This window comes from Lysobacter sp. ISL-50, assembly GCF_018612875.1.
Taxonomy (GTDB): domain Bacteria; phylum Pseudomonadota; class Gammaproteobacteria; order Xanthomonadales; family Xanthomonadaceae; genus Lysobacter.
In genome coordinates, this window is record NZ_JAGGRI010000024.1 from 57,672 (window position 1) to 113,105 (window position 55,434).

Below are 55,434 nucleotides of genomic sequence, written 5' to 3' on the forward strand. Positions count from 1 at the left end.
GTGGATGTGGACCAGGATGTCGCCCTTGATCGCGCCGGCCAGGGTGTCGAGCTTGAGGTCGCGCTTGCCGCCGGTGTCCTTCTCGCTGTCGGCGTTGTTGGAGGCCGGAGTGGAACTCTGCCACCAGCGCTTCTTCGCCGGCGCGGCGGCCTTGGGCGAGGTCTTGCGCAGATATTCGCTGGCATCGATGAAGGCCGCGCGGTAACCGGCGACATTGCCCATGCGCGTGCCCGGCGAGACGTTGCGGCTGCCGTAGACGCGCTTGGGATTTTCGCCGCAGGCCATCTTCAGGCCCCACGGCGCGCCGGGGAATTTCATCGCCTGATAAGAAGTTGCCGGCACGTTCTTGAGGGTGACGCCGCGGCCGCCGATCAGATTGCCCGAGCCGGGCAGGATCTGCAGCGAGGTGATGCCGCCGGCCAGCGCGGTTTCGAAGCCCGGGTCCTGCGGCCAGATCGAATGCTCGGCCCAGACGTTGGGCGTGACCGGGCTGGTCATCTCGTTGCCGTCGGCGTGGGCGCTGACGCCGGGGCTGGGGTACACGCCCAGGTGCGAGTGGACGTCGATGATCCCCGGCGTGAGCCACTTGCCGGTGGCGTCCACGCGCGCCGCGTCGGCCGGCGCGTCCAGCGCGCTGCCGACCGCGACGATCTTGCCGCCCTGCAGCAGCACGTCGGCGTTGTCCAGGCGCTGGCCGGTGCCGGTCAGGACCGTGGCGTGCTGCAGCAGCACCGGGCCCGAGCCGAGCGCCTTGTAGGTGCTGGGGTAGGGGTCCTGGGTGTAGCGCGAGGTCGAAGCGGGCGCGGCGGGCGCGGCCGTGGCCGCCTGCGCGGCGCTGGCGAGCAACGCCAGGCCGCAGCCGGCCAGGAACGGTCGAAGCATGATTTCCCCCGGGGAAAGCGGAGCCAAGTGTCGAGCGGCGGGTAACCGTGGAACCGTAACGGCCGCTTTGTGCGCTGCCAACCCTGACTATCGTCATGGGCGGTGCCACAATGGCCCTACAACAACAAGAAAAGGCCAAGGCATGAAAGACAAAGAACAGATCGTCGAAAACTGGCTGCCGCGCTACACCGGCGTGCCCCTGGACCAGTTCGGCCAGCACATCCTGCTGACCAACTTCGGCGGCTACCTGCACACCTTCGCCCGCCTGACCGGCGCGGAGATCGTCGGCATGGACCGGCCGATGCCCAGCGCGACCGCCGACGGCATCACCATGATCAACTTCGGCATGGGCAGCCCGAACGCGGCGACCATGATGGACCTGCTCTCGGCGATCATGCCGCAGGCGGTGTTGTTCCTGGGCAAGTGCGGCGGCCTCAAGCGCAAGAACGAGCTCGGCGACCTGGTCCTGCCGATCGCGGCGATCCGCGGCGAAGGCACCTCCAACGACTACCTGTTGCCGGAAGTGCCGGCGCTGCCGGCGTTCGCCTTGCAGCGCGCGGTCTCGACCATGATCCGCGACCTCGGCCACGACTACTGGACCGGCACCGTCTACACCACCAATCGCCGGGTCTGGGAGCACGATGAAGCCTTCAAGGAGCGTCTGCGCGCGATGCGCTGCATGGCCATCGACATGGAAACCGCGACCGTGTTCGCCGCCGGCTTCGCCAACCGCATTCCCTGCGGCGCGCTGTTGCTGGTGTCGGACCAGCCGATGATCCCCGAGGGCGTGAAGACCGAGGCTTCCGACGCCAAGGTCAGCGCGAGCTTCGTCGATACCCACATCGGAGTCGGCATCGAAGCGTTGAAGCTGATCCGCCGGCATGGCAAGTCGGTGCGGCATTTGCGCTTCGACGAGTAAGCCAGGGCGCGGCTTTCGCTACAAAGCCCCTCTCTCGCAAAGCGGGAGAGGGGTTGGGGTGAGGGCCGCCGCGATGCATGATGCCCCGGCCCATGAACGGCCACTCGGAAGCTGCCGCATGATCGCTGCTCGACGAATTCGCTGGTGCCTGCTCGCGTGCTTGAGTTTCGCCTTGCCGGCGTTCGCGGCCGATCCCGCCGTCGAGCGCGTCCTCGCCCGCTGGGACGGTGACGCCCGGGCCGACCTCAAGGCCGTGGTCGTGCTGCGCGACGGCGCACTCATCGCCGAGCGTTACTACAACGGCGACGACGCGCGCAGCCTGCACGACATGCGTTCGGCCGGGAAAAGCGTGACCGCGCTGCTGGCCGGAATCGCCCTCGATCAAGGCCGGATCGGTTCGCTGGACGATCCGGTCGAACGTTATCTGCCCGGCGCGCGCGGCAAGCCGGTCGCTGGCACCTCGGTGCGCGATCTGCTGACGATGCGCTCGGGACTCGACGCCGACGACACGCAGGAACAATCGCCCGGCAACGAGGACCGTCTCGACGAGGCCGCCGATCCGGTCGCGTTCGCGCTCGGCGTGCCGCGCCGCGAGGCGGCCGGGGCGCGCTACCAGTACAACTCGCTGACCGCGTACCTGGCCGGGTGGGCGGTCGCGGCGGCGGTCGCGCAACCGCTCGACGAGTTCGCGCGCGCGAATCTGTTCCAACCTTTGGGCATCGAACATTGGCGCTGGCAGCGCGATGCCTCCGGCAATGCCAAGGGCCAGGGCAACCTGTCGCTGAGCGCGCGCGACATGGCCGCCATCGGCCAGTTGCTGCTCGACGGCGGCGAGCACGCCGGACGCCGGCTGATCACGCGCAAGACCCTGGACGACATCCTGACTCCGCGCATCGCCATCGCCGCGGTCGATCCCTACGCGGATCACTACGGCTACTTCTGGTATCTGCGGACCCAGCGCATCGCCGGCCGCGATGTTCCGGTCGCGTTCGCTTCCGGCAACGGCGGCAACAAGATCTACGTGGTGCCGTCGCTGCACGCGGTGATCGCGATCACCTCCTCCGCCTACGGCCGCGGTTATGGACAGCGGCGTTCGCAGGACATCCTGCGCGCGGTGCTCGCGGCGATGGGGCCAGCCGCGGGGACTGACTGAACGATTCGTCGCGCCGCAACGATCTGACGCCGCGCCCGGAAGGCTGAACGGTTTACCCCGCGCCGAGCAGAAACCCACTGGATTTATAGGGTTTTGCGACGCGCGACACGCGACATCCGAAGGCCTGAGACCTGCGCGAACGACACTGTGCTCCACGACCGGAGGACAGGTCATGGAACAGCTCATCTTCACCGTCATCGGCGCCCTGCTTACCTGGGCGTTCTACTTCATCCAACGAATCGCCGAGCGTCGCGGCACCGTCGATGCGATCGAGCGCGGCAAGCAGTTGCTCGCGTTGAAGCAGGAACTCGACGGCGCGCACACCAGCGTCGAGGAACTGCGCCGTTTCGAAAACAAGCTGATCGGTAAGGCCGAAACCGCCGCGCGCATCGCCGACAATTATTTCGGCAAGGCCGAGGCGATCGCGCGCGACAGCGACGACGATCGGGTCAGTCAGGCCGACATGAGCCAGCAGGCGATCGCCGAACTCAGCCGTGAGCAAACGCGCCTGGACGGTCTGGTCGCGCACTTGCGCAAGCAGATCGACGGCGAGGATCTGGCCGCGTTCGAACAGGCGCACCAGGCCTGGCTGGCGTTTCGCGAACGCCATGCGCGCTTCGTTTCGCAGTCGTATTCGTCCGGGCCGATCCGGCCGTTGATCTATGCGGTGACGATGGAAAGTCTCACCGTGGCTTGGATTAACGAGTTGGAGACGCAGTTGGGCGAGGATGAGGCGGGGTGATGGGGGGTGTGCGGGCGATGTTGATTTTGTTCGTCATTCGCGTGAATGCCGGGATGCGAGGTTCGTCGCGACATGAAAGTAAAGTCGCTGGATCCCCGCGTTCGCGGGGATGACGGGTGAGTGGTGGTGCGACGCGACACGAGGGAACGCGCGGCGTAAAGCACGAGGTAACGCGCGGCGTCGCTCGCACCACAGCGCACCTCACATCGTGGCAACTACCCGGCCGGACACTCCCGTTCGCGACACACCCGCACCCGTTTTGCTAGGGTTCGCTCCCTGTCCCCCAAGCGCAGGTTCCGCATGTCCGTCACCGCACAAGACGTCGTCGATTTCTGGCGCAAGGCCGGTCCCGGCCGCTGGTTCGACCGCGACGACCATTTCGATCAGCAATGCCGCAGCGGCTTTCTCGACGCCCACCACGCCGCGGCGCGGCGCGAGCACGACGACTGGGTCGAGCACGATGCCGAGTCGGCGCTGGCGCTGTTGATCCTGCTCGATCAGATTCCGCGCAACGTGTTCCGCGGCAGCGCGCATTCGTACGCGACCGATCCGCTGGCGCGGCACTACGCGCGGCGCGCGCTGGAACTCGGTCACGACCGCAGCATCGAGCTGGCCCTGCGTTCGTTCTTTTATCTGCCGTTCGAACACTCCGAGGATCTGCCCGATCAACGCCGCTCGGTCGAACTGCACCGGGCGCTGCCGGCCAATGCCGACGGCACCGACGCCGCGCAGTGGGCGGTCAAGCATCTGGAGATCATCGAGCGCTTCGGCCGTTTCCCGCATCGCAACGCGGCGATGGGACGCGACAGCAGCGCGGAAGAGCAGGCCTATCTCGACGGCGGCGGCTTCAAGGGCTGATGCGGCGGCGGGCCCGGTGCCCGCAGGGATTCATCGCGCGCGCCGTCGGCGATGACGCACGCCGATACGTCAGCGCCAAAAACGCGAAAGCCGCGACGCAAACGTCGCGGCTTTCGCGGTAATCGCAACCGCGGCGGCGATCAGTACTTGGCGATGGCGCCGTCCAGATCGGCCCAGGCGTCGATGCCGCCTTCGACGTTGTAGACCTCGCGGTAACCCAGCTGACGGAAATGCTCCGCCGCTTGCGCGCTGCGGCCGCCGTGGTGGCACAGGAACGCCAGCGGCGTGTCCTTGGGCAGGGTTTCCAGCGCGCTGGTGCCGTGATCGAAGCTGTCGAAGGCGAGATCGACCTGAGCGATGGCGCGTTCGTCCGGCGGACGCACGTCGACCAGACGCAGCGAGCCGGCGCGCACGCGCTCGCGCGCGTCGGCCGGAACGATCGCGCGCACCGCCGGCGGCGCGTTCGGGTTGGTGATCACCAATCCGCGGCCGCGTTCGTCGTCGGCCCAGTCGATCGACACGCCATCGGCGCGGCGGGCGTTGATCCAGTCGGTCTGCACGCGCACACCTTCGACTTCCACCGCGACCGCGGCGGTGTCGATCGGCGCCAGCTGCAGGCGCACGTTGTGGCGCGCATCGACGTCCAGCTGTACCGCGTAGTCGGCACCGGCATTGGCGACCGCGTCGCGCAGCATCTGCGCCGCGGCCGGGGTGATGCTCAGCCGCGGCGGGCTGCGATCGGGCGCGGGCAGGCCGAGCGCGCTGTGCAACTCGCCGCTGGCGGCCATCTGCTCGATGATGTCGCTGCCGCCGACCAACTGCGCGTCGATGTACAGCTGCGGGATGGTCGGCCACTCGCCGTAGGCCTTGATGCCCTCGCGGATTTCCGGATCGGCCAGCACGTCCACATGGGCGTAGCCCTGCGGCAGCAGCGCGTTCAGCGCGCCGGAGGCCTTGGCCGAGAAACCGCACTGCGGCGCGGTCGGGCCGCCTTTCATGAACAGCACGACGCGGTTGGACTGAAGCAGGGTTTCGATGCGCGAGCGCAGGGCGGGATCGAGGGACATGACGGTCTGGTCTGGCGGGAATGAAGCCCACATGGGGGCGGCCAGCGGGTGCCGCAAGGTAGGATGACGCATCCGCGGTGCCAGCCGCCGTCGCGTTACCGTCTGGAGCCGTTCCCCCGCGCATGAGCATCGCCAGCATCGCCGTCCCCCATCGTCCGCCGCGCCGCCCCTGGGCCTGGCTTTGGCTGTTCGGCGCCTCGCAGTTGCTCATGCTGGCGTTGTGGTGGCGCCTGGGTTGGGCGGTCGGGCTGCTGGCGATGCTGCTCAGCCACGGCGCCATGTTCTGGGGCACCTTGTGGCCGCGCTCGCGTCTGTTCGGGCCGGTGCTCGCACGCCTGCCGACGCAGGCGCGGGCGCTGTGGCTGACCATCGACGACGGCCCGTCCGACGACACCCCGGCGATGCTCGACCTGCTCGATAAATACGGCGCCAAGGCGACGTTCTTCCTGGTCGCCGAACGCGCCGCGGCGCGGCCGCAGCTGGCGCGCGAGATCGTCCGCCGCGGCCACGGCATCGGTAATCACAGCCAGTCGCATCCGCAGGCCTGGTTCTGGGCGCTGGGCCCGGGGCGCATGGCGGCGGAGATCGAGCAGGCGCAGGCCGGCCTGCGCGCGGTGACCGGGGTGACGCCGCGCTGGTTCCGCGCGGTGGTCGGCATGGCCAATCCGTTCGTGTCGGCGTCGTTGAAGAAACTGGCGCTGACGCGGGTGGCATGGAGCGCGCGCGGCTTCGACGGCGTGCGCGGCGAGCCCGATTCGGTGGTGGCGCGCATCGTCGCCGATTTCCGCCCCGGCGCGATCGTGCTGCTGCACGAGGGCGCGCCGCACGGCAACAACGTGGCGATCGTGGAAGGCGTGCTGCGGGCGATGAAGGACGCCGGTTACGTCGCGGTCGTGCCCGAGTAAACGCGTGCGCTCAGCCGCTCAGGCGCGGGCGACGATCAGCCAGTTGTTGAACGGCGTATTGCCGTACAGCGGCGCCACCGTGGTGCTCAGCCCGTGCCCCTGCAACTGCTCGCGCAGCGCGTCGGCCTCGGGGTAACAGCGCGGCGCCGACTGCATCCAGCCGATCATCTTGGCCAGTCGGTCGGAGATCAGGCCGACGCGGCCGCGGCCGCTGCCGTCGGCCAGCGCGGTGCGGATGACCAGGCGCGCGCCGGGCTCCAGCATCGCCGCGGCGGTGTCGATCAGGCCGCGCTGGGTCGGCGCGTCCAGGTATTGCAGGACATCCAGGATCGTCACGCTGCCGCGGTGCGGCGGCGGGCCCTGCGCCAGATCGACCAGATCGAAGCGCGCCCGGGTCAGTTCGACCTTGCCCGCGACCTTGCGTGCGCGGCCGATCTTGGCCGCGTCGTTATCGACGCCGCGATACGCCATCGTCTGCCCGTCCAGGCGCAGCGCGTGCACCAGCAGGCCCAGTCCGCAGCCCAGGTCCAGCACCGGCGCGTGGCTGCCGCGCAAGGCCTGCAGCACGCCCGGATACAGCGGATCGCTGCCGAGCTTGGCGCGGCTGTAGTAGTAGTCCCAGCGATTGCCGAGCGGATGCGCGGGCAGGAAGGCGCGCGCGATGGCGAGCGCGCGTTCGCGCGGCAGCGGGCGCGTGGCGTCGATGGCGGCGGTCACCGCGGCGCCGGTTCTTGCAGCAGAGCGCGCGCCACCGGCAGCGCCAGCGCGGTCCACTGCGCGTACATCGCCGCCGACGGATGCAGGCCGTCGGCGGCCAGCATGATCGCGTCGCCGGCGCGCTCGCGCGACACCGGGGTGATATCGACGAAGGCCACGCCCAGGCGCGCGCACACATCGGCGGCGCTGCGGTTGAACACGTCCAGCTCGGCGCCGATCGCGGCCGCGCCGCGCTGATCGGTGGCGCCGAACGGCGTCGCGCCCCAGTCGGGAATCGACAGCACCAGCACCCGATCGGCGCGGCCGCGCGCGTAGCCGATCGCGCGCCGCAGCAGATCGCGGAACTCGGCCGCGTACTGCACCGCGCTGCGGCCGCGGTATTGGTTGTTGACGCCGATCAGCAGGCTGACGAAATCCCATTGGCCCAGCGGCTCGGCCAGGTCCAGCGCGAGCGCCAGCTCATCGGTGGTCCAGCCGGTGGTGGCGACGATCCGCGGCGCGTCCACGGCGATGCCGTGTTCGCGCAACTGCACCGTCAACTGCACCGGCCAGCGGCCGGATTCGGGCACGGCCTCGCCGATGGTGTAGCTGTCGCCGAGCGCGAGGTAGGTCAGCGCCATCGCGGCCTCAGGCCACGGCGGCGCGCTGGCTCTGCGCGCGCGCGGCGTAACGGTCGAGCACGCGCTCGATCCGGCCGAACACTTCGCGCACCTGCGCCGGTTCCGGCAGTAGGGTCACGCGGAAGTGGTTGCGGTACGGCACGTTGAAGCTCGAACCGGGCACCACCAGCACGTCCTCGGTTTCCAGCAGTTCCAGGGCGAACTTGTGATCGTCGAAGCCGTGCGCGGCGGCGCCGGTCACCGCCGGGAACGCGTACAGCGCGCCGGCCGGCACCACCAGTTGCAGATGCCCGCTGGCCTGGACCGATTCGATCACCGCGCGGCGCGCTTCGAACAGGCGACCGCCCGGCTCGCACAACGGCGTGATGGTGTCGGTGCCGTTGAGCGCGGCCTCGATCGCGAACTGGCCCGGCACGTTGGCGCACAGGCGCAGCGCGCCGAGCAGGTCCATGGCGTGATGGAAATCGCCGCTGGCGACCGGGTCGCCCGACAGCACCGCCCAGCCCACGCGCCAGCCGCAGGCGCGATGGACCTTGGACAGGCCGCCGAAGCTCAGGCAGGGCAGATCGCCGGCGATCGGCGCGACCGGAGTGAACTGGGCGCCGTCGTAAAGAATGGAGTCGTAGATTTCATCGCACATCAACAGCAGCTTGTGCTTGGCGGCGATGGCGACGATGCGTTCGATCAGCTCGCGCGGGTAGGCGGCGCCGGTCGGGTTGTTGGGGTTGATCAGCACGATCGCGCGGGTGCGGCTGGAGACCAGTTGCTCGATCTCGTCCGGGTCGGGCAGGAAGCCGTTCTCGGGCTGGCAGCGGTAATACACCGGGCGGCCATCGTTGAGGATGGTCGCGGCCGACCACAGCGGGTAGTCGGGCGAGGGCAGCAGCACTTCGTCGCCGGGATTGAGCAGCGCGCGCAGCGACAGGTCGATCAGCTCGCTGACGCCGTTGCCGACGAACACCCGCTCGGGCGAGGCGTTGGGCGTGCCGCGCTGCTTGTGGAAGGCGGCGATGGCCTCGCGCGCGACCGGCAGGCCCTGCTGGTGGGTGTAGGGATCGGTATCGGCGATGTGGTCGGCGATCGCGCGCTGCAGGTGTTCGGGCGCGCGGAACCCGAAGGCGCCGGGGTTGCCGATATTGAGCTTGATCTGCTTGCGTCCCTGGGCTTCCAACTCCCGAGCTCGCCGAGCCAGTTCACCGCGGATTTCGTAACGGACTTCGGACAGGCGTTCGCGGGTTTTCAAGGGCGGAAGGGACATTGGAGCGGGCAGGGTCGATGGATGGGGCTTCAGACTAGCTGAATCGGCTCGACTAAGCAGCTTGGCGGCGGCGAAAAACCCCGGTTCCGGCGGCGCCGGCCCGGGCCGGGCGCACGTTTCGTGGATTTCGCCGCCGCGGCCGGCGCCGGCGGGTATCCGGCCCGCGACGGGGCGAGCCGGCCCAAATCCCGGCGCTCGATCCCGCCAGCGGCGCGCAATCGCGACGAAACCGATGGGCAGCCTATGTAGAATCGCGCCATGCCTGAACTGCGCCCGCGCCTTTGACTCCCGAACTCGCCGCCTTGCAGGCGATCGGATGGCCGATCACGGCCGAGGAGCTTCTGCCGGCCGACCCGGTATGGCGCCAGGCCTTGGCCGATCACCCCCAGGCCCGCCCGGCGCGGGTCACCGAGCAGCATCGCAGCGGCTATGTCGTGTCCGACGGCCCCGACAGCGGCTACCGGGTCGAGTCCCTGCCCGAATGGCAACGCGCGGCCAGCTACAAGAAAGGCGCGCTGGCGCCCGAGCAGCGGCCCGGGGTCGGCGACTGGATGCTGGTCGAAGGCGACCCGGAGCGCGCCAAGGTCGTGGCGCTGCTGCCGCGCTACAGCGCGATCAAGCGCGGCGCGGCCGGCGAGCATTACAAGCAGCAGCTGATCGCGGCCAACATCGACACCGTGTTCGTGGTCTGCGGTCTGGACGCGGACTTCAATCCACGCCGGATCGAACGCTATCTGCTGCTGGTGCGCGGCGGCGCCGAGCCGGTGATCGTGCTGACCAAGGCCGACGAAGCGTCCGCCGCCAACGAGCACGCCGTCGCCGAAGCCACCGGCGCGCTGATCGAACTGGCCCAGGGCGTGGCGATCCGCGCGGTCAACGCGCGCGACCGCGACGGCAGCGTGGCGGCGATGTCGCCGTGGCTGCAGCCCGGCCGCACCGTGGTGCTGGTCGGTTCCTCCGGCGCCGGCAAGTCCACGCTGACCAACAGCCTGCTCGGCCTGGAACGCATGAAGACCGGCGCGGTGCGCGAAAGCGACGCGCGCGGCCGCCACACCACCACGCATCGCGCCTTGATCCCGCTGCCGTCGGGCGCATGCCTGATCGACACGCCGGGCATGCGCGAACTCAAGCCGACCGGCGAAGAGGACGTGGCGGAGAATTTCAGCGACATCGAAGCGTTGGCCGAGCGATGCAAGTTCCGCGATTGCTCGCACGCCAGCGAGCCCGGTTGCGCGGTGCGCGAGGCGATCGAAAACGGCAAGCTCGATCCGCAGCGTTTCGCCAGCTATCTGAAGTTGAGCGGCGAAGTCTCCGGCGCGGCCAGCAAGCTCGCCAACCGGCGCGCGCAGAAGGCCGACATCAAGGCGCCGGGCAAGCCGGCCGGCAAGCGCTCGGACGATAAGCATGGGCGGCGTTGAGCGCACGCTGGCGGGCGGGGGTGTTGCGCCGCTGGGGCGCGAGGAAGAGCGAATCCCCCCTGACCCAAACCCCAAGGCCGCCCCATGAGCGTCCTGAGCGCCGGCCTGCGCCCCGACATCCAGCACCACGCCGCGCTCGACGCGCGCATGGTCCGCGCCGCGCGCGGCCTCAAGCTGTTGACGATGGCCAGCTGGCCGGCCGGTCTGGAAGCGCCGTTCCTCGCCGACTACGCCCGCGGCACCGCGCGGCTGCCGGTCATCGACTACCCCAGACACGATTTCTCCGAAGTGCGCGCCGAGCTCGACGCGATCGCCGCCGAAGCCGACCGCGATCATCCGCTGGGCGAGTACCTGATCGAATCCGCGCATTCCTGGGGCGTGGCCGCGCAACTGCTCGAATGCCTGGGCACCACCGCGGTCACCGACTACTCGGTGCAGTTGTTCGGCAAGCCCGACGCCGCCCTGCCCGGGCAGGGCCCGAGCACGCGCGAGGCGGCCAACCACTTCATCTCCATCGCCAACGAACTCGACCGAGAACTGATGTCGCCGGCCGAAACCGTGGAGATTTCCGCGACCGCGCTAAGCCTGCAACTGCAGCGCGATCTGGACGATTATTTCGACGCCCGCGTGATCGAAGTCGTGCTCGACCCCGAGCTGATCGCCAAGGCCGCCGCCGGTTCCACCCGCATCCGCCTGCGCAGCGGCGCGGCGTTCAGCGACTACGACCGCCACCAGTTGCTGCAGCACGAAGCCTTCGTGCATTCGCTGACCGCGCTCAACGGCCGCGAGCAACCGCTGCTGCCGAGCCTGGCCCTGTCCTCGCCGCGCAGCACCGCGACCCAGGAAGGCCTGGCGACCTTCGCCGAGCAGATCACCGGCAGCATCGACATCGGCCGCATGAAGCGCCTGAGCCTGCGCATCGACGCGGTCGCGATGGCGCTGGACGGCGCCGACTTCATCCAGGTGTTCCGCTACTTCATCGACGCCGGCCAATCGCCGGCCGACAGCTTCGCCTCGGCCCAGCGCGTGTTCCGCGGCGTGCCGACCCACGGCGGCGCCGCCTTCACCAAGGACACCGTGTACCTGCGCGGTCTGGTCGGCGTGCACACCTTCTTCCGCTGGGCGCTGCGCCAGCAGAAACTGCATCTGTGCCGCTGGCTGTTCGCCGGCAAGATGACCCTGGGCGACGTGCAGCGCTTCGAGCCCCTGTTCCAGGACGGCGTGCTCGCGCCGCCGCGCTGGATGCCGCCGTGGATCACCCGCGCCAACGGTCTGGCGGGAATGCTGGCGTTCTCGCTGTTCGCCAATCGGATCCGGCTGGATCAGATGGCCGAGGGCGATTTCAGCGAGATCGGCTGAGAACGCATGCGCCGGCGCGATCCGCGCCAAGCGCCGCCGCCGTCATTTGGGCCGATACAGAACCACGTTGCGAACATTGTTCTGCACCAGCATCTGGCCGACCCATTCCGCCCGGTGCGCCGCCGGCGCGGTGGCCGTGGCGGCCAGTACGGTGCAGCGCGCCGGGCGACCGCCGCTGGGGTGGTCGTTGAAACTGAGTTCGTTATTGGGCTTGGCGCCGTTGCGGATGACACAGCCGACGAACACGAAGCCATCGGCTTCCTCGCCCTGTATCCGGTTGGTGATCTCTTCGAAGGTGAATTTAGCGCCGATCTTGGTGCTGTACATCTGGGCGATCTCCGCGATAAGGGTCAGGTATCGATGGGTAATCCGGCCTTCTTCAACTCTTTCTTCAGCGTCTCGATATCCGGAAACTTGGCCTTGTTGTTCTTGCGCACCCGGTTCATCGCCTGCTTGGTCTTGACCAAGCGATCCGTGTCGTCGCTGTGGCTGGCGACCTGATCGCCGTTGGCCTTGATGAAGGCATCGAGTTTGTCGAGATCGGCCTTGCCGAGCTTGTCCACGAAGGCGCCGACCCAATCGGTATCGGCCTCGCGCTTGGCGATTTCGGCCTGAGTCACCGGTTCGAGCTCGCGCAGTTCGACCATGCTCTGCTGTTCTTGCTCGTTGGCCGCTTTCTGCACGCCGAGGATGGCGCCGTTGATCGTGCCGGCGTGGTAGTAATCGATCACGTCGGCCAGCGCCGAAGGCCCGGGATACTCGACGATGTCCTTGGTCATCGCGCGGCGGATGTCCAGCAGCTTGGCCTTGCGGTTGGCGTCCATCTGCGCGACCAGCGCGTCGAGCGTCCGGTCGAACATATAGTCCTTGTCGTAGATGTTGTTGCCGCCCTGGATCAGCACGGACAGCGCGATATAGTTGTTCTTGACGCCGGCCGAATCGGTCAGCGACGCGGCCACGTCGGTCATCAGCGACAGCGCGTTGGACGCCGCGCGCGAATGCTTGCGGTTGGCGACGATCTCGTGACGGAACTCCATGTAGCGGATGTCGCACACCGCCATCAGCTTGGTGGCGGCGAGCGTGCGCTGGCTTTCGCTGGTCGCCCCGACCAAGTCCTCGATCAGGTTCTCGGTCTTGAACGAGCTCTTGCTCTCCAGCTGTTTGGGCGTCGCCAGGGACTGCGGGGCGCCGCGAAACGTGGCGCAGCCGCCGGCCGCCATCGCGCAAAGACATACCGCCAGCGCCACGGGCGCTTTCCATAGCATGAACATGTTGATTTCCCCTGTCGCGATAACGTCGAAGCGATCGCGCCTCGTCGGGCGCTACCTCACATAACGCAAGGTTGCGCCCGAAACGGACAGGGATGTCGATACAGAAAAATGTCGCGAATCGGACTGACGTTGAGCGACACAAATCAACCCGTCGCGGCACCGCGCGGAGAACTTGCGTGAGGCAGGCGGTCGCGGCTCAACTCATCTGCAACCCACCATTGACCGCGTAATCCGCACCGGTCACGAACGCCGCATCATCCGAAGCCAGCCACGCGCACAGGCTGGCGATCTCCTCGGGTTTGCCGAGCCGCCGCACCGGCACCGACGCGGCCAGGCGGTCGAGCACGTCGGGCGGGAACGCGCTGATCGAGGCGCTGGCGACGTAGCCCGGCGACACGGTGTTGACCGTCACCGCGCGCGCGGCGAACTCCAGCGCGAGCGAGCGGGTGAAACCGTGCATGGCCGACTTCGCCGTGGCGTAGTTGACCTGGCCGATCTGGCCCTTCTGCGCGCTGACCGAACCGATGTTGATGATCCGGCCCCAGCCGCGCGAGGCCATGCCGTCGATCACCTGCTTGGTGATGTTGAACAATGTATGCAGGTTGCCGGCCATCACCGCGTTCCAATCCTCGCGCGTCATCTGCCGGAACAGCACGTCGCGGGTGCCGCCGGCGTTGTTGACCAGGACATCGACCTCGCCGACTTCGGCCTTGACCTTGGCGAACGCGGCCACGGTGGAATCCCAGTCGGCGGCATTGCCTTCGGAGGCGATGAAGTCGTAACCCAACTCGCGCTGCTCGCGCAGCCAGCCGGCCTTGCGCGGCGAATTCGGCCCGCAGCCGGCGACCACGGTGTGACCGCTGTGCGCGAGCTTCTGGCAGATCGCGGTGCCCAGGCTGCCCATGCCGCTGGTGACGTAGGCGATACGGAGTGTCATGGCTTTACCCTGAAGCGAGGAGTGAGTGGGATGGAGAGAGGAGTGAGTGAAGAGGAGTGAGTAAGGGCAGGAGCGGTGGGGAGTTTGGCTTTTACTCACTCCTCACTCCTCTCCACTCACTCCTCATCACGATCAGGCGGCGAAAGGGTAGAGGGCGAACAACAGCGAAGCGGCGAGCAGCAACAGCGAAATAAGCACGGCCCACTTCAGGGTGAACTTCTGGTGGTCGGCGAAATCCACGTTGGCCATGCCGACCAGCAAATACGTCGAAGGCACCAGCGGGCTCAACAGATGTACGGGCTGGCCGGCCAGCGATGCGCGCGCCATTTCCACCGGGGTGATGCCGTAGTGGCCGGCGGCCTCCGACAGGATCGGCAGAACGCCGAAATAGAACGCGTCGTTGGACATGAAGAAGGTGAAGGGCATGCTGGCGATCGCGGTGATCACCGCCAGATACGGGCCCCAGGCGTCGGGAATCACCGCCAGGAAGCTGCGCGACATCGCCTCGACCATGCCGGTGTTGGACAAGATGCCGGTGAAGATGCCGGCGGCGAAGATCAGCGACACCACCGCCAGCACGTTGCCGGCGTGGTTGCCGATGCGGCGGCGTTGTTCGGCCAGGTCCGGATAGTTGATCACCAGCGCGATCGCGAAACCGATCATGAACAACACCGGCAGCGGCAGCAGGCCCATGATCAGCGCGGCCATCAGCGCGACCGTCAGCGTCGCGTTGACCCACAGCAGCTTGGGCCGCTTGGTGTCTTCGCTGTCGGCCAGGGTCGGCAGATTGTCGCTGGCGGTGTCGAGTTCGGGATTCCAGTCGGCGGCGTGGCCATCCAGCGTCACGATGCCGAGCCGGCGCCGTTCGCGCAGACCCAGGTACCAGGCCAGCGCGATGATGCCGAGCAGCGAGACCACCATCGCCGGCAGCAGCGGCACGAACACTTCGCTGGGGTCCACGTGCAAGGCGGTGGCCGCGCGCGCGGTCGGCCCGCCCCACGGCGTCAGGTTCATCACGCCGCTGGCCAGGATGGTGACGCAAGTCAGGTTCAAGGCGTTCATGCGCAGCCGCTGGAACAGCGGCAGCATCGCCGAGACGGTGATCATGTACGTGGTCGAGCCGTCGCCGTCGAGCGAGATCAGCATCGCCAGCACCGCCGTTCCGACCACGATCTTGACCGGATCGCCCTTGACCAGCTTGAGGATGCGCTTGACGATCGGATCGAACAGACCCGCGTCGATCATCACCCCGAAGTACAGGATCGCGAACATCAGCATCACGCCGGTCGGCGCGATCTTCTTGATGCCCTCGATCATCATCTCGCCGATGCCGGCGCCGAAACCGCCGAGCAGGGCGAAACCGATCGGTATCACGATCAGAGCCACCAGCGGCGACAGCCGCTTGCTCATGATCAGATACATGAAGGTCAGGACCATGCCGAAGCCGAGCGCGGTCAACATGAAGCTATTCCTTTTGAATGCACGTTCGCGACAGGGCGCGGCGGTGCGGGAAACGACGAAACACTCATCCGCAGGGCGGCGAAACCCTCACTCCGTCATTCCCGCGAACGCGGGAATGACGAGCAAAAAAGCGTAGAGACTCGAAATACGAATCAGAAACTTTGAACGCGGCTCTCAGAAGTCGTACTGAAACCGCCCCACCACCGCACGCGTGCGATCCAGGGTCCGGTTCGCCAACCGATCGCGATTGCGGCTCTCGATCCAGTCCAGCATGAAGCGCAGATTCGAGCGCAGATGCCAGTTCACTCCGACGCTGGTCTGCGCCATCGACACATCGCTGAAATTCGCCGCGCCGTTGAGGTGCTGCTTGCCGCGGATCGTGTCGTAGCGCGCCGCCAGTTGCCACGCGCCGCTGCTGCGCGCCGGCTTCACCCGGCCGAAGCGGCCGGACTTGCTGTCGTAAGGTGTCGTCTCGCCGGTGATGAACCAGCCGACCAGGCCGTAGGCCGAACGGATATCGCCGCGTTGCGAGCCGTCGTCGAAATTCGCGCCGCTCACTTCGGACTGCAGATACCAGGGCCCGTGGGTGAAGCCGAACTCCAGCGAGTACTTATCGACATCGGTATCGAGCCCGCGGTTGAAATTCACCAGCGTCGCGCGGCTGTTGTCGGACAGATGCCCGGCCGGACGCGGTGCGATGCGCAGGCCGTTGGCGCCGTCGCGGCCGGGATGATCGTAGTACTCGCGCGCCAGCGACAGGCCCAGGTGCAAGGTGTCGCCGTCGTCGTGGCGCGGCGCCCAAGTGCCGCGCGCGCCGAACGCGCGGCCCTTCACTTGCCACACGTCGATGCTTTCCAGGCTGTAGACACTGCCGCCGATGGTGTAGTCCTCGCCGGCGGTGATCCACGCCGCGCCGAGCCGGTACAAGGGCGCGACGGAACTGGCGAACATGCTGCGCTCCATGAACGCGCCGTAGTTCGAACTGATCCGGTCGTCCAGGGTGAAGTACTGCTTGAACTGGCCGATGGTCAGCTTGCCGGCCTTGAAATCCTTCGTGACATAGACGTCCTTGGCCTCGACGTTGTCGCCGCTGAACTTGTCCTGCAGGCCGGCGAAGTCGCCTTCGATCTTGTAGCCCCAGCCGTAGAACCGGCCCGACACGTCCAGCCACAGCCGGCGCACTTCGCTGTCGTCGGGATTGGCCGTGCCGCGGTCGTCGTTGTCGAACTGGGCGAAGTCCCAGTGCACGCGACCGCCGAGTTCGGCGGTGACGGGCTTGTCGCTGTTTTCATCGGCACGAACGACGCCGGACGCGGCGAGCAGGCACAGCGCGACACACGCGCCGGCGTGGTGGACAACAGCCATCGATGTTTCTCCCGACCCTGCTTTTCCCGCAGTTTTCCGCGCGACAGACGGCGCGCACTGCGCTTATAGTTGGGTCGGCCCGGACGGCCTGCCCAACCCCTCCAGCGCAGGCTAGGCGGTCGAAGCTGTCAACGACCTGTCATCGCGAAGGGTCTTTACTACGGCCGCTGACTGAGTGCGGCTTCTGACTGGGCGAGGGAGCCCGTTTAATGCGCATTCTTTTGGTCGAGGACAACGCGGATCTGGCCGACGCCATCGTCAGGCGCATGCGCCGCGACGGCCATGCGGTGGACTGGCAGTCCGACGGCCTGCAGGCGGCCAACGTGCTGCGCTATCAGGCCTTCGATCTGATCGTGCTCGACATCGGCCTGCCGCGGCTCAACGGCCTGGGCCTGCTGGCCGGATTGCGCGAACGCGGCGACACCACGCCGGTGCTGATGCTGACCGCGCGCGACGGCATCGAGGACCGGGTCAAGGCGCTGGACTCGGGCGCCGACGATTACCTCAGCAAACCCTTCGATTTCCGCGAGTTCGAAGCGCGCTGCCGGGTGCTGCTGCGGCGCAACCGCGGCCAGGCCGCGGGCGTGGTGCAGATCGGCGCGCTGACCTTCGACGCCGGCGCGCATCGCGTCACCCTCGACGGCGAAGCGATCGAAGTGCCCAACCGCGAATTCCGCCTGCTGGAAATCCTGATCGGCAAACTCGGGCAGGTGGTCAGCAAGGACGAGATCGGCAACGGCCTGTTCGGTTTCGACGACGAAGCCGGGCCGAACGCGATCGAGTTGTATATCGGTCGCCTGCGCAAGCGTCTGGCGGCGGCGCCGCTGCGCATCGCGACCGTGCGCGGCGCCGGTTATCTGATCGAAGCCGCCGACGCGGCCGGCGCCGAGCCGGCCGGCGCGGAGCCCGCCGATGGCTGAGCCCGCGCGCACCGCGGCGCCGCGCCGCGACTCCATCCGCAAGACCTTGCTGATCTATCTGGGCGTGCTGTCGCTGATCGGCGCGGCGCTGCTGTTCGCGGCCGCGCGCAGCTACGGCCGCGCCGCCGCGGATCGTTCCTACGACCATCTGCTGATCGCTTCGGCGCTGTCGATCGCCGACAGCGTCGCCCTGGTCGATGGCCAGTGGCAGGTCGATCTGCCCTATGCCGCGCTGGATCTGCTGGCGATGGCGCCGGAAGACCGCGTGTACTACCGCGTCGCCAGCCGCGAAGGCGCCACCATCACCGGTTACAGCGACCTGCCCGCGCCGCCGTCGCCGCCGCTGGACGGCAAGCCGCGGTTGTTCGATGCGATGTACCTGGGCGAACGCACCCGCTTCGTCGCGGTGTCGCGCTGGGTCGCCGGGCCGTTCGCGCAGGGGCAGGCGATCGTACAGGTGGGGCAGACGCGCATCGCGCGCGAGGCGCTGGCCGACGATGTGGTGTTGCGGGCGCTGGTGGCGATCGTCGCTGCCTCATTGGCGGCGCTGGTGCTCGTGTGGGTCGGCGTGCATCGCGCGCTGCGTCCGGTGCAGAAACTCGAACGCGATCTGTCGCTGCGCGAGCCGTCCGACCTGCGGCCGGTGACCGGGGCGGTGCCGTTGGAACTGGATCAACTGGTCGGCGCGCTCAACCGCTTCATGGCGCGGCTGTCGGCCAGTAACGAAACCTTGCGTGCGTTCATGGGCGATGCCGCGCACCAGATGCGCACGCCGCTGGCGGCGCTGCGCGCGCAGGCGCAGTTGGCGCTGGACGAAGACGATCCAGCCGAACAGCGCCGCAGCCTGGTGATGATCGAGCGCAACGCCAGCCACATGAGCCGGTTGTTGAACCAGTTGCTCAGCGACGCCAGCGCGATCCATCGCTCGCATCTGCAGCAGTTCGAAACCGTCGATCTGGCCGAGCTGCTGCATCAGGCGATCTTCGAGTCGATCCCGCAATCGGGCCCGCGTCCGGACCTGCGCCTGGCCGCGACCAATCATCCGGTGCTGGTGCGCGGCGACGCGCTGCTGCTGCGCGAGGCGATCAAGAACCTGATCGACAACGCGCTCAAGCACGGCCAGCCACGATCGGTGGATCGCAAACACGAGGATCAGGCCGGCGGCGAAGGCGGGCCGTTGCAGATCGCGCTGACCGTGAGCGACGGGGAAGCCGTGCCGACCGCGGTGCTGACCGTCGCCGACCACGGCCCCGGCATCGCCGCGGCCGATGCGCAGACCGTGTTCGAACGCTTCGCCCGCGGCCGCGACGCCGCCGCCGGCGGCGCCGGCCTGGGACTGGCGATCGTCAAGCGCATCGTGGACAGCCATGGCGGCCGGATCGACTTGTCTAATCGCGTCGGCGGCGGGCTGGTGGTGACCTTGCGACTGCCGAGGGCTGTGCTTTGAGAGCGAGGAATGAGTTCAGAGGAGTGAGGAATGAGAGAAAGCCGGGAGGCTGGCGTTCCTCTGCCTTGCGTCGCTTGTGCTTGTACTCGTTTCTCACTCTTCTGAACTCGTTCCTCGCGGCCAGCGCCGCTCCCGGCGACATCCGGACCTTCAAATCGCCGCAACCCCTCGCCGCCCACCTGCGCATCCACGGCTCGACCGATATCGAGAACTTCGCCGCGGTCATCGCCGACTACCAGCGCCTGAATCCCGGCACCGAGGTCGAATACACCGATCTGGTCGCCCAGGACGTGTACGCGCGCCATCTCCAGGCCGGGCCGCGCGCCAGCGCCGATCTGCTGATCAGCAGCGGCATGGACCTGCAGACCAAGCTGGCCAACGACGGCCACGCCCTGGCCCATCGCTCGCCCGCGACCGCCGCGCTGCCGGCGTGGTCGCAGTGGCGCCACGAAGCTTTCGGCATCAGCTACGAACCGGTCGTCATCGTCTACAACAAGCGCCTGTTGCCGGCGGCGCAGGTGCCGCACACACGCCGCCAGCTGCTGGCCCTGCTGCGCGATCCGGCGGCGAAGTTGTCCGGGCGGGTCGGCACCTACGATGTCGCCCGCAGCAGCGTGGGCTATCTGCTGGCGACCCAGGATCACCAGCTCGGCAGCATGGCCGGTGCCTTGCAGGCCGCGCTCGGCGACAACCGGGTGGTGCTGGAGGAACGCACCGGGCCCTTGCTCGACCGGGTCGCCAAGGGCGAGCTGGCGCTGGCCTACAACGTGCTGGGTTCCTACGCCCAGGCGCGGATCGACGCCGGCGCGCCGCTGGGCATCGTCCTGCCCGAGGACTACACCCTGGTGCTGCTGCGCACCGCGCTGATCCCGCGCACCGCCGCCAACGCCGCCGAGGCCGGGCGCTTCCTCGACTACCTGCTGTCGCCGCGCGGCCAGAGCATGCTGGCCCGGCATGTCGGCCTGCAGCCGGTGCTGCGCTCGAACGCGGCCGGCGACGGCACGCCGCTGGGACCGCAGGCCCGCGACGGCGCCCGGGTCCGGGCGCTGCGGCCGATCCCGCTCGGGCCGGGGCTGCTGGTGTATCTGGACGCGCTCAAGCGGCGCCAGTTTCTCGACGCCTGGCGCAGCACGGTCCAGCCGCGGCGCAAGGGCGGGGCGGCGGCGCCGTGAGCGCCCATACGCGGGCGTCGGTTGCGCGCGCCGCGGCGCCCGGCGGGCCCGGCCGGCCGCTGGCGCAAAGACCGCGGCGAGCGTCGCGGTTACAACATGTGTACAACCCCAAAGTACTAATGAACGACGCCCGGCGGCCGCGCGAATCCGCCCTGACGATCCATTAGACTGCACCTTCACGCCATGTTCGCGCCCCTGCCACGGTAGCCCCCAAGCGATGTCCGACAACGATCTGAAAACCGCCGCGCTCGACTATCACCGCCTCAGCCCGCCGGGCAAGATCAAGGTCACCGCGACCAAGCCGATGGTCACCCAGCGCGACCTGGCCCTGGCCTATTCGCCGGGCGTGGCTTACGCCTGCGAGGCCATCGTCGATGACCCCAACGCCGCCAGCGAGCTCACCGCGCGCGGCAACCTGGTCGCCGTCATCAGCAACGGCACCGCGGTGCTGGGTCTGGGCGACATCGGCCCGCTCGCCGGCAAGCCGGTGATGGAAGGCAAGGGCGTGCTGTTCCAGAAGTTCGCCGGCATCGATGTGTTCGACATCGAAATCGACGAACGCGATCCGGACAAGCTGGTGGACATCATCGCTTCGCTGGAGCCGACCTTCGGCGGCATCAACCTTGAAGACATCAAGGCGCCGGAATGCTTCATAGTCGAGCGCAAGCTGCGCGAGCGCATGAAGATCCCGGTGTTCCACGACGATCAGCACGGCACCGCGATCATCGTCGGCTCCGCCGTGCTCAACGCGCTGGAAGTGGTCGGCAAGAAGATCGAGGACGTCAGGCTCGCCACCAGCGGCGCCGGCGCCGCCGGCATCGCCTGCCTGGACATGCTGGTCGCGCTGGGCATGAAGCCGCAGAACATCCTCGCGGTCGACCGCGACGGCGTGCTCTACAGCGGCCGCGGCAACATGGACCCGGACAAGCAGCGCTACGCGCGCGACACCGACAAGCGCACCCTGGCCGACATCATCGCCGGCGCCGACGTGTTCCTGGGCCTGTCCGCCGGCGGCGTGCTCAAGCCGGAAATGGTCGCGACGATGGCCGACAAGCCGGTCATCCTCGCCCTGGCCAATCCGTACCCGGAAATCCTGCCCGAAGACGCCAAGGCCGTGCGTCCGGACTGCATCATCGCCACCGGCCGTTCGGACTACCCGAACCAGGTCAACAACGCGCTGTGCTTCCCGTACATCTTCCGCGGCGCGCTCGATGTCGGCGCCACCGTCATCAACGAAGAAATGAAGCTGGCCTGCGTGCGCGCGATCGCGGCGCTGGCGCGCATGGAGTCGTCCGACCTGGGCGGCGCCTACGGCGGCGACGTCCCCACCTTCGGCTCCGAATACCTGATCCCGCGTCCGTTCGACCCGCGCCTGCTGGTGATGCTGGCCCCGGCCGTGGCCAAGGCGGCGATGGATTCGGGCGTGGCCACGCGTCCGATCCTCGACATGGACGCCTACGAAGAAAAGCTCAGCCAGTACATCTACCGCACCGGCCTGTTGATGAAGCCGGTCTACGACCGCGCCCGCGCCGACCGCAAGCGCGTGGTCTACGCCGAAGGCGAGGAAGAAACCGTGCTGCGCGCGGTGCAGACGGTGATCGACGAAGAACTGGCCTATCCGATCCTGATCGGCCGTCCGGACGTCATCGACACCCGCATCAAGCGCCTGGGCCTGCGCATGCGCGAAGGCGTGGACTTCGAGTTGACCAACATCAACGACGATCCGCGCTTCAACGAATACTGGCAGCAGTACCACGCCCTGACCGAACGCCGCGGCGTGTCGCCGGCGGCGGCGAAGAACCTGCTGCGCTCGCGGCCGACGCTGATCGCCGCGCTGATGGTCGAACGCGGCGAAGCCGACGCGATGATCTCCGGGCTGGTCGGCCGCTTCCACAAGAAGCTGGGCTACATGCGCAGCATCTTCGACTTCGATCCGGGCGTGTCCGGCACCTCGGCGATGACCGGCGTGATCAACGACCAGGGCGCGTGGTTCTTCCTCGATACCCACGTCCAGGTCGATCCCAGCGCCGAGCAGATCGCGGAAGCGACCTTGCAGGCGACCTACCGCCTCAAGCTGTTCGGCATCGAGCCCAAGGTCGCGCTGCTGTCGCACTCCAATTACGGCAGCCACGACAATCCGTCGGCGGCGAAGATGCGCAAGGTCCGCCAGATCGTCAAACAGCGCCAGCCCAAGCTGGAAATCGACGGCGAAATGCAGGCCGACACGGCCTGGGACGACGTGCTGCGCAAGCGCATCTTCCCCAACGCGACCCTGCACGGCCGCGCCAACCTGTTCGTGCTGCCCAACCTGGACGCCGCCAACATCACCTACAACATGGTGCGGGTGATGACCGACGGCGTCGCCATCGGCCCGATCCTGATGGGCCTGGACAAGCCCGCGCACATCCTGACCCCGGCCTCGACCCCGCGCCGCGTCGTCAACATGACCGCGATCGCGGCCGTGGACGCGCAGATCCGCGCCTTGCGCGAAGCCGACCGCAAGGGCTTGGCGGAGCTCGGCGGGGTCTGATGCCACGCGCATGGGCGAAGGGGGCGCGCTGAACGCCGTACTGGCCAGCGAACCGCTGCCGGTATCGGCGGCGCCCTCGCTCGCCCCGCTGGCCGAGCCGTGGCCGCAGGTCAGCGTGTTGCTGTTGTGCTTTCGCGACGCGGACTACATCCGCGCCGCGATCGAAAGCGCCTTCGCCCAGACCGTGCCGTGCGAGATCATCGTCTCCAACGACTGTTCCGACGACGCCACCTTCGACATCGCGGTGGAGATGGTCGCCGCCTATCGCGGCCCGCACCGGGTCAGCGTGCGCCGCACCGAGCGCAACCTGGGCGTATCGGCGCATTTCAACGACGCGATGACGTTCGCCCACGGCGACATCATCGTGATGATGGCCGGCGACGACATCGCCTATCCCGAACGCGTCGCCACCATCGTGCGCGCGTTCGAGGACACGCCTGGCGCGACCGTGCTCGGCAGCGATTTCGACGGCATCGGCACGCGCGGCGAACCGATCAAGGTCAGCTTCCGCGCGCGCCCGGAACGCTACGAACTCGACTACTACGTGCGCATCGGCCGCCTGATCGGCCTGCTCGGCGCGACCATGGCGTTCCGCCGCTGCGTTTACGATCGCTTCGGCCCGCTGCTCGGCCCGATCGAAGACAACGCCCTGAGCCTGCGCGGCGCGCTGCTGGGCCAATCGCTGTGCCTGCGCCAGCCGCTGATCCAGTACCGGCGCCATCCCGGCAGCGTCAGCGGCACCGTGTTCGCGCGCGACGAACCGCGCGCGGTCGCCACCCGCCGTCGCTATGAGCGCACCGTGCAGTTCTATCGCGGCACCGCCGACGATCTGGAATCGTGCCTGCGGCAAATGCCGGAACTGCCCGAGCGCAAGCGCCGTCTGGCGCGGCAAGTGCTGGCGATGTACCGCATCGAAGCCGACGCGCGCGAAGCGATCATCGCGCAACCGCGCTGGCGCTGGCTCGGCCCGGTGATGCGCGGCCTGGCCCAGCGCGGCCTGCGCCGCAAGAGCGCCGAGCGCGCCTTGAAACTGCTGCTGCCGCGCTCCTGGTTCGGCCTGCGCTGATTTACAGCCGAAGCGTCCCGCTGTTGTGGGAGGGCCTTCAGGCCCGACGCCTTTCGCTCCGATCGCCATAACCCCCCAAGGCCCCGCATGAGCTGGTACCTAACCCTGCGCCCCGCCGCATCGCAAGCCGAACCGGCGGACACCGAAGCGCTGACCGCCTACCTCGCCGCGCAACCCGAGTTGCGCCAGATCGGCCCGGTCGAGTTCGAATCTGTGCCCGGCCAGCCGCAGATGCTGATGATCCTGGCCAAGGACAACGGCCGCGGCGGCTACGCCAGCGACGGCAAATTCATTCCGCGCATCGACATCATCGAACTGATCTGCCCCTATTCCGAACCGCCGCAGTGGTACGACGCCATAGCCGCGCGCATCGCCGGACATCTGCATTGGCAGGCGGTCGAGGAAAGCGAAGCGCGGCAGGTCTGGCCGATCTGATCGCGCCGCGAGCGGTGGCTTTGGCTCTTGTGGGATGGCCTTCAGGCCCGATGCTTTTCGATCAGATAGCCAGAACCGCATCGACCTGATCGAAGAGCATCGGGCCTGAAGGCCCTCCCACAAAATCCATCTGCGCCGATGAACTGCGAGTGCGTGTAGCGCGCGTACTGACGCGATGGCCGCGCGCATCGCCGGACATCTGCGTTGGCAGGCGGTCGAGGAAAGCGAAGCGCGGCAGGTCTGGCCGATCTGATCGCGCCGCGAGCGGTGGCTTTGGCTCTTGTGGGAGGGTCTTCAGGCCCGATGCTTTTCGATCAGATAGCCAGAACCGCATCGACCTGATCGAAGAGCATCGGGCCTGAAGGCCCTCCCACAAAATCCATCTGCGCCGATGAACTGCGAGTGCGTGTAGCGCGCGTACTCCTGCAACTGATGCACGGTCCCCAGCGCGATCGCCGGATAGATTTCCTCCGGCGAAGTCAGCAGCGCCACGCGCTGTGCGTGCCCGGTCGCGAACGGCATCCGCCGGTGAAGGCGTTCTTGCGGTGGTTGGATGAGGAGATGGGGTGAGTGGGGCGGCTTTCGGGTGGCTACTCGCTGAAGTCGCTGGATTCCCGCATTCGCGGGAATGACGGTAGGTAGGTGGCGTCGTAGATGGAGCCGCGATTTTCTTTTGCTCGTCATTCCCGCGAACGCGGGAATCCAGCGACTTCAGCCGGCCCGCTCCAGCGCAGCTCCCGTCCAAGCCCCTAAGCCACCTCAACCCGCCCAGGCAACCAAGCCATCGCAAACTCCCGCAACAACTTCACCCGGGCCGAGCGCCGCAGATCCGGATGGATCGCGAACCACAACTCGGTAGGCACCTCCGCCATCGGCGCCGACAACCGCTTCACCCCGCCCGCGGCATCGGCGAAATAGCACGGCAGCAAGGCGCGCCCGATCCCGGCCTGAGACGCCGCCAACGCCGCCGGCAACGAATTGACCCGCATCGCGATGCGCGCCTCGTCCACGTTCGCGCGCAGCCAATGCGCCGACGACAAATGCGACAAGGCATCGTCGAAGCCCACCCACTCGCCGTCGGACAACGCCGAACGCTTGCCGGCCTTCGTGCCGCTGGCCACATACACCGCGGTGGAAATCGAAGCGATCCTTCGCACCGACAAGCCATCGGGCATCAGCGCGCTCGCCCGCAGCGCCACATCGGCGTCGGGCTGCTGCAGATTGACGAAGGCATTGGCGACGATCAGATCGCAACGCACCCGCGGATGCTGCGCGGTGAACGCCGCGCACATCCGCGCCGCGACCCCGGCCAGCGTGTCGGGAATGGTGATGCGCAAACGTCCCTCGGCCTGCGCATCGCGCCCGGCCAGCTGGCGTTGCAGACGATCGGCATCATCGAGAATCCGCTGCGCCGCCGCGATCGCGATCGCCCCGGCCTCGGTCGCGGTATAGCCGCTGCGGCTGCGCCGGAACAGCGCCGCGCCCGCGCGCGCCTCGATCGCCGCCAGCCGCCGGAACGCGCTGGAGTGATCCAGCGCCAGCGCCTTGGCCGCGCCGCTCAGGCTGCCGTGCGCGCCGATCGCGCGCAGCAGATCGAAATCTTCCAGGGACAATCGAGGTTGTCGCATCCGCAAGCAATCCTTGGGGTCGCGCCGTATTCCGGGCGCCGGGGCATTCGATGAGAGTAGCGCCACTCCCCCACGGATACACGCTCATGAAGCTCTACTACACCCCGCACACCTGCTCGTTCGCCCCGCATATCGTCTTGCGCGAACTGGGCATCGAGGCCGAACTGCGCCGCGTGCGCATCGGCCCGGACCCCATCGTGGTCGCCGACGGACGCGACTTCCGCGAACTCGGCGCGCTGGGCTACGTCCCGCTGCTGGAACTCGACGACGGCCGCGTGCTGCACGAAGGCGTGTCGATCCTGCAATACCTCGCCGACCAGCACCCCGACAGCGGTCTCGCCCCGGCGCCGGGCAGCGCCGAGCGCATCGAGTTGAACCAGTGGCTGACCTTCATCAGCTCCGAACTGCATAAACTCTTCAGCCCGTGGCTGTTCCATCCCGAGTACGGCGAAGCCCCCGCGCGGATTGCTCGCGAACGCTTGCAGCCGCGTTTGGCGCTGGTGGACCGCCATCTGGCCAAGAACGCGTTCGTGCTGGGCGAGCGCTTCAGCATCGCCGACGCGTACCTGTACACCATCGCCGGCTGGGCCCGCGTGTTGAAGATGGACCTGCATCCGTACCCGGCCCTGGACGCTTATCTGGACCGCATCGGCCAACGCGACAGCGTGCGCGACGCGCTGCGCCGCGAGCGCGAGGACGCACGCGCGCAACCCGAGCGAGCGCCTGCATGAAAGCCTCGACCGCATGGATGATGCTGATCGCCGCCGGCTTGATCGACGTGGCCTGGGCCTTGTCGATGAAACTCTCGCAGGGCTACACCCGGCCGTGGTGGACGGCGGCGTCGGTGGTCGCCTTGATTGCCTTCGTCTGGCTGCTGGGCCGCGCGCTGACCGCCTTGCCGGTCGGCAGCGCGTATGCGGTGTGGACCGGCATCGGCGCCGCAGGCACGGTGCTGATCGGTTCGATGCTGTTCGGCGAATCCATCACGCCGTTGAAGCTGGGCGGGGTGGGGCTGATCGTCGCGGGAATTTTGGTGTTGCGGGGGGCGCCGGCTTGATCGCTCGGACAGCAAGAGCAAATCCCCCCTGGCCCCCCTTTTTCAAAGGGGGGAATCCGTCTCGGGGATTTCAGTGGAGGCGACCGCATCGCTTCGGATAACCGGGACACATCGCCGCATCACCCACCACGCCCCCACCCGAAGCATTTCCCCCCTTTGAAAAAGGGGGGCCAGGGGGGATTCGCTCTTCCAGCCACCCGCCCCCCAACCAAACCCCACCGTATCCCCCGCCCCCAGCACCATTCATCCATAGCCAATACGAACTATCCCACCCCACCGACCACCCAAAGCAAGCCGAACCCCATCCCCCGTTTGTTAGACTCGACGCTCTAATCCGCCCCCCAACATTCGAGGCGCGGCCACGGGGCCGCGAGATAGATGAACCAGCCGCTTGCCAGCTCCCTGCACGACCTCCTGCAGAACGACCCCGACCCGACCGAAACCCAGGAATGGGTCGAATCCGTCCAGGCCGTCATCGCCCGCGACGGCGCCGAGCGCGCCCACCAACTGCTCGAAGGCATGGTCGAGGTCACCCGCCGCGCCGGCGCCCACCTGCCGTTCCAGCCCACCACCGAATACATCAACACCATCCCGCCGCACCTGGAGGCCAAGAGCCCCGGCGACGCCGCGATGGAATGGCGCATCCGCTCGCTGATCCGCTGGAACGCCATGGCGATGGTCGTGCGCGCCAACCGCAAGCCCGGCGACCTCGGCGGCCACATCGCCAGCTTCGCCTCCGCGGCCACCCTGTACGACGTCGGCTTCAACCACTTCTGGCGCGCGCCCTCGGCCGATCACCCCGGCGACGTCATCGGCGTGCAAGGCCACAGCTCCCCCGGCATCTACGCGCGCTCCTTCCTAGAAGGGCGCATGAGCGAATCCCAGCTCGACAACTTCCGCATGGAAGTCGACGGCCGCGGCCTGAGCTCCTACCCGCACCCGTGGCTGATGCCCGATTACTGGCAGGTCCCGACCGTGTCGATGGGCCTGGGCCCGATCAGCGCCATCTACCAGGCGCGCAACTGGAAATACCTCGAAGGCCGCGGCCTGATGCCGAAGTCCGACCGCAAGGTCTGGGCCTTCCTCGGCGACGGCGAAACCGACGAGCCCGAATCCCTGGGCGCCATCTCCGTCGCCGGCCGCGAAGGCCTCGACAACCTGGTCTTCGTCGTCAACTGCAACCTGCAGCGCCTCGACGGCCCGGTGCGCGGCAACGGCAAGATCATCCAAGAGCTGGAAGGCCAGTTCCGCGGCGCCGGCTGGAACGTCATCAAGACCATCTGGGGCAGCTACTGGGACCCGCTGCTGGCGCGCGACACCACCGGCAAGCTGCGTCAGCTGATGATGGAAACCGTCGACGGCGAATACCAGAACTGCAAAGCCTTCGGCGGCAAATACACCCGCGACAACTTCTTCGGCAAATACCCGGAGACCGCCGCGCTGGTCGCCAACCTGTCCGACGACGACATCTGGCGCCTCAACCGCGGCGGCCATGACCCGCACAAGGTCTTCGCCGCCTACCAGGAAGCCGTCAACACCAAGGGCATGCCCACCGTCATCCTGGCCAAGACGGTCAAGGGCTACGGCATGGGCGCGTCGGGCGAATCGCTCAACCCGACCCACGGCACCAAGAAGATGGACGACGAAGCCGTCCGCCTGTTCCGCGACCGCTTCAACATCCCGGTCACCGACGAACAACTGAAAGACGGCGCCGTCCCGTTCTACCACCCCGGCGAAAAATCGCCGGAAGTCGAATATATGCTCGAGCGCCGCAAGGCCCTCGGCGGCTTCCTGCCGCAGCGCCGCCGCAAAGCCAGCACCTCGCTGGAAGTGCCAAAGCTCGAAACCTACGACCGCCTGCTCAAGAGCACCGGCGAGCGCGAAATCAGCACCACCATGTCGTTCGTGCAGGCCCTCAACATCGCCCTGCGCGACAAGCAGGTCGGCCCGCGCATCGTCCCCATCGTCGCCGACGAAGCGCGCACCTTCGGCATGGAAGGCCTGTTCCGCCAGCTGGGCATCTACGCCCCGCACGGCCAGAAGTACAAGCCGGTCGATCGCGACCAGCTGATGTACTACCGCGAAGACACCACCGGCCAGGTGCTGGAAGAAGGCATCACCGAAGCAGGCGCGTTCTCGTCGTGGCTCGCCGCCGCGACCAGCTACAGCACCAACGACCTGCAGATGCTGCCGTTCTACATCTACTACTCGATGTTCGGCTTCCAGCGCATCGGCGACAGCGCCTGGCAAGCCGCCGACATGCGCGCGCGCGGCTTCCTGCTGGGCGCCACCGCCGGCCGCACCACCCTCAACGGCGAAGGCCTGCAACACGAAGACGGCCACGGCATGGTCCAGGCCGGCCTGATCCCCAACTGCCGCAGCTACGACCCGACCTTCAGCTACGAAGTCGTGACCCTGCTGCAACACGGCATGCAGCGCATGCTGACCGAACAACAGGATGAGTACTGGTACCTCACCCTGATGAACGAAAACTACACCCACCCCGACATGCCCGAAGGCAGCGCCGACGGCATCATCAAGGGCATGTATCTGTTGAAAGACGCCGGCAAGCCCAAGAAGGGCGAACTGCGCGTGCAACTGATGGGCAGCGGCACCATCCTGCGCGAAGCCATCGCCGCCGCCGAACTGCTGGACAAGGACTTCGGCGTCACCGCCGACATCTGGTCCTGCCCCAGCTTCAACGAGCTCGCCCGCGACGCCAGCGACACCGAGCGTTGGAACCGCCTCAACCCCGAAGCGAAGACCGCGCGCAAGCCGTACATCACCGAACTGCTGGAAGGCCGCCAAGGCCCGGCGATCGCCGCGACCGACTACATCCGCATGTACCCGGAGCAAGTCCGCGCCTTCGTGCCGATGCGGTACACGGTGCTGGGCACCGATGGGTTTGGTCGCTCCGATACCCGCGCCAACTTGCGGCGTCACTTCGAGGTTGATCGGCACTACATCGCGCATGCGGCCATTGCGGCGCTGGCGGCGGAGGGGAAGATGACCGGGAAGGATGTGGCGAGGGCTATTAAGCAGTACAAGATTGATGTGGAGAAGCCGAATCCGTTGGGGGTTTAATCTCTTGGCGAGAAGCAGAAAGGGCGGCCAGTTGGCCGCCTTTTTTTTGCGATATCAGCAACGCCACGCCAGTGACAAAAGCATGGTGTGGTTCAAGTATTGGAGCTTGCGCTGGCTTCCACTTACCAGATTTAATGGGGCTGGCTGGATCGAACTGAATTGAATTCTCAGCCATTTTCGAAGGATTGCTCAAAACGTATTTTGACGTACGAAACGGCCACCGTTGGTCGCGAACCTGATCGCTTGGTTCGTTACGTCAAGAAAGGAATCTTTTAGGAGGAGAGGGAATGGCAATTTTTAGCGTTCACTTCGATGGAGCAATTACAACGCGTGATCACAAAGTCTCGATCCGCGTACTTGCTAATACATATGAGCACATGCAAAGAGCTATAGATCGCTCATATTTAATTAACAAGCATGGCCAGGTATGGAAGCATGCTCGGCTAAAAGGGAATGAGTACGCCGAGACCGAATTTATTGCGGAATACCCGCGTGAAGGCGGGATAATTCTCGATGCTGCCCGCGAAGGCGCTGAAGCAATCATCGATCGAATTGCTGCGGCAGTTATTCCTTTGTTCGAGGCGTCCACGAGGCAGGGTGTTCAACTCGCTGAGTCTGTTGCGATTCAGTATCAAGATCGAATCGCGTATGTCGAGAATATGGGAAGGGATACACAAACATTTGAATCCTTGCTTGATGATCCTCCGGATATCTGGTCGAAAGCTTATTCGAGTAGGTCAATCGTGAAGGAGATCGATCCGCTTGTGAGTGTGATAGCGCATGACGAGAACAGCTGTGTCGATCTTCGGTTCGTCGGGAGTAACGTATATCAAGATATGCGATTTTCTCCGATCATTGCACAGAGATTTCATGCGATAGCCTCGAATCGACAGCTTGCTGCACCTGTCATAGTGCGTGCAAAAATCAGAGTGCTTGATCGCGGCAATAAGCGTGCGATGCCAAGCGCTAAGATCGAAAACATTGCGACTGGGCGTGAGGTGTCATTGCATCTCCAGGAACGTGCGGATTTTGATGTGCTTCATCCATATCACGACGGACGAGAGGTGCTGATGTATGCATCACCTCTGACTGAGGCTCTAGGCTTTGATCTTTATGGAGGCGATCTTGTGTTCCTGGACTTGGTTGGTTGACCGGTGTTTGAATCTCTCGCGACGAAATATTTAGAGGCGGCTTCGACTAAGTTGCCGTTACGATACTTTTTTTTGTTTGCGCTTGGGTTCTTAATAATTGCGGCGGATGAGGGTGGTCAAGTAGGTGTAATAGATTCGCTGCTTTCTTTGAAGCTTGTTGATCTAATGTCAGAAAAGTATTGGGTGAAACAAGCTCCGAGCTTAGGATGGGCTCTCTTTGCCTGTGTGTTTGTAATAACAGGCGCCTGGGTAGAGAAGGCCATTTCTAGCGGTCTTCTGAGGCTGAACGAGCGTAATAATAAATATAAGGAAAGTGTAAGGAAAATATATGAAAGTGCACGACTGCATCTTCCTCCTAGGGCAGAGCGGCAGTCCGAAATTGCATTGATAGAGGCGGCTTTGATGCCATCCATGAAGAGAATTAATCTAAGGACGTCGCTGGCTCAAACCAGTGGTGCATTGGGGGTGTTTCTGATCCTGCTACCTTGGGGATCTGTCCTGGATATGGTAGTTGGAGTGGTTCTTTTGATAGTGGCATTGCTGGCCGTTATTCGTTCAATGCAGATTTTCATTGCTGATTATTTTCCTTTAGCAGTCATGAGGAATATCCTTCAGGGGAGGCGAGAGATTGGAGATGTGGACACTTAAATTAGTCAGTATTTAATTGCCCAAAGGTCAGGATGATTTGGCCGGCGTTTCATTTATAAGATCACGACTCTACTTGGTTGCAAAAATACTCTAATTATCTGAGGGATGATGCAGTTAACTACTGATTTTCGTGCGGAGTATCTGCCTGGCATCGTTGCAAGATTTGACTCTTGGATCGATAGGGCAGAATGGATGCGGGTAGTAAAGAATGTGCGTAAGGAAATTAAGGGCAACTCATTTCTGGAGAGCTATTTGGCGGAGCTTCACAGGACGCCGCTGGCCCTGGAGAAAATAAAAAATATCATTAGTAGATTTGGTCACGGAGCTATTCATGCTCATATGTCTGGTGCTGAATATGAGACGATCGTTTTGATGGTTCAATTTGTTGATGTGGTTCAGAGGCTCGATAATAAAAAAGCTAGATCCTTAGCCGGACGAATGAATGGCGCGCTGAGAAATCCCGCTGACATGCGAGCGCTGCAGTTTGAACTCCAGGTAGCGACGCATCTTGTCAAGCGAGACTTTGAAGTTGAGTTCCCGGAAACGGATGGAAAAGGTATCTTTGATATTTTGGCGACGCGTGGCGGGAGGACGGCACCTCTAGAATTTGAATGCAAATTCATTACTGCTGATAAAGGGCGATATGTTAGCCAGCGAGAGGCGCTTGAAATAAATTCGCTCCTCGAAAAAGCACTGAAGAAGTATATTGGTGGTTTGAGGGTGGGCCTCGTCCTGCGGGTTATCTTCAAAGACAGGCCGCCAAAAAATATCGTAGATCGATTAGAGCTTTGCTCTCATGTCAAAGAGGTGATAGTTCTTGGGGCGGACTATCAGTGTGCCGATTACTCCATTCGCTTGAGTCAACTTGACCTAAAAAATTCAATATTTTCCTCCGGCGAGTTCTCTGAGGAAGATCTGACGTTATTTTTGAAAGGTCACGGCATCGTCAATAAGCAGGTGATGGTATTAGGCGTGAAAGGGAAGGGGGTTGTCGTTATTTCCTTGGAAAGTGAGAAGCCCAATAAATTTCTTAGTAGGGTCTTTGAGACGATTTCCGACGCCGCAAAGAGGCAGTTGACTGGCACTCACCCAGGCTGCATATGTGTGAAGTTTGATGATTTGAACGAATCGCAGCTCGTTGAGATAGGCCTTGAGCGAGATACTCCAACGGCTCTTCGTGCAGCAGCTAGCCGATTTCTCTCTTCTTCTGCTTCAAGCAACGTTGCGGTTCTTGCGTTTTATGCGGACGGAGAGCTGACTACATTGCAAGGCGGTGGTATCACTCGTGGTGGTAGGACATATCACTTTCCACGTGATTTACGCATGTTCGAAAACAACGATGCACTTAAGCGGGCTTTTCAAGACTGACAAAGGCTAAGGGGGGAGCGAGGCGATATGACGGATATAGACGCTCTCAAACGAGACCTCCGTAAGCGCTTGTTCTTATCGATCGCTCGCCGAGGGGGCGGCTCTAGTCGCCATAGCTTTCGCTGGTGAAAGCCTTGTTTAGGAACCAGTGATGTGTGCAACGAGTATTTCGATGGCTCGCGGCAATGGGCGGTTTTTGAGCTGTGCGGGCAGTGTGGTGGGAGGCGCTGCAAGACTAGACGTAGTGCGGTGCCTGATGATAAGAGCTTACGGCATCGCTCCGATTGGGTCGCCCATGAGATCATCAATCGGATCTGCACTCTTCTTATATCGCCGCTCAAATACCTGAGTACGGTGATAGCCCAAATACGACGCCTGCTTGTCGCTAAACAAACCGCAGTTGCGTCCGGGACGTAGATTCAGCCCTAGCCGTTTAGTGACATCGCTGGGCAGGTCGCCAGTTACAACTAGCTGGCCTCTGTCTTCAAACGTGATCCACCCGCGATCAAACAACAGATCGGCTTGCGGAGTCAGCAGCATGCCGTTATGGCCGTCGGTGCGCTCGTTGCCACTGATGCAGTCGGCCCACGGTTTGATGTGGCTAGCGCGCAGGAAGCGCAGGTCTTGAATGCCGGTCAGCCGGCACTGCTTCTCTACGCCGAGCAGGCGCCTACGGAACAGGGCTTGCTTGTCGCGAACCTCCACCAGCCGCGTAGACACCGTGCTGCTGAGAGCCTGATACGGTGCGGGCGATTCGGCGATTCTATTGCCGGCAAAGAAAGCGGCGTCTTCCACCGGCACAAGGCGAAAGACGATGGCGGTGCGCAGCGGGCCCGGCGTAGAGGGAGTGTCGGGTCTGCGATAAGACGACTGTTTGACGAACTCGCCCAGGTATCGGTACGGCTTGCCGCGGCCCATCATCTGAAACAGCAACAGCCGCTTGCCGTCGGCTACGTGTTGCTCAATGGCTCGGTTACCTCCGATGTACTGCATGTCACCGCTTTGGCCTTCACCAAAGTAGTGGAAGACTCGGTTGTCATCCCAGAAGTCGTCATAGCCGTGCGACTTACCTGCCTCACCGGTAAAGGCGATGATGAAGGGCTGATCTCTGGGCGTAGAGATTCCGCCCTGCCGTTGGCCGCCCAGCAGCCCATGAATGTCCGTGCCGCGGTGGTAAAGCGCGCCGACTTCAAACGGGAGTTCGATCACGGGCAGCTCGCCATGGTTGCGTCCAATGCGGGGCGGCAATGCCGCTAGTCTTCTAGCAGGCCGAGCAACATCTTTTGCTTCTTAGCCGGCAACCGACGATAGCGGGATAGCAAGGCCTGCTCGTCCTGAGTATCCGCAAAGCGAGGCGAGGGCTCGTTGCCCTTGCGGGGCTTATCGATCTTTGTCGAACCCGACTTCTTACCCGTAATCAGCCAGTCCAATGTGACGTTGTCCTGACCAAACACCTGCAAGAACAGCTCAAGGTGCCCCAAGTTTGGCTCGGCCCGCCCAGTCTCCCACTTAGAGACAGTCGCGCCCGTGACTTCGAGTTCGAAGCCCAGTTTTTCTTGAGACCAGCCGCGCGCTTCGCGCAGGCCACGCAATCTTGAGCCGAAAGTGTCCATGCCTGAAGTCTGACCAAATCGGCAAGGAGTTTCCTTTCCAAAACGGTTGACACGCATGTTTCCTTATTGGAAAGTGTGGGCGTGTCCGATCTGGACATGTCAGCCGGTCTTCGTTGCCGGAACGCAGAGGAGTGGAAGCATGGATGCCGTCACAAACCCCCGTCTCCCAAATGCCCGATTCGTGCGTTACCTAAAGCCGGGCGACAAGCCTGAGCTAGCGACGGTGCAGCGCATTGCAGATGAACTGCGTGTGCCAATCGCATACCTGTTTACAGACTCTGATCTGCTCGCCCAAATGGTTCTAGCCTTTGGGTTGCTGTCGGAAGGACAGCAGCGCAAAGCTTTGGCACAGATCAAACAGCAGATATTTCTGGTTCGGAGTTCGCACACCTAATCGCACTGAGTCAGGGCGCCTTAACCAAGGCACGCAAGCAGTACGCGTCCTACACCAACGGCGACCCGGCCTACCTCGATGATCTGTCCACCTATCAGAGCGGATCGCACAAGGCCTGGGCAGCCTCTCGCGATGCCGACGGTTTGCTGGAACCATTCGCTCAAGGCATGTCGCGTCGCGAGGCGGCGGACATGACGGAGGCTTGCCGTGTGGAGTGGACTCGGACGCGCATCGTTTATCTCAAAGAGTTGTTCTCTTCGTTCAAGTAGCCAGAGGACTGCAGTGCCGGGCCATGTTTACAACCCACTGTACGCCGCACCCATTCTCGGGGCGCGTATGGGTCAGTAGTTTTGTGTGCTTTAAGCGGACTTAATCCGCCACCACGCATGATTTAGCTCCTGAATCGAACCGCGTTCTCCATGCGCTTTGCGATGACTCGCCTATGCTCCCCGCATCTATCAAACGGCTGATGCAGGGAATGCGCAACTATCAGTATCGCCATACGTCTTTTCTTTCGAGTCGCGCGACGGTCGCGCTGCTCGCATTGAACTGTATTGCTTTGACCGCGTGTGCTCACGGGTCGAAAAATTCAGCCGACACTGTTGCCCCCAAGGAGCCCAAAGACATGACGTCATCCAGCGATTACAAGCTAAGTTCGCTCGCGGAATATCCTGAGTTGACCCCCGGCGAGGTGTCCAGAAAATTCCTCAAGTTCCTGGTTTCTTTGGACAGCGCCGACGACCTTTCGGTTGCGGCTGTTTCACAGGGACTCGGCCTTCCCCTGAAGCGGACCATCTCAGATGGCTACGCCTTCCGCATCGTCCTTCCCGAGAGCGGCTGGTCTTATGGCGTCGACTACCTCGAGCTGGCTCGCATGACGAAGAAGACGCTCAGTCTGGACTTCGCCAACAAGACGGCCGGTCAAGATGCAACACCTGTTTGCGAAGTCGGCTTGAACGACTTCGTCTCCGAACTCAAGCGTGCCGGGTACTCCGGTGGGCCTGAGTACGGGGAAATCGGGCAGCTGGAAAATTACTCGTTCAGGAAGGGAAAGGTAGATGTTCTGATTCGCGAGTGGGGTGTGCCGCTGTCGCGCGACGGCGCAGCCACCAGGGCTTGCGTCGAATCGGTTTCAGTTCATAGCGCGGAGTAAGCCGTGAGCAGGCCGAATCCGCAGTTGGAAGCCGCGATCGCTCGGTTGCAAGAAGCATCCCAGCAGAAGGTATTGGAGGCGGCCGAAGTTCCGTCGTGACGGATCACGTTTACTTCCAACCGCATGACGGCAAGCATCAACAAGGTCTTCGTGTACGCATACCAAACGGAGCCACATATTTCACCGCTTTTTGCCATGGTCGTCGGCGATCAATGCATAAAGTCGGCAGCGGTTGTTGTTCATCGAATGACAGCTCGCTTATGCTCAACGAATCCTCTCTGCCTGCGGTGCAAGCAATGCGCAACTTTCAGTTCCGCTGTGTCGCTGCAGCCGTTTGTCCCCACGCAGTCGCGTTCGCGCTGATCGTCCTGAATGTTCTTGCCGTCAGCGCTTGCGCTCACGGCCCAGCACCACCAAGCCACGCCGCTAATACACAGGAGCCCAATGACATGAAGTCGAACGAATATCACAGGATCAGCGACGCCGCGGAGCACCCTGCGTTGCCGCCCGAAGAGGTAGGGCTGAGGGTATTGAAACTATTAGAGGGCCTGCGTTCCCTGAGGGGGCTGACTGGTCAACAGGTGATCGAGCGAACCGGACTGCCGCTAAAGCTGGCTCCGGAGGCTGGCGTTTATGGATTCGCGGTCCGCTTACCCGATTCGGGCTGGTTGTACTACACGGCCTATCAGCCGGCCGATGACAGCAGGGAAGAGCGGTTGTACTACGAAGTGCGAAATCCCGCTAACCGCAACAGCGCGGACATGACACCTGTATGTAAGCTCGACTTCGGTGCCTATGCGGACGCCCTGAAACGAGCCGGTTACAGCATCGGCGAGGAGCGCAATGAGATCGGAATGTTGGAGGAATATATTTTCCATCGTGAAGGTTTGACGATTCGGATAGGACCCCGAAACCGGACCGCAGGAGATATTGATGCACCCTTATGTGTCGAACGCCTGACTGCTTATCCGGCGGATTGATCCATGGCCAGACCAAACAAAGAGCTATCCAACGCCATCGACCGGCTGTGGGCGGATCCGGCCGCTATCCCTGATCAGATCGCTCAGTTGCGCGATGCACTCGTCTCGGACAGCAAGCTGCTGGATCGCATGAACGACGAGGCCAAACTGGGGCATATCAAGGCCTTCGTCATCGGTGAAGAAGGGCTGGCGGGGCGCTACGATATCCAATCAGGCACGGTGGTATTGCCAACTACTAGCTTTCGTCCATCGGGCATCTCTGCTTCGGAAGATTTGACTGCTGTCTTGAAGCTTCAGGACATGTCCGTGAGATTCGGAAATAGCGTCTATGCGGATAGGTCGGGCAGCAAAGTTCCTGTCTCGCAGGAAATGCTTGGGAACTTGCAGCACTCGATCAACCAGTCGCCGGTGTTGGCGGCGCAAATGAAAGCGGCGGTCAGCGCCGAGCCTTCCCCGCACTTGATCAAGTTCGACATCCTTGATGCGGGTTTTGGCGCGGGTGCGACTTATGACGGCGACAGCAAGTCGATCAGCATTCCAGCCGCAAGATTGCAGAATTCGTCCCCCATCAATAAGGACGGGTTCGATCCGTTCAGCATGGTGTACACGATCGCGCATGAAACCCAGCATGGGTTCAATCATGCGGCCAAGCGACAGGCCTACGCTGTATTCGATCGCGAGGTTCGGGATATCGCACGCGACAAGAACCCAATCAACGACTACACCGCGCCCATTGGCAAGTTAATCGGCGCCGGTCGCGAAGACGAAGCCAAGGCCGAAATCGCAGGATGGAATGCGGTGGCCAGCATGGTGAAGCAGGCCAAACCGCAGGCTGATCTGAACACAATGGGGCAGGTAAACAACGTACGAGGCTATCTCTTCGTCGAGATGAACGCAGCTACGTTCAAATTCGAGGGGCGTCCGGGGCTGACATTCGGACCTGGGCTCAACCTCGAACCGACGGCGGCCAACGTCGAGACTATGGGCAAGAATTACTTCGACCGGGATCCTTTGAACACGCCGGGCAGGACCGCCCGTGAAGTGTCCACGCTCGGTCCGCACAGGGAGGCCGACTACGCCAACTACTACGGCCGCAATGCGATCGAGCGGATCATAACGATCGACAGGAAGAACTCGCGCGCGATCGACGGGGTCGAGCCGCAGATGCATATCGATATGACGGCTTTGCGGCTCAACGAACGGTTGATCGAGCGATTAGGGTTGGAGATCGACCCGCATCCGCAACAACGGCAGGCCTATTACGACACCAGCCAATCGCCGCCCGCGCTGCAGCACTTCGATCACACCAAGACGGGCCCCAGCTTGAACCAGCATGTGCCCATCGATCCGGCCTTCTTGGTGGATGAACCTGTGGTCGAGAACCGCGACCGTTTGACACCGGCACAGCACGGACATCCCGATCATGGCCTTTACACGCAGATCGCCACGCAGGTGCGCCAGCAGGATCAGCAGCACGGACGTCAGTGGGACGACGCCAGTGAGCGGATGACGGCCAGTTTGTTAGCGCTGACGAAAGAGAGCGGTCTATCCCGGGTAGATCACGTGGTCTTCAGCACCAAGAACGAGCACGTCGCCGCAGGCGAAAACGTCTTCGTCGTACAAGGGCGGCTAGACGATCCGGCCCACCTCAGCGCACATATGAAAACGGACGAGGCCGTCCGTACACCGCAGGCGGCTTCGTTCGAAAAGTTGGAGGCGATCAACGAGCGTATCGCCCGGCAGACGGCCCAGGCCCAGACGCTCGGGCATACGCCGGAGGGAACGCCCAAGGGGCCGGGCATGGGGCGATGACGGCACTGCGCTATCAAGAGGGCCAAGACGTCCGGCTGGGCGACAGCGTTCACTGGGGATGCGACGCGCGCGGCGTGGTCGTGGCCATGCTCGCCGAGCAGGCGGCGCTGCCTGGCTACGTTGCGGCGGATTGGGCGTATCTGCAGCGCGGCTGCATAATCGAGGCCTCCGCGTCTGGACTGGTCCATTACGATGCCGAAGGTTTGGCGCAGGACGAAGACCTCGTATTGCTCGCCCGCGCGACCTGACCGCCATCGCCGCACGACGGCGAGCTTAAAGAACCGGGCATCGCCACCGTCGAAATGTCAGGTCGGGCAGGTGACATTGTCCCGTTGTTTTCCGAGCGCCTGATGATACTTTTGCCCGGCACTCGCCCGGGCCCCGTTTAAACATGTGATCGGGCATGCGGCGACGCCATGAGACGATCGTGCATACGCCTCATGGCCGGCAGGCGCCTACGCAGTGCGGCGCTCTGCGCGACTTCAATGCACGTATCCGCTCTGAAGACAGGAGAACGGCGATGGTCAGCAAGAACGCGATCAGCAAGAACACGGTGTGTCTGTGGTACGACGGCGGCGCCCTGGACGCCGCGAAGTTCTACGCGCAGACGTTTCCGGACAGCTCGGTGGGGGCGGTGCATCACGCGCCCGGCGATTATCCCGACGGCAAGCAGGGCGACGTGCTGACGGTCGAGTTCACGGTGATGGGTATCCCGTGCATCGGCTTGAACGGCGGGCCGATGTTCAAGCACAGCGAGGCGTTCTCGTTCCAGGTCGCGACCGACGATCAGGCCGAGACCGATCGCTTGTGGGACGCAATTGTCGGAAACGGCGGCAAGGAGAGCGAGTGCGGTTGGTGCAAGGACAAGTGGGGGCTGTCGTGGCAGATCACCCCGCGTGCGCTGACGGATGCGTTCACTAATCCGGATAAGAAGGTGGCTAAGCGCGCGTTCGACGCCATGATGAAGATGCAGAAGATCGATATCGCCACGATCGAGGCCGCTGTCCGCGGCTGATCGGGCACGTGCGACGGCTGTGCGTTAGGCCGCGACTGAACAGCGGTTTCGCGGCGGAGCCGATGCCAACCTCTTCGGGTTTGCCGAACCACCGGGATGCGGCTTGAGCCGTTTCCCCGTGGTTCGGCCGCGCGCCTGCCGCATCGGTGCCGAAACCCGGATTTCTGCGCCTGGTCGAGCCGGGGCGTCGTCGATCGAACCGCGGTTGTCTTGATCCTGTCATCCCCGTGGCATCGAATCGGCGGTATGGCTCAAGCGCCGGGAGACGACGATGGCCAGGTTCCGTATTCCAGTCTCATGCCGGGTTCCGGCCGTTTCACGTGGGGCGGCGCGGTGCCTGGCCTGTCTTTTGTTTTTGCCGGCGGCATGGTCGGCGTTCGCCGGCGAACCGGCCCCGCAGTGGCGTTTGCTCAGCGACAAGGACGGCATCCGGCTCGAGGCGCGGCGCATTCCCGGCGAGCGTTTCGATGAGCTTCGCGTCACCACGTCGCTGAAGGCCGCGCCGAAGACGGTCGCGGACTATCTGCTCGGAAAGTATCTCGACGAAAAGAACAAGAACATCAGTCGCACCTTCATCCAGCGCGGGCCGGACATGGCGCTGTGGTCGGATGTGCTCAGCACCTCGGTCACCAGCGATCGCTGTTACTCCATGCGCTTCGAGCGGCACGCGCTGGCCAACGGCGAGATGCGGGTGAAGTTCGTGTCGCTCGACTATGCCGGCAGGACGCCGATGCCCGACTGCATCGCGCTGCGCGCACGCGGCGAGTGGACGATGACGCCGACCGGCAGCGGGACGCGCTTGACCTACGCTTCGCTGACCGACATCGGCGGCAGTGCGCCGGCTTTCCTGGTGCAGCGTTCGCTGTCGTCGGCCGCGTTGTCCAGCGTGCGCAAAGTGGTCGCGGGCGCTTCGGGACTGGCGCTGCCTCGGGGCATCGGCGACTGAGCGCTGGCTTCGCGAATACCTGCGACAACCGCTGGGCCGGGCAGACCCTGGAGGCAAAATGCAACGACTCGCATGATCATCACGGCGAGTTGTCGCTGCATATCTTGTACGGGAAGAATCTGCGCTGATGCGGTTGGACGGGCGCAGGCCTCTAATTGTTTCGAGGTCCATGTTGTCTTTGGGTGTGCGGGGCGATCTACCGGTAAAGGCAAATCCCCCCGGCCCCATTTTTCAAAGGGGGAGATGACAGCAACGGCAACAACAACAGCGAGCGCGCCGGGCGTCAATCAATGCCCCCTTTGAAAAAGGGGGCTGGCGCCGAAACCGCCTGTTTCAGGCGAATCCAACTGCGCCGGGGGATTTGCTTTTACGCTTCAATCGCCCACCCACCCGACGAAAACCCAACCTCAAAGCGCGACAGGCTGCTGCTGCGTCACGCAATGCACCATCCCGCCGTTGCGATACAGATTGCGCACATCGATGCCGATCACGCTGCGGCCCGGATACAGACCTTGCAGGATCGACTTGGCGACGGTGTCGTTGGCGTCCTTGTACTCAGGCACCAGCACCACGGTATTGCCGACGTAGTAATTCACGTACGAGCCCTTGTAGCCCAGCGCGTAACCGTAAGAGGTCACGACATTGCGCGTGGTCAGCGGCAGCTGCACGATGCGGTACGCGGCGTCGTCGACATCGCTGGCGCGGTACACGCGGTCGACGTCGGCGGACGACAGACCCCATTCGCGCAGGTCGTCGCGGCTCATGGTCACCAGCGTGTTCGGCGTGCCGAAGCGGGCGAAGCCGTCGATGTGCATGTCGGTGATGTCGTCCTTGCCGCCGGGCGCGCCGTCGAGCCAGATGAACTTGGACACGCCCAACTGGTCGGCCAGCACCGCTTCGAGTTCGGCTTCGCTCAAGGCAGCGTTGCGATTGGCTTCGCGGGTGGAGCTGCGCGTGGCCATCAGCACGCCGCGACCATCGACTTCGATCGCGCCGCCTTCCAGCACCACGTCGTTCAAGTCCACGCGCGGCAGGCCGAGGCGGGCGGCGACGGTGGCGGGCACGGTGTCGTCCTTGCGGTACGGCGCATCCAGGCCCCAGCCGTTGAAGCCCCAATCGGTGATGGTGAGCTGGTCGTTGCGGTCGTAGACGAAGATCGGGCCGTTGTCGCGCACCCACACGTCGTCGGTGGGACGGATCAGGAAGCTCACGTTCGACAGCGCGACGCCGGCGGCGGTGAGCATGTTGCGCACGCGGGTCTGCTCGGCGGCGTCGTAGACGACGATGTGCACGTTCTCGCTGGCGACCAGGGCTTTGGTCATCGCCACCCAGGTCGATTCGATCCGGTCGCGATAGGCGCGGCCGAAGGTGTAGGCGTGCGGCCATTGCAGCCAGGTGCCTTCGTGGCGCGCGGTTTCGTCCGGCATGTAACCCGACTGGGCGCGGGCGGTGCCGGGGGCGGTCAGGGTGAGGGCGCAGAGGACGCCGGCGACCAGCGGAAGCCAGCCGGCGCGGGGGAGGGCGGTGTGCATGGAGGAACCTGTCTGGGGTGGGTGAGCTTGGAGGCGCACCTTAGCCAGCGAAGCTGACATCGAGCTGATACCGTCCGGCCGGCCGCCGCCGCTAGAGGGCCAGTTCCGCCCGTGCGCCGCCGCCGGCGCGGTTTTCCAGGCGCAATTGCCCGCCGTGCAACTGGGCGATGTGCTGAACGATCGACAACCCGAGCCCGCTGCCGCGGCTGCCCGGGCCGGTGACGAAGGGCTCGCGGATGCGCTGCAGCAAGGTTTCCGGAAAGCCTGGGCCGCGGTCTTCGACGATCACCGTGCGGCCGCTGACGGTCACCGTGATCGGCTCGGAAGCCGCGTCCGCCGCCGCATGCAGCAAGGCGTTGTCGATCAGATTGCGCACCGCGGTCTGCACCAGCCGCAGGTCCACGTTCACCACCGACTCCTCGCCGTGGAAGACGATTTCGCGCTCCTCCGGCAGGATCGCTTCGACCAGCAGATCCAGCCGCACCGGTTCCCTGTTCACCGGAGTTGCCGCCGCATCCAGGCGCGCCAACAGCAACAACTGATCGATCAGGCCGGCGGTCTGCGTCGCCACGCGTTCGATCTTGGTCAGCACCTGCGCCGGCGGCTCGCGGCCGTCGTGCGCGGATTCGCACAAGGCCTGCAAGCGCGCGACCGGCGTGCGCAACTCGTGCGCGGCGGCGGCGATGAAGCGCTCTTGTTGCTCGAACGAAGCGATCGCTGGCCGCAGCGAACGCCGCGACAGGACGTGGCCGACCAGGATGCCGAACGCGGCCAGCGCCGCGGCGATCAGCAGCGTCCAGCGCACGAACGCGGCGTGGGTGGCGTCGCGCGCGCTGGGATCGGCCAGCACCAGGATCGCGGCGATGGGGCGGTCGCGATCGTCGTAGGTGACCTTGGCTTGCAGCAGGTAAGCGCGGCCGCGACGGTCGCGGCCTTCGTCGGCGAGATCGTCGCCGCCGCGAATCACGGTGTCGGCCAGCGCGAAGGGTTCGGCGAGATCGAAGCGCGGGTGTTCGGGGCGCAACAGCACCCGCGGCGGCGGGCCCTTGCCGATCACCCAGATGTCGCTGCCGCCGTCGATCACGCCGGGTTCCTTGCGCAGCACTTCGTCGTGAAAGCGGCCGTCGGCGTCGAACCATGTCAATCCGTACACCGCGGTCGCGCGCAGCCGCAGGTTGGAGGCGAGATCGAGCTGGGTCAGCCGCGCGTGCGTGGCGATGGCGACGCCGCACAGCACGATCACGCACAGCAGCCACGCCGCGGTCCAGACGGCGGTCAGGCGCAGGTGCAGGCGCCGCAGCACCTGCTCACGCCGTCGCGTCATCGCGTCCGTCCAGCAGATAGCCCGCGCCGCGCACCGTGCGCAGCAGCGGCGGGCTGCCGAGTTTGCGCCGCAGCGCGGCGATCAGCACTTCGTCGGCGTTCGACGCCGGCTCTTGGCCTTCACCCCAGCAGCTGGCGATGATGTCGTGGCGCGCGACCACGTGCCCGGCGCGCTCGGCCAGCAATTGCAGCAGGGCGAATTCCTTCGGACGCAGCGGCAGCGCGATGCCGCCGCGGCGCACTTCGCGGCGTCCCAGGTCGACTTCCAGATCGGCCACGCGCAACACGCTGGGCCGGATCGCGCCGCCGCGCCGGCCGATCGCGCCGATCCGCGCCATCAGCTCGTCCATCGAGAACGGTTTGATCAGATAGTCGTCGGCGCCGCCGGCGAAGCCGTCGATGCGATCATCGACCGCGTCGCGCGCGGTCAGGAACAAGGCCGGCGTGGCGATGCCGCGCTGGCGCCATCGCCGCAGCGAGGCCAGCGCATCGCCGTCGGGCAGGGTGCGGTCGAGCACGAGGGCGTCGTAGGCGTACGACAGCACGAAGGACTCCGCGGTCGCCAGATCATCGGCTTCGTCCACGGCGTGCCCGTGCGTGCGCAAGCGGCCGGCGACGGCTTCGCGCAGATCGGTCTGGTCTTCGAGTACGAGCAGGCGCATGGCGCGAGCTTAGCGCCGCCGGGGTGTTCCGGCACCGGCTGGAGGGCGGGCGTGCCTGGAGATGGGTAGCGCAAACCGTCGTCTGATTCGGCGAGTCTGGCGAAGACGCGCCGGCGATTTCGCCGCCGGCATGCACGCAATTCGCCTTCCGGCCCGTGCCATAAACGCCAAATCCTGCAGTGGCGCCCGATGCTGCAAAGCACAATAATGCCCCCATGACCCCCGCCAGCCCCGTCCGCACGGACAGTCCCGCGCCGATCCTGTCTCCCCGCCAGATCACCCTGATCCTGTTCGCCCTGGCCATGGGCGGCTTCGCCATCGGCACCAGCGAATTCGTGGTCATGGGCCTGATCACCGACATCGCCCGCGCGATGGGCGTGAACGAGCCCGCGGTCGGTCACGTCATCAGCGCGTATGCCTTGGGCGTGGTGGTCGGCGCGCCGGCGCTGGCGATCCTCGGCGCGCGCATGTCGCGGCGCAGTCTGCTGCTGGCGTTGATGGGCTTCTATGCGTTCGGCAATCTCGCCAGCGCGCTGGCGCCGGGTTACTACAGCTTGATGTTCGCGCGCTTCGTCGCCGGTCTGCCGCATGGCGCGTATTTCGGAATCGCGGCCCTGGTCGCGGCGCGGATCAGTCCGCCCGAGCAGCGCGGCGCCGCGGTCGGGCGGGTGATGTTGGGTCTGTCGGTGGCGTTGTTGCTGGGCAATCCGCTGGCGACGTGGTTGGGCCAGAACTTCGGTTGGCGCTGGGCGTTCGGATTGGTGTCGTTGATCGCGCTGGCGACGGTGACGATGACCGCGCGGGTGTTGCCGCCGGGCATGCACGCGCCGCGTCCGGACGCGATGCGCGAGTTGCGCGACTTCAACCGCAAGCCGGTGTGGCTGGCGCTGGGCATCGGCGCGATCGGCTTCGCGGGCATGTTCTGCGTCTTCAGTTATCTGGCGCCTACGCTGGTGCACGTGACCGGCGTGCGCGAGTCGTTCATTCCCTTCGGCCTGATCGCGTTCGGCATCGGCGGCATTCTCGGCACGCTCGGCGGCGGCTGGTTGTTCGACCGCCTGCAGTTCCGCGCCGCGGCGTGGATTCTGCTGTGGTCGGCGGCGATCCTGCTGCTGTTCCCGCTGGCCGCGCGCTCGGTGTGGACGGTGCTGCCGGCGGTATTGGCGGTCGGCACGATGGGCGCGTTGGCGACGGTGTTGCAGGCGCATCTGATGGACGTGGCCAAGTCGGCGCAAACGCTGGCGGCGGCGTCCAACCATTCGGCGTTCAACATGGCCAATGCGCTCGGGCCGTGGCTCGGCGGCATGGCGATCACCGCCGGCTACGGCTGGACTTCGACCGGCGTGGTCGGTGCGATCACCGCCTTGGCGGGATTGCTGATTTATTTCTGGGCACGCAGCGACGCGCAGCGCACGCGCACGCTGGCGGTGGTCAACGAGGCCGAGTGATTCCGGCGCGCCAGCGCGGGGCCGACGTTTTCCCAAAGGCATCCGCAATTCCCCGCGGCTGCCGTATCCTTGCGCCATGCCCACCTATATCGCCCTGCTGCGCGCCGTGAACGTCGGCGGCACCGGCAAACTGCCGATGGCCGAGCTGCGCGCCATGTGCGAGGACGCCGGTTTCCTCGATGTGCGCACCTACATCGCCAGCGGCAACGTGGTGTTTCGCAGCGCTCTGAGCGCGAGCGCGGCGCAGGCGGCGTTGGAGAAGCGGCTGGCGGACTATGCCGGCAAGCCGGTCGGCGTGATCGTGCGCACCGGCGCGCAGATGGCCAAGGCGCTGGCGGCGCAGCCGTTTGCGCATGCCGCGCCCAATCGCGCGGTGCTGATTTTCCTCGATCAACCCCCGCCGGCCGATGCGCTGGCCGCGGTCAAGCACCTTAACGGCGAAGAGATCGCCCTGGGCGAGCGCGAGATCTACGTGCACTACGGCGACGGCATGGCCGATTCCCGGCTGGTCATTCCCGCGGCCAAGACCGGCACGGCGCGCAATTTGAATACGGTCGCCAAGCTGATCGAAATGGCCGGCGGCTGAGCGGCGCCGCGCCATAAAACCGGGCAAAAGTCCGCTCCGGCGGCCCCGGCCGGTTTAAGCCGGCCGCGGCCCGTACTAGACTGGGCCCATGCGAAATCCCCTACAAGATCAATTGCTCAAGGCCGGTCTGGTCAAGAAGTCCCAGGTCGCCCAGGTCGCGCGCGAGCAGGCCAAGCAGCGCCAGGGCAAGGCGCCGCCGCCGCCGAGCGCGGAACAGTTGGAGACCGAGCGGCTGCGCCTGGAGCGCGCCGAGCGCGATCGCGCGCTGGCGGCCGAGCGCAACGCGCAGGCGCGCGCGCACGAGCAGCGCGCGCAGATCCGCCAGATCGTCGAGACCCACAAGATCAAGCGCGAGGGCGAGATCTCCTACGGCTTCACCGACGAAGGCAAGATCAAGACCGTGCTGATCAACCCCGCGCTGCGCGCGCAGTTGGCCAGCGGCGCGCTGGTGATCGCGCGTCACGAGCCCGGTTACGAACTGCTGCCGCGCGCCGCCGCGGAGAAAGTCCGCAGCCGCGACCCGTCGATGATCGTGCTCGATCACGCCGAGCCCAAGAGCGAAGCCGCGGTCAGCGAGGACGATGCGTTCTACGCGAAATTCCAGGTGCCCGACGATCTGATCTGGTGATGCGCGAACCCGCGGCGACGTTCACGCCGCCGCCGCACGCCGGATCGACAATCCACGCACTCGACCCGCGCGGTCGGCAACCGCTACCGTAGGCATCGGCCGCCCGCCTGGGAGTCTGCGATGTCCGCGCAACTGCAACACCTTCCCGCGTATCTGCAACGCCTGGATTTCGAGCGCGCGCCGCCGCCCGATCTGGACACCCTGCGCGAGTTGCAACGGCGCCACACGGCCGTATTCGCCTTCGAAACCATCGCCACGCTGCTGCAGGCGCCGGTGCCGGTGGATCTGCCGTCGCTGCAGCGCAAGCTGCTGCACGAAGGCCGCGGCGGCTATTGCTACGAACTCAATCGCATGTTCCTGGCGCTGCTGCAGGACCTGGGCTTCCAGGCGCGCGGCCTCACCGGTGGCGGTGCTGCGCGACGAGTTCGAACTGCGCTTGCCGGCCGATCCGCAATTTCCGGCCGCGATCGAGCGCAGGCTGCAGGCGCAGGCGGCGGAGCGGGCGGCCGCGCAATCGGCGACGTGATTGACGGGCCCATCGGCGAGGTGATCGACGGGCCCATCGACGAGGCGCTCGATAGCCGGTTCCATGTCGTTGCTTCGGTTGTCGAGCCGCCATGCTTTTTGCTCGTCATTCCCGCGAACGCGGGAATCCAGGGCCGTTCGTGCGAGAACGCTTGAAGCCGCTGGATTCCCGCGTTCGCGGAATGACGGGCTTGTTTCGCAGAGATTCGAACAGGCGTTCAGCGCCGCCTGAGCTTGCCGATCTCATCCAGCTCCGCCTGCACGCGCGCCTGCTGGTAGCGATAGATCGCGCTGCGCCGTTCGGCCAACGCCTGGATGTCGCGGACCAGACGGTTGTATTCGTTCGCGTCGCTTTGCCGTTCGAAAATCAGCGCGTTGCCGCGCAACTGGACGTGGCCGAGCCGGGCCTCGGCCAGCGCATAGATGCGCTCGATCTTGCCGATGGCCACGCGCTGGTTGTTGAGCAGGGCGTTGTCTTCCTCCAGCCCGCGCGCCGCGTTGCGGTCGTGGCTGGCGATGACGGCGCGGCCTTCGGGCAGTTCCGCCGCCAGCGCGCGCAGACGCTGCTCCAGCTCGGCCTGACTGGTGCGATTGATCGCGAGCGAGTAGTTGAGCAGGGTGATGTAGCGCCGGATGTCCGCGCGGCCGGAGCGCAGCCCCTGCGCGCTGAGCAGGTGTTCGGGCAGCAGCAGGTCCTGCAAATGCAGCGCGGCGATCCGCGCCTCGACCTCGGCCTGGCGATAGCGGCTGCGGCCGCCGACTTCATCCACGATCACGTGCATGCCGCTCAACAGTTCTTTCGCGTTGCGCGCCGGCGCCAGGCGGGTGTTGGCGGCGGACGGCCGCGTGGCGAGGCTGCCGGCGTCGGGGACGTTCAAGCGTTGCTGCTCGCGCACCAGCAGTTCGCGGCTGTCGGCGGAGAGCCCGCGTTCGCGCCGCTGTTCGCGCAGGCTCTGGGTGACGTCGTCGGAGACCAGCGAACACACCCACAGCACCATGATCAGCACCACCAGCGCGAGCAGGAGCCGCTTGAACACGGCATTGGAGCGCCAGGCCCGCCACATCGACGGCGTCGGGCTGAAGCCGCCCCAGCCGGGCAGCACTGCGCCGCAGCGCGGGCAAATGCGCGAGCCGGCGGGGACGTTCGATCTGCATTGCCGACAAACGATGCGAAGCCCCCGGCCTGCGCGGCCTGTGTTGATGGAAGACAGATGCGGCGTGCGCCGATCGCGATCCAGTGGCGGCCGGCCGCGATTCGATCATGCACCGGGCGCGTTTCGATAGCGCGCTCATTATCGATCAGCCGCGCCGGCGGCGGCCAGCCCGGGTGTCGCCCGGTTCGCCCGCCGGCGCCGGCTGCGGCCGGCGGGGGCTATGCCGGCGTATCCGCCCGGGCCGCCGTCAGGACTCCGGTTCGCAGACCGCGCAGTCGCCGGTGAACAGTTTTTCACCGTCGCGGTCGCGATCGAGCACCGCGCGAATGCGCGCCTGGCGCTGGTTCACCAAGGCATCGCGCGGCGCGCCGTAACGTTCGGCCAGGTCGTACAGCGCGGTCGCGTTCTCGATCGAGCCGCCGACCAGATGCAAGGTCGCCCAATCCATCAGCAGGTTGGCGACCACCGGGTCCTTGGGTTTGACGAACTGGGTGCGCTCGAACAATTGATAGCTCAGCGAGCGTTCCAGCAAGGCCGGACTGACCCGGCGGCCGTCGTTGCCGACGGGCATCGACGGCATCTTCGGAATCAGCGCGCGGCTGAAGCCGAGCCCGGCCACCGAGCGATGATCGAGATAGCGCGGATCGCGCTTGAGCGCGATCTTGGCCTGCAGGATGCGCGCATGCAGCCATTCCGAGCGCTGGTGTTCGTTCTGGTTGCGGCGGATGCCGATGCGGATCCAGCGCAGCGCGACCTCGTCGTAGCCGGCCAGTTCCAGCGCCGTTCCCAGATTGGCCGCGGTCTGGTGGCGGCCGGGAAAGCGCCGCTCGACGTCGAGGAACTGGTTGATGGCGTGCGCATAGCTGCGCCGGTAGATCAGCGCCACGCCCAGATCGTTGAGGTAGACGAACTGCGGTGACTTGCGCGCGCGTTCGACCGCCTCGGCCAGTTGCCGGTCGGTCGGCACGGCGCCGCGGGCGTCGTCGGACAGGCGCGCGGTCATGTCGCTGCCGGCCACGAACCAATCGGTTTCGAAGGTGAGGCCGCGGATGTTGGTGCCGATCTCGTTGATGCAGGCGTGGGCGGCGGCGGGCAGCAGCAGCGCGGTCAGCAGCGCCGCGCGCCAGCGCCGCGGTCGGGCAATGAACATGGCGGTCTCCCCTTCGGCCACGTCCGGGTGGCGCGAATGCGATCACGTTAGTCGCCCCACCGCGGGAAACCAAGCCCGCGCGGACGGACGGCGATGCGATCGCGCCGTCAGCCGCGGACGAACACGCTGGCCAGCGTCGCCACCGCCGCTTCCGACGCGGCGCGATCGACAGTGGTGTCGGCATTGCCGAAATCGCCCGGTGCCTGCGCCTGCACCAGGATGCCGTCGCGCCGCGAGACCACGTTGAGATTGCGATTGGGGCAGGCGAGGTTGTAGTTCACTTCCGGCTGCGGAATCAGCCGCGCCGTTTGTCCGCGCACCGGCGTCAGCGAGTCGTCGCCGAGCAGCGCGCGCGCCGTAGCCGGTGGCGTTGATCAGGGTCTTCTCGCGCGGGGCGGCGAAATCGCGCGGGCTGGCGAACTCGTGCGGCTCGATCTCGCCGCCGGCAAGCAGGTACTCGTCCATCAGCATCCGCGCGTAGGCGCTGAGGTTGAAGGTCATGCGGGTATAGCGGCGCACTTCGGCGAAGGCGAACGGGTGCTGCCCGGGCTGCAGCGGTTGCGAGCGCGGGTTGAGATCGCGGATCAGCCGCGATTCCAGCACCGGGTACTGCGGTTCGCCGTCTTCCGGCGAGGCGATCTTGGGCGCTTGCGGCGGATCGATCAGTACGTAGCCGTCGGCCCATTCCACCGGCAGCCCCGGCAGGCCGAGCAAGGTCTGATAGGTGCGGAACGAAATCCGGGTCATGTCTTCCCAACTCTGTTCGAACTGCGGCGTGGAATGTTCGGCGGTAACGATGCGCGAGCCCGGCGACCAGGTGCCGGCGGCGTAGTAGGACGGAACATTGGGCAACCGGTCCTTGGCGTAGATGCGTACGCGCAGGCCCGCGCGCTGCGCGACCAGCGCCGTGGTCAGGCCGATCGCACCGCAGCCGATCACCGCCAGCCGGGTTTCGCCGGTGGCCTGGGCGAGCCGCACCGCGTGCGTGGCCGCGCCCCACGACAGCGACCAGCCGGCGCCGCCGTGACCGTAGTTGTGGATCACGGTCTTGCGGCCGAAGCGCTCGGCTTCGATGCGCGGGCCGCGCGCGCGGAACGGCCGCGTGCAGGCGTCGATCGCGATGATGCGCTCGGCGCTGGCGCGGATCGGCGCCAGCGGCGGCGGCGCGGCGAACGGCGGCGGTTGCGCGGGCGGCTGAGCGAGCGCGAGCGAAGAGGCCTGTTGCGCCGCCGCGCCGCCGGCCGAGAGCGTAACCAGCGCGGCGCCGGCGCCGCGCAGAAAATGACGACGTTGCATCGATGACCTCCGTGTGCCGCGCGCAACTGCGCGAACGGCCTGCGGCGATGTTAGCGCACGGTGATGTCGGTATGAATGGCGGCGAAAATCGCGATGGCGTCGGCCGCTGCGCCGTATTCATTCATCGCTTAAGCAACAGCATGAATGAACGCGCGCTCGTTCACTTCTCGTTTGCACGGCGTAACGAGAATCGAATCTCCCCACGCACAGGAGGATGTCATGAAGCGATATCTGCTGGCGCTGGCCCTGGTGGCCTGCGCCCCTTCCTTCGTAATGGCCCAGGGCGCGCCGACCGCGCTGACCGAACATCAAATCCGTACTCGTCTGGCCGAACAGGGCTACACCAAGATCAACGATCTCGACTTCGAGGACGGCGTGTGGAAAGCCGATGCGCGCAGCGCCAACGGCAACCGCGTGCAGGTCAAGCTGGACCCCCGCAGCGGCCGCGTCTATCCGAACGAGCAGGTCGCGCAGATGAGCGAGCGCGACGTGCGCGCGGCGCTGTCGGCGGCGGGTTACACCGACATCCACGACGTCGATTACGACGACGGCATCTGGCTGGCCAAGGCCGACGATCCGGCCGGCCGCGACGTCAAGCTCAAGCTCGACCCGGACAACGGCAAGATCTTCGGCGTCGAGAAAAACTGATCCCCGCCTTGAACCGGTTCATGCCGATGTAAAACACCGCGGCCGCCTTCGATCGAAGGCGGCCGTGGTTCCATCCATCGTCCGCGCGCCGGTATCAGCTGTAGAAATTGCCGATCACCACGTTGACTTGCGTGGCCGCGTTGAGCTGTATCGTCGGGCTCTGCTGGCAGACATCGTCGTAGGGAAAGCCATACGCCAGCGCGTTGCTGTTGGCCGCATGCATGATCGCGGCCCAGGCGTTCCAGGTGCCGCCGGAGGGATAGAACGATCCGGCCTCGCTGTGGCAGACGGTGTCGTCCAGCAGATAGCCGGGCACGCCGCGATTGAACGCGGCGGCGATGTTCTTGCCGACGTTCTGCTGCGCGGCGCCGCCGGCGTTCAAGGAGTTGGCGCATTGCCACACGTCGATCGAGGCGATCTGCACGGTCGAAGGCGCCGAACCGATCATCGGGAAGGCCAGCGCCGGCGCCGCCGCCTGCCATTCGGCCAAGGTGGTGTATTGCCCCTGATAGAAATTCAGCACGCCGCTGCCGCTGTCGACCACGCCGGTGTAGTAGCCGGTGGCGCCGTCGTTGACCACCAGCGGCGTGGTCTGCCAGTTGAGGTACCACGCGCCGAGGTTGTCGTTGAAGTAATCGGTCAGCCCGCCGCTGTAGCTGCCCATCGCGGTCAGGGTCTTGGGCGATTGCGCGCGCAGCGTGGAGACGTTGGCCGGATATGCGGCCGTAGCGGCGGCGTCGACCGCGACCAGGCTGCCCGAGTCGGTAAACGGGCCGGTCAGCGCGCCGATCTGCGCCAGCAGCGCGTCGCGCGTAACGCTCATCGCGCCTTGCAGGCCGCCGCCGGGCGCGCCGTCCAGGCTCATCGCGAAGCCGAACTGATCGACCTGGGTGGTATTGCCGTTGAAGTTGCCTTCGCTGTCGTAGGAGAACTCGATCCAGTCGAACAGGCACTGCGCGCCCGGGCCGTCCGCGTACGGCACCGGCGCGGCGTAGCCGCTGGCCTGGACGGTGAACGGCAGCCGCGGCAGCCCGGCCGACACGTAGATGCGGCCGCTGAAGGCATTAACGCCGATGCCCAGGCCGGGCACGGTGGTGGTGTTGATCTGCGACAGGTCCAGTTGCGTGGCCGGCGCGGTGCGGGCCAGGGCGATCGAGTAATCGGCCCAGGCCTGGGGATAGTTGGGCTGCAGCGCGGCGATGGCGGCGGCATCGAGTTGGCCGGAATCGGGAAAGCTCTGCGCGGCCTGGGTGTTGTCGCTCAACGTCATCGGATGCGGTAGGCCGCTGGCGTCGAGGCGATAGAAGACGCCGGCGACCAGGCCGACGATGTAGGCATAGACGGCGACATCGGCGACAAGATCGGTCTGGGTGGCGTCGAGGGTGAGAGGTACTGAGGTCATGGGCGATACCTTCGTGTTGGAGGGCGGGCCGTAAACCAACGCGGAACCGCGGCGGCGGCGGACACGCGCGGGCGGTCGGCGCGCAGCGGTGGATGAGAGGTAAACGCCGGCGCCGGCGTTCTGTGAATGGCCAGGCCGGCCGCGACGCGTCTCACCCTGGCGCGCAAGTCATTGCCGAATTGCGCCATCGCGCCGACGGCGAGCTGATCGGCGAGATCCGCCTGCCCGAGCGGGTCTCCAATCTGGTGTTCGCGGGCCCAAGCGCAATCGCTTGTTCATCGCCGCGACGATCTCGTTGCATTCGGTGCTGCTGGCGGTGCGGGGCCCGGACGGTCTGAGGGGGCGGGCCGGAGGAGGCCGAAAACCGGCCCGCGAAATTTTTTTCGCGGCCGTGTCGATTCCTGCGATCCTGGCTCGTCGTTGTCAGGAGCAGGCAGGAAACGGTCCGCAAACCCGCCCTCGTTACTGCCCGCCGCATCAATCCATCCATCCCCTTTCAACCGCCGGAGCCCTCGCCATGACCACCCACGCCCAACTGTTCGTCAACCTGCCCGTCAAGAACCTGGACCGTTCGATCGAGTTCTATACCAAGCTCGGCTACAGCTTCAATCCGAAGTTCACCGACGAAAACGCCACCTGCATGATCGTCGGCGAGAATATCTTCGTGATGCTGCTGGTCGAGCCGTTCTTCCAGAGCTTCACCAAGAAGACGGTCGTCGATGCGACCAAGCAGGTGCAAACGCTGGTGGCGGTGTCCTTGCCCAACCGCGCCGAAGTCGATGCGCTGGCCGACAAGGCCGTGGCCGCCGGCGCGACCGCGCACGAACCGAAGGATTACGGCTTCATGTACCAGCGTTCCTACGACGATCTCGACGGCCACACCTGGGAAGTGTTCTACATGGATGCCGACGCCGATCCGAGCGCCGCGCAGCAGTAAGCCATCCGCGGGACCGCGCGGCGGCGGCCGGTCGGTTCGCCCCGCGCGCAACAAAAAACCTCGCGATGCGCGAGGTTTTTTGTTGGCCGGGGTTTGGCGTCGGCGAAGTCGAAATCACGGTGCCTGGATCAGCGCGAGGCGCTGCGCGCGTCGGTGGATTTGAATTCGTCGTGCAGCCAATCGTCGATCAGGCGTTTTTCGTAGCGCAGCGGATCGGAGTCGCTGGCGGTGCGCGGTCCCATCATGAAGCTCATGTCGCGCAAGGTGCGCTGGCCTTCTTCGATCACCTGGCCGTTGGCATCCAGGCGCTTGAAGCTCAGCGCGATCTTCGGCGGATAGATGTCGCGGACGAAACGGGTGTCGTTGTACTGCGAGCCATGCCAGGGCTCGAAGTCGCCGGCGCGCTTGATGTCGGTGATGTCCACGTCCAGGCGCTCGCCCGGCGGGAGCCGGCGCTGTCCGCGCGTGCGCACGTATTGGGCGAGCTGCTCGACCCAGTTGCCGCGGCGCGCTTCATAGCGATTGCGGCTCTGGCGGATTTCGCTGAACTGCTCCGGGTTCTGCCAGCTCACGCTGACTGGGCCCTGCGCGGGCAGGGCGCGTGGAGCGTCGGGATCGGTGACGCTGCGGGATTTGGCGCTGGCGTCCACGGCCAACAGCGCGGCGGCCGAAAGAACGATGGCGAGTGCGGTCCGCATATACATGACGGGCTCCGGTGCGGGTGGGTATGCCTGGATTCTCCGCTTCCGCCACGGGCGCCGCCAGCGACACTGCGTTAAACCGGGTCCGGGC

53 protein-coding genes and 1 pseudogene (1 of these 54 cut by a window edge) are annotated in these 55,434 nt (G+C 65.4%); 32 read left to right on the forward strand and 22 right to left on the reverse strand.

The genetic code is table 11. The features are described 5' to 3' along the window. Window positions 1-882, reverse strand: the 5' portion of a protein-coding gene (locus tag J7J50_RS15040) for an amidohydrolase (protein WP_215056817.1). The gene continues 591 nt to the left of window position 1, outside the view; 882 of the gene's 1,473 nt are visible here — the first part of the coding sequence; its start codon is at window positions 880-882; the stop codon falls past the left edge of the window. Window positions 883-1,024: 142 nt separating this feature from the next. On the opposite strand from J7J50_RS15040, the gene J7J50_RS15045 reads away from it, so the two are divergent. The 4 genes from J7J50_RS15045 (at window position 1,025) to J7J50_RS15060 (ending at window position 4,554) form a co-directional block, all read left to right on the forward strand. Next, window positions 1,025-1,801, forward strand: coding sequence for an AMP nucleosidase (locus J7J50_RS15045; RefSeq protein WP_215056816.1), 777 nt, complete (start codon window positions 1,025-1,027; stop codon window positions 1,799-1,801). A 118-nt stretch (window positions 1,802-1,919) separates the two neighbouring features. Further along, window positions 1,920-2,954, forward strand: a complete 1,035-nt coding sequence (locus J7J50_RS15050; protein ID WP_215056815.1) for a serine hydrolase — start codon at window positions 1,920-1,922, stop codon at window positions 2,952-2,954. 172 nt (window positions 2,955-3,126) lie between these two features. Then, entirely contained in the window at window positions 3,127-3,696 is a 570-nt protein-coding gene (locus J7J50_RS15055) for a lysozyme inhibitor LprI family protein (protein ID WP_215056814.1), read from the forward strand. Between the two features lie 300 nt (window positions 3,697-3,996). Continuing rightward, window positions 3,997-4,554, forward strand: coding sequence for a DUF924 family protein (locus J7J50_RS15060; protein WP_215056813.1), 558 nt, complete (start codon window positions 3,997-3,999; stop codon window positions 4,552-4,554). A gap of 140 nt (window positions 4,555-4,694) precedes the next feature. Here the strand turns inward: J7J50_RS15060 and grxD are convergent, their stop codons facing one another. Next, window positions 4,695-5,621 carry a Grx4 family monothiol glutaredoxin gene (grxD, locus tag J7J50_RS15065; RefSeq protein WP_215056812.1) on the reverse strand — a complete coding sequence of 309 codons (927 nt, stop codon included), beginning with the start codon at window positions 5,619-5,621 and terminating at the stop codon, window positions 4,695-4,697. 122 nt (window positions 5,622-5,743) lie between these two features. On the opposite strand from grxD, the gene J7J50_RS15070 reads away from it, so the two are divergent. Then, on the forward strand, window positions 5,744-6,526 hold the full coding sequence (locus tag J7J50_RS15070; protein WP_215056811.1) for a polysaccharide deacetylase family protein: 783 nt from the start codon (window positions 5,744-5,746) through the stop codon (window positions 6,524-6,526). An 18-nt stretch (window positions 6,527-6,544) separates the two neighbouring features. Here the strand turns inward: J7J50_RS15070 and J7J50_RS15075 are convergent, their stop codons facing one another. From J7J50_RS15075 to J7J50_RS15085, 3 genes are read right to left on the reverse strand one after another with little or no spacing between them, the layout of a single operon-like run. Next, on the reverse strand, window positions 6,545-7,213 hold the full coding sequence (locus tag J7J50_RS15075) for a methyltransferase domain-containing protein (protein WP_215056867.1): 669 nt from the start codon (window positions 7,211-7,213) through the stop codon (window positions 6,545-6,547). Between the two features lie 26 nt (window positions 7,214-7,239). After that, window positions 7,240-7,863: an SGNH/GDSL hydrolase family protein gene (locus tag J7J50_RS15080; protein ID WP_215056810.1), complete on the reverse strand. Its 624-nt coding sequence runs from the start codon at window positions 7,861-7,863 to the stop codon at window positions 7,240-7,242. Window positions 7,864-7,870: 7 nt separating this feature from the next. Continuing rightward, complete coding sequence (locus tag J7J50_RS15085) at window positions 7,871-9,121, reverse strand: aminotransferase class I/II-fold pyridoxal phosphate-dependent enzyme (RefSeq protein ID WP_215056809.1); 1,251 nt, start codon at window positions 9,119-9,121, stop codon at window positions 7,871-7,873. Window positions 9,122-9,402: 281 nt separating this feature from the next. On the opposite strand from J7J50_RS15085, the gene rsgA reads away from it, so the two are divergent. Together rsgA and J7J50_RS15095 are read left to right on the forward strand one after the other, a co-directional pair. Further along, the gene (gene rsgA / locus J7J50_RS15090; RefSeq protein ID WP_215056808.1) at window positions 9,403-10,539 is read left to right on the forward strand and encodes a ribosome small subunit-dependent GTPase A; all 1,137 of its coding nucleotides are present in this window, start codon (window positions 9,403-9,405) and stop codon (window positions 10,537-10,539) included. Between the two features lie 84 nt (window positions 10,540-10,623). Then, a complete protein-coding gene (locus J7J50_RS15095) occupies window positions 10,624-11,898 on the forward strand; it encodes a flavohemoglobin expression-modulating QEGLA motif protein (protein ID WP_215056807.1) in 1,275 nt (424 codons plus the stop codon). 42 nt (window positions 11,899-11,940) lie between these two features. Here J7J50_RS15095 and J7J50_RS15100 read toward each other — a convergent pair whose 3' ends face one another. The 5 genes from J7J50_RS15100 to J7J50_RS15120 all read right to left on the reverse strand — a co-directional run bounded on the left by J7J50_RS15100 (window position 11,941) and on the right by J7J50_RS15120 (window position 16,932). Beyond that, the gene (locus J7J50_RS15100; protein WP_215056806.1) at window positions 11,941-12,225 is read right to left on the reverse strand and encodes a hypothetical protein; all 285 of its coding nucleotides are present in this window, start codon (window positions 12,223-12,225) and stop codon (window positions 11,941-11,943) included. A gap of 23 nt (window positions 12,226-12,248) precedes the next feature. Continuing rightward, a complete protein-coding gene (locus J7J50_RS15105) occupies window positions 12,249-13,169 on the reverse strand; it encodes a hypothetical protein (RefSeq protein WP_215056805.1) in 921 nt (306 codons plus the stop codon). A 196-nt stretch (window positions 13,170-13,365) separates the two neighbouring features. Beyond that, the gene (gene phbB, locus J7J50_RS15110) at window positions 13,366-14,106 is read right to left on the reverse strand and encodes an acetoacetyl-CoA reductase (RefSeq protein ID WP_215056804.1); all 741 of its coding nucleotides are present in this window, start codon (window positions 14,104-14,106) and stop codon (window positions 13,366-13,368) included. Between the two features lie 132 nt (window positions 14,107-14,238). Beyond that, window positions 14,239-15,567: a CitMHS family transporter gene (locus J7J50_RS15115; protein WP_057941467.1), complete on the reverse strand. Its 1,329-nt coding sequence runs from the start codon at window positions 15,565-15,567 to the stop codon at window positions 14,239-14,241. Between the two features lie 174 nt (window positions 15,568-15,741). Continuing rightward, window positions 15,742-16,932 carry a porin gene (locus tag J7J50_RS15120; protein WP_215056803.1) on the reverse strand — a complete coding sequence of 397 codons (1,191 nt, stop codon included), beginning with the start codon at window positions 16,930-16,932 and terminating at the stop codon, window positions 15,742-15,744. A gap of 209 nt (window positions 16,933-17,141) precedes the next feature. Here J7J50_RS15120 and J7J50_RS15125 point away from each other — a divergent pair, with 209 nt between their 5' ends. The 6 genes from J7J50_RS15125 (at window position 17,142) to J7J50_RS15150 (ending at window position 24,502) form a co-directional block, all read left to right on the forward strand. Continuing rightward, entirely contained in the window at window positions 17,142-17,852 is a 711-nt protein-coding gene (locus J7J50_RS15125; protein WP_215056802.1) for a response regulator transcription factor, read from the forward strand. Further along, window positions 17,845-19,299, forward strand: a complete 1,455-nt coding sequence (locus tag J7J50_RS15130) for a sensor histidine kinase (protein ID WP_215056801.1) — start codon at window positions 17,845-17,847, stop codon at window positions 19,297-19,299. The genes J7J50_RS15125 and J7J50_RS15130 overlap by 8 nt, the downstream gene beginning before the upstream one ends. Before the next feature lie 74 nt (window positions 19,300-19,373). Next, complete coding sequence (locus tag J7J50_RS15135) at window positions 19,374-20,471, forward strand: ABC transporter substrate-binding protein (RefSeq protein ID WP_215056866.1); 1,098 nt, start codon at window positions 19,374-19,376, stop codon at window positions 20,469-20,471. Between the two features lie 217 nt (window positions 20,472-20,688). Further along, entirely contained in the window at window positions 20,689-23,001 is a 2,313-nt protein-coding gene (locus J7J50_RS15140; RefSeq protein ID WP_215056800.1) for an NADP-dependent malic enzyme, read from the forward strand. A 10-nt stretch (window positions 23,002-23,011) separates the two neighbouring features. Then, on the forward strand, window positions 23,012-24,067 hold the full coding sequence (locus tag J7J50_RS15145) for a glycosyltransferase (RefSeq protein ID WP_215056799.1): 1,056 nt from the start codon (window positions 23,012-23,014) through the stop codon (window positions 24,065-24,067). Window positions 24,068-24,154: 87 nt separating this feature from the next. Then, window positions 24,155-24,502, forward strand: coding sequence for a hypothetical protein (locus tag J7J50_RS15150; protein ID WP_215056798.1), 348 nt, complete (start codon window positions 24,155-24,157; stop codon window positions 24,500-24,502). 294 nt (window positions 24,503-24,796) lie between these two features. Here the strand turns inward: J7J50_RS15150 and J7J50_RS15155 are convergent, their stop codons facing one another. Together J7J50_RS15155 and J7J50_RS15160 are read right to left on the reverse strand one after the other, a co-directional pair. Beyond that, complete coding sequence (locus J7J50_RS15155) at window positions 24,797-24,994, reverse strand: hypothetical protein (protein WP_215056797.1); 198 nt, start codon at window positions 24,992-24,994, stop codon at window positions 24,797-24,799. 257 nt (window positions 24,995-25,251) lie between these two features. Beyond that, a complete protein-coding gene (locus tag J7J50_RS15160) occupies window positions 25,252-26,130 on the reverse strand; it encodes a LysR family transcriptional regulator (RefSeq protein ID WP_215056796.1) in 879 nt (292 codons plus the stop codon). 86 nt (window positions 26,131-26,216) lie between these two features. On the opposite strand from J7J50_RS15160, the gene J7J50_RS15165 reads away from it, so the two are divergent. The 6 genes from J7J50_RS15165 to J7J50_RS15190 all read left to right on the forward strand — a co-directional run bounded on the left by J7J50_RS15165 (window position 26,217) and on the right by J7J50_RS15190 (window position 33,438). Beyond that, window positions 26,217-26,861, forward strand: coding sequence for a glutathione S-transferase C-terminal domain-containing protein (locus J7J50_RS15165; RefSeq protein WP_057941477.1), 645 nt, complete (start codon window positions 26,217-26,219; stop codon window positions 26,859-26,861). Beyond that, window positions 26,858-27,187, forward strand: a complete 330-nt coding sequence (locus tag J7J50_RS15170; RefSeq protein ID WP_215056795.1) for a multidrug efflux SMR transporter — start codon at window positions 26,858-26,860, stop codon at window positions 27,185-27,187. Before J7J50_RS15165 ends, J7J50_RS15170 begins: the two co-directional genes overlap by 4 nt. A gap of 378 nt (window positions 27,188-27,565) precedes the next feature. Beyond that, window positions 27,566-30,271: a pyruvate dehydrogenase (acetyl-transferring), homodimeric type gene (gene aceE, locus J7J50_RS15175; RefSeq protein ID WP_215056794.1), complete on the forward strand. Its 2,706-nt coding sequence runs from the start codon at window positions 27,566-27,568 to the stop codon at window positions 30,269-30,271. Window positions 30,272-30,558: 287 nt separating this feature from the next. After that, a complete protein-coding gene (locus tag J7J50_RS15180) occupies window positions 30,559-31,422 on the forward strand; it encodes a hypothetical protein (RefSeq protein WP_215056793.1) in 864 nt (287 codons plus the stop codon). Between the two features lie 3 nt (window positions 31,423-31,425). Continuing rightward, the gene (locus J7J50_RS15185) at window positions 31,426-32,070 is read left to right on the forward strand and encodes a hypothetical protein (protein WP_215056792.1); all 645 of its coding nucleotides are present in this window, start codon (window positions 31,426-31,428) and stop codon (window positions 32,068-32,070) included. A gap of 105 nt (window positions 32,071-32,175) precedes the next feature. Next, window positions 32,176-33,438 (forward strand): hypothetical protein, encoded by a 1,263-nt coding sequence (locus tag J7J50_RS15190; protein ID WP_215056791.1) that lies wholly within the window; start codon window positions 32,176-32,178, stop codon window positions 33,436-33,438. Window positions 33,439-33,705: 267 nt separating this feature from the next. Here J7J50_RS15190 and J7J50_RS15195 read toward each other — a convergent pair whose 3' ends face one another. Then, entirely contained in the window at window positions 33,706-34,647 is a 942-nt protein-coding gene (locus J7J50_RS15195; RefSeq protein WP_215056790.1) for an HNH endonuclease, read from the reverse strand. Window positions 34,648-34,691: 44 nt separating this feature from the next. After that, entirely contained in the window at window positions 34,692-35,108 is a 417-nt protein-coding gene (locus J7J50_RS15200; RefSeq protein ID WP_215056789.1) for a helix-turn-helix transcriptional regulator, read from the reverse strand. 82 nt (window positions 35,109-35,190) lie between these two features. Here J7J50_RS15200 and J7J50_RS15205 point away from each other — a divergent pair, with 82 nt between their 5' ends. The 7 genes from J7J50_RS15205 (at window position 35,191) to J7J50_RS15235 (ending at window position 41,351) form a co-directional block, all read left to right on the forward strand. After that, window positions 35,191-35,445, forward strand: coding sequence for a hypothetical protein (locus J7J50_RS15205; protein WP_215056788.1), 255 nt, complete (start codon window positions 35,191-35,193; stop codon window positions 35,443-35,445). Window positions 35,446-35,923: 478 nt separating this feature from the next. Then, complete coding sequence (locus J7J50_RS15210; RefSeq protein WP_215056787.1) at window positions 35,924-36,598, forward strand: hypothetical protein; 675 nt, start codon at window positions 35,924-35,926, stop codon at window positions 36,596-36,598. A gap of 449 nt (window positions 36,599-37,047) precedes the next feature. Next, a complete protein-coding gene (locus tag J7J50_RS15215; RefSeq protein WP_215056786.1) occupies window positions 37,048-37,578 on the forward strand; it encodes a hypothetical protein in 531 nt (176 codons plus the stop codon). Window positions 37,579-37,581: 3 nt separating this feature from the next. Further along, window positions 37,582-39,390, forward strand: a complete 1,809-nt coding sequence (locus J7J50_RS15220; RefSeq protein WP_215056785.1) for an XVIPCD domain-containing protein — start codon at window positions 37,582-37,584, stop codon at window positions 39,388-39,390. Next, on the forward strand, window positions 39,387-39,638 hold the full coding sequence (locus tag J7J50_RS15225) for a hypothetical protein (protein WP_215056784.1): 252 nt from the start codon (window positions 39,387-39,389) through the stop codon (window positions 39,636-39,638). Before J7J50_RS15220 ends, J7J50_RS15225 begins: the two co-directional genes overlap by 4 nt. 272 nt (window positions 39,639-39,910) lie before the next feature. Further along, window positions 39,911-40,405 (forward strand): VOC family protein, encoded by a 495-nt coding sequence (locus tag J7J50_RS15230; RefSeq protein ID WP_215056783.1) that lies wholly within the window; start codon window positions 39,911-39,913, stop codon window positions 40,403-40,405. 349 nt (window positions 40,406-40,754) lie between these two features. Next, the gene (locus J7J50_RS15235; protein ID WP_215056782.1) at window positions 40,755-41,351 is read left to right on the forward strand and encodes a hypothetical protein; all 597 of its coding nucleotides are present in this window, start codon (window positions 40,755-40,757) and stop codon (window positions 41,349-41,351) included. A gap of 407 nt (window positions 41,352-41,758) precedes the next feature. Here J7J50_RS15235 and J7J50_RS15240 read toward each other — a convergent pair whose 3' ends face one another. From J7J50_RS15240 to J7J50_RS15250, 3 genes are all read right to left on the reverse strand, one after another. Then, on the reverse strand, window positions 41,759-42,883 hold the full coding sequence (locus J7J50_RS15240; RefSeq protein ID WP_215056781.1) for an agmatine deiminase family protein: 1,125 nt from the start codon (window positions 42,881-42,883) through the stop codon (window positions 41,759-41,761). Window positions 42,884-42,974: 91 nt separating this feature from the next. Next, a complete protein-coding gene (locus J7J50_RS15245; RefSeq protein ID WP_215056780.1) occupies window positions 42,975-44,207 on the reverse strand; it encodes a HAMP domain-containing sensor histidine kinase in 1,233 nt (410 codons plus the stop codon). Further along, complete coding sequence (locus J7J50_RS15250) at window positions 44,191-44,868, reverse strand: response regulator transcription factor (RefSeq protein WP_215056779.1); 678 nt, start codon at window positions 44,866-44,868, stop codon at window positions 44,191-44,193. The genes J7J50_RS15245 and J7J50_RS15250 overlap by 17 nt, the downstream gene beginning before the upstream one ends. 215 nt (window positions 44,869-45,083) lie before the next feature. Between J7J50_RS15250 and J7J50_RS15255 the strand changes: the two genes are divergently transcribed. From J7J50_RS15255 to J7J50_RS15270, 4 genes are all read left to right on the forward strand, one after another. After that, window positions 45,084-46,316: an MFS transporter gene (locus tag J7J50_RS15255; protein WP_215056778.1), complete on the forward strand. Its 1,233-nt coding sequence runs from the start codon at window positions 45,084-45,086 to the stop codon at window positions 46,314-46,316. A 76-nt stretch (window positions 46,317-46,392) separates the two neighbouring features. Beyond that, window positions 46,393-46,902 (forward strand): DUF1697 domain-containing protein, encoded by a 510-nt coding sequence (locus J7J50_RS15260; RefSeq protein ID WP_215056777.1) that lies wholly within the window; start codon window positions 46,393-46,395, stop codon window positions 46,900-46,902. 88 nt (window positions 46,903-46,990) lie between these two features. Further along, window positions 46,991-47,530, forward strand: coding sequence for a DUF2058 domain-containing protein (locus J7J50_RS15265; RefSeq protein ID WP_215056776.1), 540 nt, complete (start codon window positions 46,991-46,993; stop codon window positions 47,528-47,530). 120 nt (window positions 47,531-47,650) lie between these two features. After that, window positions 47,651-48,211 (forward strand): arylamine N-acetyltransferase, encoded by a 561-nt coding sequence (locus J7J50_RS15270; protein ID WP_215056775.1) that lies wholly within the window; start codon window positions 47,651-47,653, stop codon window positions 48,209-48,211. A gap of 62 nt (window positions 48,212-48,273) precedes the next feature. On the opposite strand, the gene J7J50_RS15275 is transcribed toward J7J50_RS15270, so the two are convergent. The 3 genes and pseudogenes from J7J50_RS15275 to J7J50_RS15285 all read right to left on the reverse strand — a co-directional run bounded on the left by J7J50_RS15275 (window position 48,274) and on the right by J7J50_RS15285 (window position 51,655). Continuing rightward, window positions 48,274-49,158: a hypothetical protein gene (locus J7J50_RS15275; RefSeq protein WP_215056774.1), complete on the reverse strand. Its 885-nt coding sequence runs from the start codon at window positions 49,156-49,158 to the stop codon at window positions 48,274-48,276. Between the two features lie 298 nt (window positions 49,159-49,456). Continuing rightward, window positions 49,457-50,359: a hypothetical protein gene (locus J7J50_RS15280; protein ID WP_215056773.1), complete on the reverse strand. Its 903-nt coding sequence runs from the start codon at window positions 50,357-50,359 to the stop codon at window positions 49,457-49,459. Window positions 50,360-50,466: 107 nt separating this feature from the next. Further along, window positions 50,467-51,655 (reverse strand): annotated as a pseudogene (locus tag J7J50_RS15285) (FAD-dependent oxidoreductase). Between the two features lie 219 nt (window positions 51,656-51,874). On the opposite strand from J7J50_RS15285, the gene J7J50_RS15290 reads away from it, so the two are divergent. Further along, entirely contained in the window at window positions 51,875-52,303 is a 429-nt protein-coding gene (locus J7J50_RS15290; RefSeq protein WP_215056772.1) for a PepSY domain-containing protein, read from the forward strand. A 94-nt stretch (window positions 52,304-52,397) separates the two neighbouring features. Here the strand turns inward: J7J50_RS15290 and J7J50_RS15295 are convergent, their stop codons facing one another. Beyond that, the gene (locus J7J50_RS15295; protein WP_215056771.1) at window positions 52,398-53,705 is read right to left on the reverse strand and encodes a beta-1,3-glucanase family protein; all 1,308 of its coding nucleotides are present in this window, start codon (window positions 53,703-53,705) and stop codon (window positions 52,398-52,400) included. Window positions 53,706-54,222: 517 nt separating this feature from the next. Between J7J50_RS15295 and J7J50_RS15300 the strand changes: the two genes are divergently transcribed. Further along, window positions 54,223-54,642, forward strand: a complete 420-nt coding sequence (locus tag J7J50_RS15300; RefSeq protein ID WP_215056770.1) for a VOC family protein — start codon at window positions 54,223-54,225, stop codon at window positions 54,640-54,642. A gap of 128 nt (window positions 54,643-54,770) precedes the next feature. Here the strand turns inward: J7J50_RS15300 and J7J50_RS15305 are convergent, their stop codons facing one another. Continuing rightward, window positions 54,771-55,340, reverse strand: coding sequence for a DUF3016 domain-containing protein (locus J7J50_RS15305; protein WP_215056865.1), 570 nt, complete (start codon window positions 55,338-55,340; stop codon window positions 54,771-54,773). Window positions 55,341-55,434: the final 94 nt, after the last annotated feature.

Excerpts from the sequence above, each read along its gene's own strand:
- J7J50_RS15045 (WP_215056816.1), top strand. The coding sequence starts at position 1,025 with ATGAAAGACAAAGAACAGATCGTCGAAAACTGGCTGCCGCGCTACACC.
- J7J50_RS15050 (WP_215056815.1), top strand. The coding sequence starts at position 1,920 with ATGATCGCTGCTCGACGAATTCGCTGGTGCCTGCTCGCGTGCTTGAGT.
- J7J50_RS15055 (WP_215056814.1), top strand. The coding sequence starts at position 3,127 with ATGGAACAGCTCATCTTCACCGTCATCGGCGCCCTGCTTACCTGGGCG.
- J7J50_RS15060 (WP_215056813.1), top strand. The coding sequence starts at position 3,997 with ATGTCCGTCACCGCACAAGACGTCGTCGATTTCTGGCGCAAGGCCGGT.
- grxD (WP_215056812.1), bottom strand. The coding sequence starts at position 5,621 with ATGTCCCTCGATCCCGCCCTGCGCTCGCGCATCGAAACCCTGCTTCAG.
- J7J50_RS15070 (WP_215056811.1), top strand. The coding sequence starts at position 5,744 with ATGAGCATCGCCAGCATCGCCGTCCCCCATCGTCCGCCGCGCCGCCCC.
- J7J50_RS15080 (WP_215056810.1), bottom strand. The coding sequence starts at position 7,863 with ATGGCGCTGACCTACCTCGCGCTCGGCGACAGCTACACCATCGGCGAG.
- J7J50_RS15085 (WP_215056809.1), bottom strand. The coding sequence starts at position 9,121 with ATGTCCCTTCCGCCCTTGAAAACCCGCGAACGCCTGTCCGAAGTCCGT.
- J7J50_RS15095 (WP_215056807.1), top strand. The coding sequence starts at position 10,624 with ATGAGCGTCCTGAGCGCCGGCCTGCGCCCCGACATCCAGCACCACGCC.
- J7J50_RS15100 (WP_215056806.1), bottom strand. The coding sequence starts at position 12,225 with ATGTACAGCACCAAGATCGGCGCTAAATTCACCTTCGAAGAGATCACC.
- J7J50_RS15105 (WP_215056805.1), bottom strand. The coding sequence starts at position 13,169 with ATGTTCATGCTATGGAAAGCGCCCGTGGCGCTGGCGGTATGTCTTTGC.
- phbB (WP_215056804.1), bottom strand. The coding sequence starts at position 14,106 with ATGACACTCCGTATCGCCTACGTCACCAGCGGCATGGGCAGCCTGGGC.
- J7J50_RS15115 (WP_057941467.1), bottom strand. The coding sequence starts at position 15,567 with ATGTTGACCGCGCTCGGCTTCGGCATGGTCCTGACCTTCATGTATCTG.
- J7J50_RS15120 (WP_215056803.1), bottom strand. The coding sequence starts at position 16,932 with ATGGCTGTTGTCCACCACGCCGGCGCGTGTGTCGCGCTGTGCCTGCTC.
- J7J50_RS15125 (WP_215056802.1), top strand. The coding sequence starts at position 17,142 with ATGCGCATTCTTTTGGTCGAGGACAACGCGGATCTGGCCGACGCCATC.
- J7J50_RS15130 (WP_215056801.1), top strand. The coding sequence starts at position 17,845 with ATGGCTGAGCCCGCGCGCACCGCGGCGCCGCGCCGCGACTCCATCCGC.
- J7J50_RS15140 (WP_215056800.1), top strand. The coding sequence starts at position 20,689 with ATGTCCGACAACGATCTGAAAACCGCCGCGCTCGACTATCACCGCCTC.
- J7J50_RS15145 (WP_215056799.1), top strand. The coding sequence starts at position 23,012 with ATGGGCGAAGGGGGCGCGCTGAACGCCGTACTGGCCAGCGAACCGCTG.
- J7J50_RS15150 (WP_215056798.1), top strand. The coding sequence starts at position 24,155 with ATGAGCTGGTACCTAACCCTGCGCCCCGCCGCATCGCAAGCCGAACCG.
- J7J50_RS15160 (WP_215056796.1), bottom strand. The coding sequence starts at position 26,130 with ATGCGACAACCTCGATTGTCCCTGGAAGATTTCGATCTGCTGCGCGCG.
- J7J50_RS15165 (WP_057941477.1), top strand. The coding sequence starts at position 26,217 with ATGAAGCTCTACTACACCCCGCACACCTGCTCGTTCGCCCCGCATATC.
- J7J50_RS15170 (WP_215056795.1), top strand. The coding sequence starts at position 26,858 with ATGAAAGCCTCGACCGCATGGATGATGCTGATCGCCGCCGGCTTGATC.
- aceE (WP_215056794.1), top strand. The coding sequence starts at position 27,566 with ATGAACCAGCCGCTTGCCAGCTCCCTGCACGACCTCCTGCAGAACGAC.
- J7J50_RS15180 (WP_215056793.1), top strand. The coding sequence starts at position 30,559 with ATGGCAATTTTTAGCGTTCACTTCGATGGAGCAATTACAACGCGTGAT.
- J7J50_RS15190 (WP_215056791.1), top strand. The coding sequence starts at position 32,176 with ATGATGCAGTTAACTACTGATTTTCGTGCGGAGTATCTGCCTGGCATC.
- J7J50_RS15200 (WP_215056789.1), bottom strand. The coding sequence starts at position 35,108 with ATGCGTGTCAACCGTTTTGGAAAGGAAACTCCTTGCCGATTTGGTCAG.
- J7J50_RS15205 (WP_215056788.1), top strand. The coding sequence starts at position 35,191 with ATGGATGCCGTCACAAACCCCCGTCTCCCAAATGCCCGATTCGTGCGT.
- J7J50_RS15210 (WP_215056787.1), top strand. The coding sequence starts at position 35,924 with ATGCGCAACTATCAGTATCGCCATACGTCTTTTCTTTCGAGTCGCGCG.
- J7J50_RS15215 (WP_215056786.1), top strand. The coding sequence starts at position 37,048 with ATGAAGTCGAACGAATATCACAGGATCAGCGACGCCGCGGAGCACCCT.
- J7J50_RS15220 (WP_215056785.1), top strand. The coding sequence starts at position 37,582 with ATGGCCAGACCAAACAAAGAGCTATCCAACGCCATCGACCGGCTGTGG.
- J7J50_RS15225 (WP_215056784.1), top strand. The coding sequence starts at position 39,387 with ATGACGGCACTGCGCTATCAAGAGGGCCAAGACGTCCGGCTGGGCGAC.
- J7J50_RS15230 (WP_215056783.1), top strand. The coding sequence starts at position 39,911 with ATGGTCAGCAAGAACGCGATCAGCAAGAACACGGTGTGTCTGTGGTAC.
- J7J50_RS15240 (WP_215056781.1), bottom strand. The coding sequence starts at position 42,883 with ATGCACACCGCCCTCCCCCGCGCCGGCTGGCTTCCGCTGGTCGCCGGC.
- J7J50_RS15245 (WP_215056780.1), bottom strand. The coding sequence starts at position 44,207 with ATGACGCGACGGCGTGAGCAGGTGCTGCGGCGCCTGCACCTGCGCCTG.
- J7J50_RS15250 (WP_215056779.1), bottom strand. The coding sequence starts at position 44,868 with ATGCGCCTGCTCGTACTCGAAGACCAGACCGATCTGCGCGAAGCCGTC.
- J7J50_RS15255 (WP_215056778.1), top strand. The coding sequence starts at position 45,084 with ATGACCCCCGCCAGCCCCGTCCGCACGGACAGTCCCGCGCCGATCCTG.
- J7J50_RS15260 (WP_215056777.1), top strand. The coding sequence starts at position 46,393 with ATGCCCACCTATATCGCCCTGCTGCGCGCCGTGAACGTCGGCGGCACC.
- J7J50_RS15265 (WP_215056776.1), top strand. The coding sequence starts at position 46,991 with ATGCGAAATCCCCTACAAGATCAATTGCTCAAGGCCGGTCTGGTCAAG.
- J7J50_RS15270 (WP_215056775.1), top strand. The coding sequence starts at position 47,651 with ATGTCCGCGCAACTGCAACACCTTCCCGCGTATCTGCAACGCCTGGAT.
- J7J50_RS15280 (WP_215056773.1), bottom strand. The coding sequence starts at position 50,359 with ATGTTCATTGCCCGACCGCGGCGCTGGCGCGCGGCGCTGCTGACCGCG.
- J7J50_RS15290 (WP_215056772.1), top strand. The coding sequence starts at position 51,875 with ATGAAGCGATATCTGCTGGCGCTGGCCCTGGTGGCCTGCGCCCCTTCC.
- J7J50_RS15295 (WP_215056771.1), bottom strand. The coding sequence starts at position 53,705 with ATGACCTCAGTACCTCTCACCCTCGACGCCACCCAGACCGATCTTGTC.
- J7J50_RS15300 (WP_215056770.1), top strand. The coding sequence starts at position 54,223 with ATGACCACCCACGCCCAACTGTTCGTCAACCTGCCCGTCAAGAACCTG.
- J7J50_RS15305 (WP_215056865.1), bottom strand. The coding sequence starts at position 55,340 with ATGCGGACCGCACTCGCCATCGTTCTTTCGGCCGCCGCGCTGTTGGCC.